Raw genomic sequence first — 53,902 nt, forward strand, 5'->3', positions numbered from 1 at the left:
GCGCGGGGGCTACGCCGGGCGAACGGGAACGACGCCGAAGGGGGCGAGGCCGGCCGCGCCGCCGTCGGGCGCGGTCAGCACCCAGATGCCGTCGGCATGAACCGCGACGCTGTGCTCCCAGTGACTCCCGTCGCTGCCGTCGACGGTCGAGACCGTCCAGTCGTCGTCCTCGACGAACGTCTCCTCGGATCCCGCTGTGACCATGGGCTCGATCGCGAGCACGAGCCCCGGCTTCACCTCGGCACCGGGGTCGGGCGTGCGGTAGTTGAACACGCTCGGCGCCTCGTGCATCTTGCGGCCGATGCCGTGGCCGACGTACTCGCGCAGGATGCCGTACGTCTCGCCGGAGACCGCAGAGGGCCCCTGAGCCTCGATGTACTCCTGGATCGCTGCACCGATCTCGCCGATGTGACCGGCGGATGCCATCGCTGCGATGCCCGCCCACATCGATCCCTCAGTGACACGCGAGAGCTCTGAACGAGCGGCGACGAGATCAGGACGCGCCGGGTCCGGAACGACGAACGTCCGCGCACTGTCGCCGTTCCATCCCTGGAACTGGGCGCCGCTGTCGACCGACACGATGTCGCCGGGCTCGAGCACGCGCGCGCCGGGGATGCCGTGCACGACCTGCTCGTTGACCGAGATGCATGTGGTGTGGTGGTAGCCGCGCACGAGCTTGAAGTTCGACTCGGCCCCACGGGAGAGTACGGCGGCAGACGCAGCCTCATCGACGGAGGCGGTCGTCGCCCCGGCGCGGATCGCGGCGCCCGCGGCATCCAGTGACGCCGCGGTGATGAGACCGGGTTCGATCATCGACCGGAGCTGAGCCGGCGTCTTGTAGATCGAGCGACGGAACACGTCAGGCAGCGAGCGTCAGCCCGCGCGCAGCGAGCGCCGACATGATGCGCTCGGTGATGTCGTCGAGGGAGCCGACGCCGTCGATCCGGTCGACGATGCCACGCTCGCCGTACACGGCGAGGATCGGCTCGGTCTCCTTCTCGTAGATGTCGAGGCGGTGCGCGATGCCGTCCTCGGTGTCGTCCGAACGACCCTGCTCCTCGGCACGAAGCTTCAGGCGCGAGATGCTCTCGTCCCGCGGGACGTCCAGCAGGATCACCGCATCCAGAGCCTCACCACGGCCGCTGAGGAACTCGTCGAGATGCCCGACCTGTGCGGCGTTGCGAGGATAGCCGTCCAGCAGGAACCCGTTCTCGGCGTCGTCCTGCGACAGCCGGTCGCGTACGATCTCACCGGTCAGCTCGTCCGGCACGAGGTCGCCGCGATCGAGGATCGCCGTGACCTTGAGGCCGAGCTCGGTCCCGCCCTTGATGTTGGCGCGGAAGATGTCTCCGGTCGAGACGACCGGGATGCCGAAGGCCGAAGCGATGCGCACGCCCTGCGTGCCCTTGCCGGAGCCCTGCGGGCCGACGATGAGAAGTCGTGCGGATGCTGTCAACGGAGAAGCCCTTCGTAATGGCGCTGCTGGAGCTGTGCGTCGATCTGCTTGACCGTCTCGAGTCCCACACCGACGATGATGAGGATCGATGCGCCACCGAACGGGAAGTTCTGGTTGGCGCCGACGGTCGCGAGTGCGATCAGCGGAATCAGCGCGATCAGACCGAGGTAGATCGAGCCGGGGAACGTGATGCGGGTGAGCACGAAGTCGAGGTACTCGGCCGTGGGCCGACCGGCACGGATGCCGGGGATGAACCCGCCGTACTTCTTCATGTTGTCGGCGACCTCGACAGGGTTGAACGTGATCGCGACGTAGAAGTACGCGAACCCGATGATCAGCAGGAAGTACGCCGCCATGTAGAGCGGGTGGTCGCCTGTGGTGAAGTACTGCGAGACCCAGACCACCCAGCCGGCCGGCTCCGTGCCATCCTGCGGGGTGTTGAACTGGGCGACGAGCATCGGGATGTACAGCAGCGACGACGCGAAGATGATCGGGATCACACCCGCCATGTTCACCTTGATCGGGATGTACGTGTTCGTGCCGCCGTAGGTGCGGCGGCCCACCATGCGCTTGGCGTACTGAACGGGTATGCGCCGCTGGGATTGCTCGACGAACACGACAAGCCCGGTGACGACGATTCCGATCGCGAGCACCAGCAGGAACGTCTCGAAGCCGTTGGTCTCGAAGATCGTCCACATCGCGGCGGGGAAGGTCGCGGCGATGGACGTGAAGATGAGCAGCGACATGCCGTTGCCGATGCCGCGTTCGGTGACGAGCTCGGCGAACCACATGATGAGGCCGGTACCGGCGGTCATCGCGATGATGATGAGCAGCTGCGCCCACCAGACATCGTTCGTGAGGAGCTGCTGACACGCGGCGACGTCAGTGGTGCCGAACAGCTGACCGCTGCGAGCGACCGTCACCAGAGTCGTCGACTGCAGCAGTGCAAGCGCGATCGTGAGGTAGCGGGTGTACTGCGTCAGACGGGCCTGCCCGGCCTGGCCCTCCTTGTGGAGCGCCTCGAAGTGCGGGATGACCACGCGCAGCAGCTGCGTGATGATGGTCGCCGTGATGTAGGGCATGACGCCCAGGGCGAAGATGGAGAGCTGGAGGAGCGCGCCACCCGAGAACAGGTTGACCAGGCTCAGCAGTCCCTCGGTGCCCGCGTTGATGCGCAGGCACTCCTCGACGTTCGGGAAGTGCACGAACGGAGCCGGAACGTGGGAGCCGAGCCGGTAGATGGCGATGATCGCCAGAGTGAAACCGATCTTCCGACGCAGGTCGGGAGTGCGGAAGATCCGCGCGATAGCGCTAAACAAGGGCGTTCCTCCAGAAAAGGGTAGCCAGTCCGCGGCGGACGGCCGAAAGACCAGCGTAACGCAGAGAGGGGCCGGAGAATCTCCGACCCCTCTCTGATGCGGTTACTTGACGGATCCGCCCGCAGCCACGATCTTCTGCTCGGCAGAACCCGAGACCTTGTCGACCGAGACGGTGAGCTTCACGTCGATGTCGCCGTTGCCGAGAACCTTGACCTTCTCGTTCTTGCGAACAGCGCCCTTGGCGACCAGATCGCTGACGGTGACATCGCCGCCCTTCGGGTACAGCTCCGCGAGCTTGGCCAGGTTCACGACCTGGTACTCGACGCGGAACGGGTTCTTGAACCCGCGCAGCTTCGGGGTGCGCATGTGCAGAGGCATCTGCCCACCCTCGAAGCCGACCCGAACGGTGTTGCGAGCCTTGGTGCCCTTGGTTCCGCGACCGGCGGTCTTGCCCTTGGAGCCCTCACCGCGACCGACACGGGTCTTCGCGGTGTTGGCGCCGGGGACGGGACGCAGGTGGTGGACCTTGAGGACACCGGGGCGGGATGCCGTGGCATCCGCCTTCGGAGCGGCCTTCTTGGCAGCCGGCTTCTTGGCAGCAGTCTCAGCCTTGGCGTCAGCGGCCTGAGCAGGAGCCTTCTTCTCAGCAGGCTTCTTGGCAGCGGCCTTGGGAGCAGCCTTCTTCTCGGCAGCGGCCTTGGGAGCAGCAGCCTTCTTCGTGGTCTTCTCGGCCTCGGCCGAAACGTTCTTCTCAGCCATTAGTCGATCTCCTCAACCTTGACGAGGTGTGCGACGGTCTTGACGTAGCCGCGCGTCTGCGCGTCGTCGGGGCGAACGGTGGTGTCACCGATGCGCTTGAGACCGAGGCTGCGCAGCGTGTCGCGCTGGTTCTGCTTCTCGCTCACCTTGGACTTGATCTGGGTCACCTTGAGACGGGCGGCCATCAGGCACCTACCTTTGCAGCGGCCGCAGCGGCGGCCTTTGCCTCGTTGCGGATGATGATGCCCGGAACGACGGCGTCGTAGTCGAGACCACGGCGGGCCGCGACAGCACGAGGCTCCTCGAGGCCCTTCAGCGCCTCAACGGTCGCATGCACGATGTTGATCGTGTTCGACGAGCCGAGCGACTTCGACAGGACGTCGTGGACACCGGCGCACTCGAGCACGGCGCGGACCGGACCACCGGCGATGACACCGGTACCGGCAGCAGCCGGGCGCAGCAGCACTACGCCGGCAGCGGCCTCGCCCTGCACCGGGTGCGGGATCGTGGTGCCGACGCGGGGCACGCGGAAGAAGTTCCGCTTGGCCTCTTCGACACCCTTGGAGATGGCCAGGGGAACCTCGCGGGCCTTGCCGTATCCGACACCGACCAGACCGTTGCCGTCACCGACGACCACGAGAGCGGTGAAGCTGAAGCGACGACCACCCTTCACGACCTTCGAGACGCGGTTGATGGTGACGACGCGCTCCAGGAACTGGTTGTCGCCACGATCGCGCGAGTTGCGGTCACGGCCGCCCTGGTTGCGGTCACGGCCGCCGCGGCGGCCTTCGCGCTGCTCGCGAGCGGGCTCGGCTGCCTCAGTGGCAGCGGCCGTCTCCGGAGCGGCAGCAGCCGTTTCGGTCACTTCGTTCTCCTTGTTGTCACTCACAGTGCCAGCCCCCCTTCGCGGGCGCCATCGGCGATGGCCGCAACGCGACCGGCGTAGCGGTTTCCACCACGGTCGAACACGACCTCGGTGACACCGGCGGCCTTCGCGCGCTCGGCGACGAGCTCGCCGACCTTGCGGGCCTTGGCGGTCTTGTCGCCGTCGAACGAGCGCAGCTCGGTCTCGAGCGTGGATGCCGAGGCGACGGTGTGGCCCTTGCTGTCATCGACCAGCTGGACGAAGACGTGGCGAGCCGAACGGTTGACGACGAGGCGCGGACGCGACTCGGTGCCGACGATCTTCTTGCGAAGGCGGCTGTGACGACGCGCGCGGGCGTCAGACTTTGACTTGAGAGCCATGGTTACTTACCACTCTTTCCGGCCTTGCGACGCACGTTCTCGCCGGCGTAGCGCACGCCCTTGCCCTTGTACGGCTCGGGCTTGCGGATCTTGCGGATGTTGGCAGCTGCCTCACCGACAGCCTGCTTGTCGATGCCACTCACGGTGAGCTTGTTGGTGCCCTCGACCGTCAAGGTGATGCCGGCGGGCGGGTCGATCAGGACCGGGTGCGAGAAGCCGAGAGCGAACTCGACCGAGCTGCCCTTCTGCTGCACGCGGTAACCGGTGCCGACGACCTCGAGGCCCTTGGTGTAGCCCTGGGTGACGCCGATGATGTTGTTGTTGATGAGCGTGCGGGTCAGGCCGTGAAGCGACCGCGACTCGCGCTCGTCGTCGGGACGGGAGACAACCACCTGGTTGTCCTCGACCGCGACCTCGATGGGCTTGGCCACGTTCAGGGTGAGCTCACCCTTGGGGCCCTTCACCGCAACCGCACGGCCGTCGACCGAAACGGTGACGCCCGCGGGGATCTCGATGGGAAGTCGTCCAATACGCGACATTTGGGATTACCACACGTAGGCGAGAACTTCTCCGCCCACGCCCTTCTGCTCAGCCTGACGGTCCGTGAGGAGACCGGAGGAAGTGGACAGGATGGCCACGCCGAGGCCGCCGAGGACCTTGGGGAGCTCCGTGGACTTCGCGTAAACGCGCAGACCCGGCTTCGACACGCGCTTGATGCCCGCGATCGAACGCTCACGGTTGGGGCCGTACTTCAGCGTGAGGGTGAGGCTCTGGCCGACGCGTGCGTCGGTGATCTCGTAGCCGGCGATGTAGCCCTCCTGCTGGAGGATGTCGGCGATGTGCGTCTTGAGCTTGCTCGACGGCAGCGACACAGTGTCGTGGTGAGCCGAGTTCGCGTTGCGCAGACGGGTCAGCATGTCTGCGACCGGGTCTGTCATTGTCATGGGTTTTTTCCTTTGGTCATGAGGTTTCGGCTGCCGTTACACGACAGACGACCTTCGATGAGTCGCAATCTTCAATTGTAAGCGCACGCGGAACCCCCGCCCGACGGGCGGGGGTTCGAAGCGTCACGCCTTGGCGTCCTCCGACTGGAACGGGAAGCCGAGGTGGCGGAGCAGTGCCCGACCCTCGTCATCCGTCTTCGCCGAGGTGACGACAGTGATGTCGAAGCCGCGGACGCGGTCGATCTTGTCCTGATCGATCTCGTGGAACACGCTCTGCTCCTGGAGACCGAAGGTGTAGTTGCCGTGGCCGTCGAACTGCTTGGCCGACAGCCCGCGGAAGTCGCGGATGCGGGGCAGCGCCAGCGAGACCAGGCGGTCGATGAACTCCCACGCACGGTCGCCACGGAGGGTGACGTGCGCGCCGATGGCCTGGCCCTCACGCAGCTTGAACTGCGCGATGGACTTTCGGGCCTTCGTGACGATCGGCTTCTGGCCGGTGATCTTGGTGAGGTCTTCGACCGCGCCATCGATCACCTTGCTGTCACGAGCCGCCTCACCGACACCGGTGTTGACGACGACCTTGACGAGGCCGGGGATCTGCATCACGTTCTGGTAGCCGAACTCATCCTGCAGCTTCTGCTGGATCTCGGCCTTGTACTTCTGCTTCAGGCGCGGCTGGATCTTGCCAGCCGGCGCGGCAGTGTCGGTGCTCATCAGAGGTCCTTACCTGACTTCTTCGCGTAACGCACGCGGACGGTGCGCTTGACGCCGTCCTTGGTCTCCTCCTCGACCCGGCGGCCGACACGGGTCGGCTTTTTGGTCTCGGGGTCGACGAGTGCGACGTTCGAGATGTGGATGGGAGCCTCGAGGGTCTCGATGCCACCCGTCTTGGTGCCACGCTGCGTCTGACCGACGCGGGTGTGCTTGGTGACGTAGTTCACGCCCTCGACGATGACGCGGTTCTGCTCGGAAAGGACCTCGAGGACCTTGCCCTGCTTGCCGCGGTCGCCGCCACGCTCCTGCTTGGCGCCGGTGATGACCTGAACCAGGTCACCCTTCTTGATGTTCGCCATGATCAGATAACCTCCGGGGCGAGCGAGACGATCTTCATGAACTTCTTGTCACGAAGCTCACGACCGACCGGGCCGAAGATGCGGGTGCCGCGAGGCTCCCCGTCGCTCTTCAGGATGACGGCGGCGTTCTCGTCGAACTTGATGTACGAGCCGTCCGGACGACGGACTTCCTTCTTCGTGCGAACGATGACCGCCTTGACGACGTCGCCCTTCTTCACGTTGCCGCCCGGGATCGCGTCCTTGACCGTGGCGACGATGGTGTCACCCAGACCTGCGTAACGACGGCGAGAGCCACCGAGAACGCGGATCGTGAGCAGCTCCTTCGCGCCGGTGTTGTCGGCGACCTTGAGGCGGGATTCCTGCTGAATCACAATTACTCCTTAAGCAAGCCGAGGGCTTACTTGGCCTTCTCGACGATCTCGACCAGACGCCAGCGCTTGGTGGCGCTGAGCGGACGGGTCTCGCTGATGACGACGAGGTCGCCGATGCCCGCCGAGTTGTTCTCGTCGTGCACCTTGCGCTTCTCCGTGCGGCGGATGACCTTGCCGTACAGGGGGTGCTTCACGCGGTCCTCGACCTCGACGACGATGGTCTTGTCCATCTTGTCGCTGACGACGTAACCACGCTGCGTCTTGCGGTAACCGCGAGCGTCCTCGTCACGCACGTCGTGCGAGACGGGAGCTTCCGCTTCCTTCTTGGTGGCCATTACTCAGCCTTCCCTTCGGCGTCAGACGAGGAATCCTCGGTCTTCTTCGCCTTCGACTTGGACGCCTTCTTCGCCGGCGCCTCGACCGGAGCGGGCGTCGCACGGATGCCCAGCTCGCGCTCGCGGATCACCGTGTAGAGGCGCGCGATGTCGCGCTTGACGGCGCGGATGCGGCCGTGGCTCTCCAGCTGGCCTGTGGCCGACTGGAAACGGAGGTTGAACAGCTCCTCCTTGGCCTTGCGCAGCTCCTCAACGAGGCGCTGGTCTTCGAACGTGTCGAGCTCCGCCGGGGCGAGCTCCTTGGTGCCGATCGCCATTACGCGTCGCCCTCCTCGCGCTTGATGATGCGTGCCTTGAGAGGCAGCTTGTGAATGGCTCGGGTCAGTGCTTCGCGAGCGAGTTCCTCGCTGACACCAGCGACCTCGAAGAGGACGCGACCCGGCTTGACGTTTGCGACCCACCACTCGGGCGAACCCTTACCGGAACCCATGCGGGTTTCAGCAGGCTTCTTCGTGAGCGGACGGTCGGGGTAGATGTTGATCCACACCTTTCCACCACGCTTGATGTGACGCGTCATCGCGATACGAGCTGCCTCGATCTGACGGTTGGTCACATAAGCGGGAGTCAGGGCCTGGATGCCGTACTCGCCGAAGGAGACCTTCGTGCCGCCGGTAGCCTGACCCGAGCGACCCGGGTGGTGCTGCTTGCGGAACTTGACCTTACGGGGGATGAGCATTATGCCGACGCTCCTTCTGCAACAGGTGCCTCGTTGCGCGGGCCACGACGACGGTCGCCACCGCGGTCATCGCGACCACGGGACTTCGGCGCGTTGGCCTGCTCGCGAGCAAGTTCCTTGGCGGTGAGGTCGCCCTTGTAGATCCAGACCTTCACGCCGATACGGCCGAAGGTGGTCTTCGCCTCGTAGAAGCCGTAGTCGATGTTCGCGCGCAGCGTGTGCAGAGGCACACGTCCCTCGCGGTAGAACTCCGAGCGGCTCATCTCCGCGCCGCCGAGGCGGCCGGAGACCTGGATGCGGATGCCCTTGGCGCCGGCGCGCTGAGCGCCCTGCAGACCCTTGCGCATCGCGCGACGGAACGCCACACGAGCAGAGAGCTGCTCGGCGATGCCCTGGGCGACGAGCTGAGCGTCGGCCTCGGGGTTCTTGACCTCGAGGATGTTCAGCTGGATCTGCTTGCCGGTGAGCTTCTCGAGGTCGCCGCGGATGCGCTCGGCCTCGGCGCCACGACGACCGATCACGATGCCCGGCCGGGCGGTGTGGATGTCGACGCGGACGCGGTCACGGGTGCGCTCGATCTCGATGCTCGAGACACCGGCGCGGTCGAGCTGAGTCTTCAGCAGGTTGCGGATCTTGACGTCCTCGGCCACGTAGTCGGCGTAACGCTGGCCCGGCTTCGTCGAGTCCGAGAACCAACGGGACACGTGGTCCGTGGTGATTCCGAGGCGGAAGCCGTACGGGTTTACTTTCTGGCCCATTACTTGCTCGCCTTCTTCTTGCTGTCGCCGTCAGCCGCAGCAGCGACCTCAGGCGTCGAGAGCACGACCGTGATGTGGCTCGTGCGCTTCTTGATCTGGAAAGCGCGACCCTGAGCGCGGGGGCGGAAACGCTTGAGCGTCGTGCCCTCGTCGACGTACGCGTTTGCCACGTACAGGTCCTGCTCGTCGAGGAACTCGCCGTCGCGATCCGCCTTCACCTGTGCGTTGGCCATGGCCGACGCGACAAGCTTGTAGATCGGCTCACTGGCGCTCTGCGGGGCGAACTTCAAGATCGCCAGAGCCTCCTGGGCCTGCTTGCCCTTGATGAGCGCGACGACACGACGAGCCTTCTGAGGGGTCACGCGGATGTGTCGCACGCGTGCGATGGACTCCACCATTTCTCTCTCCTCTATCGTCCCCGCGTCAGCGGCGACGGCCCTTCTTGTCGTCCTTCTCGTGGCCGCGGAAGGTGCGGGTGGGCGCGAACTCGCCCAGCTTGTGACCGACCATGGTCTCGGTGACAAACACAGGAATGTGCTTGCGACCGTCGTGGACCGCGATCGTGTGACCCAGCATGGCCGGGATGATCATGGACCGGCGAGACCAGGTCTTGATGACGTTCTTGGTACCGGCTTCGTTCTGCACGACGACCTTGCGAAGCAGGTGCTCGTCGACGAAGGGGCCCTTCTTGAGACTCCGTGGCATCTTCTTCTACTCCTACTTGCGCTTCTTGCCGGCGGTGCGACGGCGCACGATGTACTTGTCGCTTTCCTTGTTGGCGTGACGGGTACGACCCTCAGCCTGACCCCAGGGGGAGACGGGGTGACGTCCACCGGACGTCTTGCCCTCACCACCACCGTGCGGGTGGTCAACCGGGTTCATCGCGACACCGCGGACGGTCGGGCGGATGCCCTTCCAGCGGCTGCGGCCTGCCTTGCCCCAGTTGATGTTCGACTGCTCGGCGTTGCCGACCTCGCCGATCGTGGCGCGGCAGCGTGCGTCGACGTTGCGGATCTCACCCGACGGCAGGCGGAGCTGCGCGTAGGGGCCGTCCTTGGCGACGAGGCGAACGGATGCTCCAGCCGAACGAGCGAGCTTCGCTCCTCCACCGGGACGGAGCTCGATCGCGTGGATCACCGTACCGGTCGGGATGTTCTTCAGCGGGAGGTTGTTGCCCGGCTTGATATCAGCCGATGCACCGTTCTCGATGATGTCGCCCTGCTTCAGCTTGTTCGGCGCGAGGATGTAGCGCTTCTCGCCGTCGAAGTAGTGCAGCAGCGCGATGCGCGCGGTGCGGTTGGGGTCGTACTCGATGTGAGCGACCTTGGCGTTGACGCCGTCCTTGTCATTGCGACGGAAGTCGATGACACGGTACTGGCGCTTGTGTCCACCACCGATGTGACGGGTCGTGATGCGGCCCTGGTTGTTGCGACCACCGGTCTTCGAGAGCGGGCGCAGCAGCGACTTCTCCGGCGTCGATCGAGTGATCTCGGCGAAGTCAGCCACCGACGAGCCACGGCGACCCGGGGTCGTGGGCTTGTACTTGCGAATAGCCATGATTGTCCTTTATCCCCCGGATCAGCCGATTGCCGTGAAGATGTCGATGGTGCCCGACTTCAGGCTCACGATGGCGCGCTTGGTGTCCTTGCGCTTACCGGTGCCGAAACGGGTGCGACGGGCCTTGCCGACGCGGTTGATCGTGTTGACCGACGCGACCTTGACATCGAAGATCTTCTCGATGGCGAGCTTGATCTCGGTCTTCGAAGCGCGCGGGTCGACGAGGAAGGTGTACTTGCCTTCGTCGATCAGCGAGTAGCTCTTCTCAGAGACAACCGGCTTCAGGATGACGTCACGGGGGTCCTTGTTGAACGCCGTCTGGAGGGCGCCGTTCTGCTCGGTCATGCCGAGACCTCCTCGGTTGCGCCGGTCTTGGAGGCGATGAAGCCCTTGAGAGCGGCCTGGGTGAAGACGATGTCGTCGGAGACGAGCACGTCGTAGGCGTTGAGCTGGTCGAAGCTGATCACGTGGAGGCTCGGAAGGTTCCGGATGCTCTTGGTGGTCAGTTCATCGTTGCGCTCGGTCACGACCAGCACGTTCTTCGACGAGGCGACGGTCGCGAGGAACTTCGCGGCGGTCTTCGTCGAAGGCGCACCGTCGATGCCGAAGGACTCGATGGCGTGCAGGCGGTCACCGCGGAAGCGGTCGCTGAGCGCACCCAGGAGGGCGGCCGCGATCATCTTCTTGGGGGTGCGCTGCGAGTAGTCACGCGGCTTCGGGCCGTGGACGATGCCACCGCCGGTCATGTGCGGCGCGCGGATCGAGCCCTGACGGGCGTTACCCGTGCCCTTCTGCTTGAAGGGCTTGCGGCCGGCACCGGAGACCTCGCCACGACGCTTGGTCGAGTGCGTGCCCTGGCGAGCCGCCGCGAGCTGCGCGACGACGACCTGGTGGATGAGCGGAATGTTCGTCTTGACGTCGAAGAGCGCGGCGGGCAGCTCGATGGAGCCGGCCTTCTTGCCGTCGGCCTTGAGGACGTCGAGCGCGAGAGTCGAGTCAGCCATGGACTAGGCCCCCTTCACTGCGTTGCGGACGTAGACGACGCGGCCACGAGCACCGGGGACGGCGCCCTTGACGAGCAGCAGACCCTTCTCGGCGTCGATGCCGTGCACCGTCAGGTTGAGGACGGTCACGCGCTCGCCACCCATACGGCCGGCCATGCGCATGCCCTTGAAGACGCGGCTCGGGGTCGACGATGCGCCGATCGAGCCGGGCTTGCGGTGGTTGCGGTGTGCACCGTGCGATGCCGAGACGCCCTTGAAGTTGTGGCGCTTCATGACACCCGCGGTGCCCTTGCCCTTGCTGGTGCCGACGACGTCGACCAGCTGGCCCGCTTCGAACACGCCGTCGACCGTGATCTCCTGACCGAGTGAGTAGTCAGCAGCATCCGCAGTGCGGATCTCGGTGACGTGACGGCGCGGCGTGACGCCGGCGGCCTCGAAGTGAGCGGTGAGGGGCTTGTTCACCTTGCGGGGGTCGATCTGACCGGCCGCGATCTGAACAGCGTTGTAGCCGTCCTTCTCGGGCGTACGGACCTGAGTGACCACGTTGGGTGCCAGCTCGATGACGGTGACGGGGACGAGCTTGCCGTCCGCGTTCCACACCTGGGTCATGCCGAGCTTCGTGCCCAGCATCCCCTTGGAAATCTTTGCGTTGATGTCAGCCATGTCGATCCTTACAGCTTGATCTCGATGTTGACGTCAGCCGGGAGGTCGAGACGCATAAGCGAGTCGACGGCCTTCGGCGTCGGGTCGACGATGTCGATCAGACGCTTGTGCGTGCGCATCTCGAAGTGCTCGCGGCTGTCCTTGTACTTGTGGGGAGAACGGATCACGGCGACCACGTTCTTCTCCGTCGGAAGCGGCACGGGGCCGACGACAGTCGCGCCCGCACGGGTCACGGTGTCGACGATCTTGCGCGCCGACGTGTCGATGACCTCATGGTCATACGACTTCAGGCGAATGCGGATCTTCTGTCCCGCCATTGTCTGCTCACTCTCTTTAAAGCGTCTTACCGTCCTGGATCGGGTGACCCAGGGGCATTGGACGCACGTCGGCGCTGTTCACGCCAGGCACTCCCCCCATCAACTCGACTCATTGAGCCGGCTGAAGAGCTGCGCACCACTGTTCTTCTGTCAGCCCGCACGCCTCTCAGCGCACGGCAGAACCTCCTGGTGGAGGTGGTGATGTTCTGCTGCCCGCGGCCTAGAACCCTGCATCTTCTTGTTCGGGAGAACGGATGCCGTCTATGCACTGCCCTGGCAGTGATCCTGCGGACGCACTGGGCGCACCGCTGGAATGTGGAACTTATCTATTCTGCCATGCCGGATTTCACTTACGCAAACCCGGGCGTGTCGCGCCCGTCGTCCGCGTGAACACGGCGAAGGCGGCGCATCCGAGGATGCGCCGCCCGAGGGTGATGCGACTACTCGTTACCGATCGACTTGTCGGCGGAATCGCGGATCTCATCGATCTTCTCAGAGGCTCCGGGCGCGATCTTCTTAGCGAAATCGGCCACGCCGTCGAGGACCTTGTCGCTGACGTCCTCGGCCTGCTCGCTCTTGACCGCCTCCGCGATCTTGTCCTTGTTCTGCTCGTACAGATCCTTGCCCTTGTTGACGATGTCGTCGATACCCATGAGATCCCCCTTCAGAAACCGTGTCGCCGGCGAGACATCCCCGCGGCCCTCTCATTGTGCACGCGGAGACCGCCGGACGGAAGAGCGCAGCACAGAAACGACGACAGCGGGGCCGGACCCGAAGGCCCGACCCCGCTGTGAAGCAAGCGAACTTACTTGATGATCTTCGTGACCGTACCGGCACCCACGGTGCGTCCACCCTCACGGATGGCGAAGCCGAGGCCCTCCTCCATGGCGATCGGCTGGATCAGCTCGACCGTCATGTCGGTGGTGTCGCCGGGCATGACCATCTCGGTGCCCTCAGGCAGCGAGATGACGCCGGTGACGTCGGTGGTGCGGAAGTAGAACTGCGGGCGGTAGTTCGTGTAGAACGGGTTGTGACGCCCACCCTCGTCCTTGGACAGGATGTACGCGGTGCCCTCGAAGTTCGTGTGAGGGGTGACCGAACCCGGCTTCACGACGACCTGGCCGCGCTCGACGTCCTCACGCTTGAGGCCACGGAGCAGCAGACCACAGTTCTCGCCGGCCCATGCCTCGTCGAGCTGCTTGTGGAACATCTCGATACCGGTGACCGTGGTCTTCTGCGTCGGGCGGATGCCGACGATCTCGACCTCGGAGTTGATGGCGAGGGTGCCGCGCTCGGCGCGGCCGGTGACGACCGTTCCACGACCGGTGATCGTGAAGACGTCCTCGATCGGCATGAGGAACGGCTTGTCGCGGTCACGCTCCGGGTCCGGAACGCTGTCGTCGACGGCCTGCATGAGCTCGAGGATCGCGTCGACCCACTTCTCTTCGCCCTCGAGCGCCTTGAGCGCCGAGACCTTGACGACAGGAGCGTCCTCGTCGAAGCCCTGGCCTGCGAGCAGCTCGCGGACCTCGAGCTCGACGAGCTCCAGGATCTCCTCGTCGTCGACCATGTCGGACTTGTTCAGCGCGACGAGCAGGTACGGAACGCCGACCTGCTTGGCGAGCAGAACGTGCTCACGGGTCTGAGCCATCGGGCCGTCGGTGGCGGCGACCACGAGGATGGCGCCGTCCATCTGAGCAGCACCGGTGATCATGTTCTTGACGTAGTCGGCGTGGCCGGGAGCGTCAACGTGCGCGTAGTGGCGCTTGGGGGTCTCGTACTCGATGTGCGAGATGTTGATCGTGATACCACGCTGGCGCTCTTCCGGCGCCGAGTCGATGGAAGCGAAGTCACGCTGGACGTTGGTGTCCGACGGGTACTTGTCAGCGAGCACCTTGGAGATGGCTGCGGACAGCGTCGTCTTGCCGTGGTCAACGTGACCGATCGTTCCGATGTTCACGTGCGGCTTGGTCCGCTCGAACTTGGCCTTGGCCACTGGGTCCTCCTCAGGACGTTCGTGTAGAGATTGCCGGGCACTGGATTGTGACCGGTTCTCTACGGGGTTTGATTCTCAGTTTAGTAGAGAGGGCTTTGTGAAGTTGTGTGTTGTCCGACCGGCCTCCGGCGAAGGAGGCCGGCCGGGTTCAGGGCTTACTCGCCCTTGGTCTTCTGGATGATCTCGTCGGCGACGGCCCTGGGGACCTCGGAGTACGAGTCGAACTCCATCGAGTACACCGCGCGACCGGAGGTCTTCGAGCGCAGGTCGCCGATGTAGCCGAACATCTCGGACAGCGGGACCGACGCGCGGACGACCTTGACGCCTGCGGCATCCTCCATGGACTGGATCTGGCCACGACGCGAGTTCAGGTCGCCGATGACGTCGCCCATGTACTCCTCAGGAGTACGGACCTCGACGGCCATCAGCGGCTCGAGGAGCACGGGGTTCGCGCGGCGCGCGGCCTCCTTGAAGCCCATCGATCCGGCGATCTTGAACGCCATCTCCGAGGAGTCGACGTCGTGAGCAGCACCGTCGACGATGGTCGCCTTGACGCCCACCATCGGGTAGCCGGCGAGCACGCCGACGTTCATCGCATCCTGGAAACCAGCATCGATGGAGCCGATGTACTCGCGCGGGATACGACCACCGGTGACCGAGTTGACGAACTCGTACGTCTTGTCGGCCGTGACCTCAAGAGGCTCGATGTTGAACTGGATCTTCGCGAACTGACCAGAACCACCGGTCTGCTTCTTGTGCGTGTAGTCGTGCTTCTCGACGGCCTTCTTGATCGTCTCGCGGTAGGCCACCTGGGGCTTTCCGACGTTCGCCTCGACGCGGAACTCGCGCTTCATGCGATCGACGAGGATGTCGAGGTGCAGCTCGCCCATGCCCTTGATGGTCGTCTGACCGGTCTCGGGGTTGAGCTCCGTGCGGAAGGTCGGGTCCTCCTCAGCGAGCTTCTGGATGGCGACACCCAGCTTCTCCTGGTCGGCCTTGGTCTTCGGCTCGATGGCGACCTCGATGACGGGCTCGGGGAACGTCATCGACTCGAGGACGACCGGGGCGGCCGGGTCGGCGAGGGTGTCACCGGTGGTGGTGTCCTTCAGGCCGATGACGGCGTAGATGTTGCCCGCGGTGAGCGAGTCGACCGGGTTCTCCTTGTTGGCGTGCATCTGGAAGATCTTTCCGATGCGCTCCTTCTTGCCCTTGGTCGAGTTGACCACGGCCGAACCGGAGTCGAGGTGACCCGAGTAGACGCGGACGTAGGTGAGGCGACCGAAGAACGGGTGCACGGCGACCTTGAAGGCCAGCGCTGCGAAGGGGTCCTTCGCGTCGGGGTGACGCTCGATGACCTTCTCCTCGTCCTTCGGGTCGTGCGCCTCGATGGCACCGACGTCGAGAGGGTTGGGGAGGTAGTCGACGACGGCGTCCAGCATCGGCTGCACGCCACGGTTCTTGAACGCCGATCCGCAGAGCACGGGGTAGATCTCCGAGGCGACGACCATCTTGCGGATGGCGCCCTTGATCTCGGCGACCGTGAGCTCCTCGCCACCGAAGAACTTCTCGAGCAGGACGTCGTCGGTCTCGGCGACGGTCTCGAGGAGCAGCTGACGGTACTCCGCAGCCTTCTCCTTGAGGTCCTCGGGGATCTCCCGCACCTCGTAAGAGGCGCCCATGGTGACATCGCCCTTCGAGTCGCCGGGCCACACCAGGGCACGCATCTCGACGAGGTCGATGACGCCGACGAAGTCGTTCTCAGCGCCGATGGGGAGCTGGATCACGAGCGGCTTGGCGCCGAGGCGCTTGACGATGGTGTCGACGGTGAAGTAGAAGTCGGCGCCGAGCTTGTCCATCTTGTTGACGAAGCAGATGCGCGGGACGTTGTACTTGTCGGCCTGACGCCACACGGTCTCGGACTGGGGCTCGACGCCCTCCTTGCCGTCGAAGACGGCAACGGCACCGTCGAGGACGCGGAGCGAGCGCTCCACCTCGACCGTGAAGTCCACGTGACCGGGGGTGTCGATGATGTTGATCTGGTTGTTGTTCCAGAAGCAGGTCACGGCGGCAGACGTGATCGTGATGCCGCGCTCCTTCTCCTGCTCCATCCAGTCGGTGGTCGAGGCGCCATCGTGCGTCTCGCCCAGCTTGTGGTTCACGCCCGTGTAGAACAGGATGCGCTCGGTGGTGGTGGTCTTTCCGGCATCGATGTGGGCCATGATGCCGATGTTGCGGACCTTGCTCAGGTCGGTGAGCACGTCTTGTGCCACAGGAGTGTCCTTTTCTGTCTAGCAGTGCGACTGCGAAGAGAGGGGGTGCCCGCCTCCGATGCGGAGACCGGAGGCGGGCGAGGCTGTTACCAGCGGTAGTGAGCGAACGCGCGGTTCGACTCGGCCATCTTGTGAGTGTCCTCACGGCGCTTGACTGCAGCGCCCAGACCGTTCGAGGCGTCCAGGATCTCGTTCTGGAGACGCTCGGTCATCGTCTTCTCACGACGACCCTTCGCGTAGCTGACGAGCCAGCGCAGCGCGAGCGTGTTGGCGCGGTGAGGCTTGACCTCGACCGGCACCTGGTAAGTCGAGCCACCGACGCGGCGGCTGCGGACCTCAAGGGTGGGGCGCACGTTGTCGAGCGCCTTCTTGAGGGTGGCGACGGCATCCTGGCCGTTCTTCGCCTCGACACCGCGGAGGGCGCCGTAGACGATCGACTCGGCCAGCGACTTCTTGCCGTCGACGAGGATCTTGTTCACCAGCGAGGTGACGATCGGAGCGCCGTATACGGGGTCGTTGACGACGGGGCGCTTGGGGGCGGGACCCTTACGAGGCATCTAACTCAACCCTTCTTCGCGCCGTAGCGGGAACGAGCCTGCTTACGGTTCTTGACTGCCTGGGTGTCCAGGGCGCCACGGACGATCTTGTAACGCACACCGGGGAGGTCCTTGACACGACCGCCGCGGACGAGCACCAGCGAGTGCTCCTGCAGGTTGTGGCCCTCGCCGGGGATGTAGGCGGTGACCTCGGTGCCGTTGCGGAGCTTCACACGTGCGACCTTGCGCATCGCCGAGTTCGGCTTCTTCGGCGTGGTGGTGTAGACGCGGGTGCATACCCCGGCCTGCTGGGGGTTCGACTTCAGGGCGGGCGCCTTGGTCTTGGTGACCTTGGGCGAGCGACCCTTGCGAACCAACTGCTGAATGGTTGGCACGTTCTCTCCTCATAATGCTGCACGGTGACAGCGTGATGGGTTTCACATCATGACCCACCGGCGCGCCTGATCAGACGCGCTTTTGGTGTGATGGGTATGCCGTGGGGGCTGACCGATACGGATCGGAGCCCGTGTGCAGGCACGCCGAGACGTGCACACACCTGATCAAGTGTAATCCTGCGTAACGCAGCGGTCAAATGATCGCGGGATCGCTGCTACGGCGTCTCCGGATCGAACGGAGAGTCGAGCGCCCGCGTGAGCTCGGCGAGCATCGCCTCGATCTGCGGCTCCACATGCTGCGAGATCGCCGCCTGCACCGCCAGGCGGTGGCGCAGCAGCATCCCGCAGATCTCGCGCCCGACCATGTTCGCGTACTCGTCGGCGAGGGCGACCTCCTGCCGAAGCGCCGCTTTGGCCTCGTCGGAGAGCGGGGGCAACGGCGGCAGCTCGGCCACATCGTCATCGGCGAGCCCGGCGATCGTGAAGAGGAACGGAGCGCCCGGCACCGGGTCCGGGTCCAGAGGCATCCCCTCGTACTCGGGGTCGAGGTCCTCTGAAGGGCGATAGCTGCGGGCACGATTGCGCGCCGCCTGCTGATCGAGCTCGGCCTGCAGCATCGGCAGGTTTCGTGCGGTGTACTCGGCGACCGCGTGGTCGACGACCGTCTTGATGCGCGTGGAGAGTCCGTGCTGCACGCCGTGCGGCACGTTCGAACCGATTCCGACGGCGGAGAGGATCGGCGACCCGAGGCAGCGGCGGCACGGCGCGACGCGACCGCGATGAGTCGCCGGCTCCCAGCGCGGCACCCATCGCAGCCAGGCCTCGACGGCCAGGTCCACCTGCGTCTCCAGTGAGCGCTCCACAGGTCAAGGGTACGGGGAACGAGCGCGAACACCGCAGATTTCCGGCATCCCGTTCAGCCGGCGTCGTCACGCTCCCACGGCCAGCGGGGTCGACTCGCGCGCGTGCGGCGCAGGGCGACGCCCGCCCAGCCGGCGATCGCCGCAGCGACCAGGACGATGAGGCTCGCTCCCCCGGTGATCAACCCGCCCATGACGGCCAGCGCGGTGACGAACTCGCCGGTGACGACGAGGACCGTGAATCCGACCGCCAGCAGGTGCGCGAGTGTCGTCGCGATCGCGATCGTCCACACCGAACGGAACCGCGGGCGGGCGATCCGGACGGCGAGCCACAGGATGCCGGCGAACACGATGATCGCGATGATCATGCCGGTGATGCCCGGCGCCTGCCCGAGGCCGGGCACCGGGATGATGTCGGCATCGGTCGCGATGCTCAGCGCCCCGAGCCCGAATACGGCGAGCGCGAAGAAGCCGATCGTCGTCATCGTCGTGGCCAGACTCGCCGAGACCCCCGCCGGCGCGGGGCCGCGGGGGTCTGACGTGGTCATGATCCGACTACCTCGAGAGCTGCGGACCGGCCTCGAGCGTGCGCTCGTACTCGCGCTGGGCCTCGTCGTTGAGCTCGGTCTTGCGGGCGCCGCTGCGGGCGACCCACGCGCCGAACCAGATGGTGAGCTCGCGGCCCAGGACGAAAGCTGCGAGGGCGAGCGGGGTGAACAGCTGCTGGCCGACCAGTTCGGATGCCTCGGATGCCGTCACGAGCCAGAACGGCGCCTCGAAGAGCTGACCGAGGATGTAGCCGAAGTACGCCGCGACGCCGACCAGAAGGCCGAACACGACCCACAGGCCCCAACGACCGCGATTGATGATCGCGCCGAGCAGCCAGAATCCGATGAAGAAGACGACCACGGGGGTCCAGAACGCCCAGGTCATCAGCGGCGCCAGAACGGCATCGACCAGACCATCCGCCGTGACGTCGCCTGCCAGCGCGCCGAGCCCGAGCGTGATGCCGAGGTACAGGACCGCGAACGCGAGCGTCGCCAGCAGACCGATCGCCCCGGCGGTGCCGCGGTTGCCGCGCTCACGGGGAGGCTCGGGCGCCTGGACGAAGATGGGCTGCTGCGCCTGCGTCACCGGTACGGCGACCACGGTCTCCGCAACGGTCGGCTCGGACGGGACGACCCGAGTCTCGGTGTCGTCGGCGGCCGACGACAGGTAAGCGGAGTCCGCGATCGACGCGTCGGCGACCGCTGCGGAGTGGTCCCGGGGGCGGAAGCCACCGGTCTCGTCCGCACGCGAAGAATCTGCGTCCGAAGAATCGAAGGGCGACGAGTCGGTGCGCGACGAACGGAAGCCGTCGCCGGATGCCGCGAAGGTGCCGGGGTGGTCCCGCTCTGCAGCGTCGAACGCTGCCAGATCGGGGTCGACGGCCTCGCGGTCCGCGGGCGCGCCAGCGCTCTCCGCGGCGGCGATGTCAGGGGCATCGGCGTCGTCGGCCACGGAGGCGCCGTTGACATCGGCGCGCGCTGCCTCGGCCTCCGCAAGGCCAGCGTTGGCGCTGTCGACGACGTCGTCGACGTCGGACTTCTGCTCGTGCTGGGGGACCTCGGGGTCACTCATAGGGGGCGCCTCTCCTCGTTATCTGCAGTGCGAGGATATCGCCGCGGCACCGCGCCCGAGCGCAGGCGTGCCGACGTGTCGTCTGACCCGCTGCCGCAGGGTTTTCGCGGTGGGTCAGGGAGATTCCGCCGTACCAGGAGCCACAGTGCGCAGCGTGTCGCCGACGAACTGCACCATGACCGGGCCCATCGGCAGGGCGAGCCAGAGCAGTGCCGCGACGATGCCGGCGCTGATGACGCCTGCGATCCAGCTCATCGCGATGTTGCTGCCGTCTGCCCGTGCCATGCTCCCACGGTACGACCGTGCGCGCCCGTCCCCGAGCTGGACACGCTGTGCGGTCGCTCCGACCCGATCAGTACGACGACGAAAGGGGCGTTCACGCCCAGCCGAGCCGGACTTCGACCGTCTCGACCGCCTTCGTCGGGAACTCGTCCCAGCCGCGCTCGAGCTCCTTGAGCACCGCGAGGAGCGCCTTCGCGGCATCTTCCTCCGGTTGCGCGAGTGCGACGGCGATGCGCTCTCCCCAATCAGGGAAGTCCCGCTCGAACCGGCGCATCGGATCATTCACGTCGCGCAGGGACGTCGACGACTCGGCGAATCGTCCGCGGATCGCTTTCGCCAGGTGCGCGACCGCCCATTGACGTATGAAGGCTCCGCCGTTGAGTCGTTCGCCCCGCCGGACTCTGCCGACGCCGATCAGCAGCTTCACCAGCACGAGACGCGCATCGTTGGCCGGGTCGAACGAGTCGGCCGTGTTCGCCCTGGCCTGCGCACGCCCGACCAGCCCGGCCACGGTCTGCTCCGCGTCGTCCACCACGATCGTCGCGTCCGCCGCGACAGCGCCACTGAGCTCCGGGGCATCCGCGAGGGCGAACTCGCACACATGACCGTCGTCGTACAGGGCGACGAAGCCGATCTCGCCCTCCCGAGCTGTGAGCACGATCCGCTCCTGATCGGGCAGCCAGGACAGGTCAGGCCGCACATCGACTCCTCGGCCGTCAGCCGTGATCGCGAAGAAATCGTGATCAGACCACTCATCGCGGCGGAATCGCGCGCTGTCCGCGGCAGAGCCGAGGAGGACGAGCCCGATCAATCCGTCTCGCTCGCGAACGCCCGCGGCCAGCCCCTGGCTGATCGCCTCGTACCGCGCGGGTGTCGTCATGCGCCCGGCACCTCGACACCCGGCAGGGACCATGCCGCGAACGCCGGCCCGTCGGCGATGAGAAGGACGCCGCCGTCGGATGCCACGGCGAGTGTCGCATCGCCGTGCAGACCCTCGGCGCGGGCGGCTCCGGCGAGCGCACCGACGGGGATCGTGACGTCCGCTCCCCCTCTGGTCGCGAGCACGAGCACGGACTCGTCCGCCGACTCGCGCACGAAGACCATGGTCTCGTCGTCGATGTGGAGCCAGCGCATTCCGCCGGTGCCGAGCACGACGTGCTCGCGACGCAGTCGCACCAGGCAGCGGTACAGCTCGAGTATGGGAGCGACGGACGGGTCCGCCTCGCTCCCCCACGGCATCGGAGTCCTGGATGCCTCGCCGTCGGCGCCGACCATGCCGAACTCATCACCGGCGAAGACGACGGGGACACCGGGGAGAGTCATCGACAGTCCCAGCGCCACCGGCACCGTGCCCGGGGCCGCGTTGGTCGCGAACCGTCCGGTGTCATGCGTGTCGAGCGGCTGCATGTTGCCCAGGCGCACCCGCCACGGGATGCCGGCGGTGAACCGCGTGATCGCCCCGGCGACGTCCTCGGCGGTGTACCGAGGGATGCCTCCGATGGGCTGACCGAAGAACCAGGGCTCGGTGCGGACGTCGCCCTCAGCCGTCGTCCACGGCTCGAACTCGTCGCCGCGCAACCAGCCCCACACAGGGCGCGTGAAAGACGGGTAGGTCATGGCACCGTGCCAGCCGTCGCCCTGCAGATCGCTGATCGCGTCGTTGGTCGACTCCCCGAGCAGAACCGTGTCGGGATCGATGCGCAGCATGGTCTCGCGGAGCAGACCGCGCACCTCGGCGTTCAGATCGACGTCGCCCAGGCGTCCCGTCATGTTCGCCACGTCGATGCGCCAGCCGTCGGCGTTGAACGGCGGCTTCAGCCATTTCGCGACGATGGAGTCCTCACCTGAGATGAAGCGCTCGCGCAGGGCCGCGGAGGACCAGTCGAACTTCGGCAACGTGGGGGTGCCGAGCCACGACACGTACTCGGTGTTCCCGTCGTCGGTGAAGTAGTAATAGCTCTCGGTCTCAGCGCCGGGGTTGCCGAGCGCCTGCTGGAACCACTCGTGCCGGTCGCCGGAATGGTTGCTGGTGAGATCACCGATCACTCGGATGCCGCGGGCGTGCGCTTCTTCGATGAGGCGGATGTACGCTTCCTCCCCGCCCAGCAGCGGGTCGATGCGGTCGAAGCTCGACGCGTCGTAGCGGTGGTTGGACCCTGCAGAGAAGATCGGCGTCAGGTAGAGCAGGTTCACGCCGAGCTCCACGAGGTGGTCGAGGTGCTCGATGACACCGGGGAGATCGCCGCCGTAGAACTGCTGCGATCGTCCGGGCATCGCGGGGTCGACCGGATCAGTCCATGCGGCGGGGATCGCCCAGTCCGGCGTCGGGTGCTCGTCCGCCTGCGCCGAACGCGCGAAGCGGTCGGGGAACACCTGGTACATGACGCTGTCGCTCAGCCAGGCCGGCGGCGCCGGGTGCGCGACGAGTGCGAAATCCTCGGCATCCAGCGTCTCACCACGATGAACGCCCGACTGGTTGACCCATTCGACCGTGCCGTCGTCGTGCTGCAGCACGAAGCGGTACCCGTGTCGACGGTTGCGCACTGTGATCGGCGCTTCCCACCAGTCCCAGCCGTCCGCGCTGCCGACCAGCCGACCCGTCGTCCACTCGGGTTCGTGGTCGGGGTTCGATCGGGTGCGCACCGCCGCGAGCGGGCCGTAGCCCTGTGGCACTCGGAGTCGAACCGTGACGACGTCGCCGAGCTGCGGCGCCGAATCGGAGACGTACAGCTCGGAGCCGTCGTGGTGTGGAAGAACACGGTATGGAAGAACGGAGGTCATGTCGGTTCCCTTCAGGATGCCGGCGGCGCAGCCGCGTCGATGTGGATGGCGGCCGCGGTATGCCCGGAGAGCTTCAGTGTCGCAATACCGTCGCTGACCGTGAACGCTGCGCCGCGGCATCCGTCGTCTGTGGCCGCGTCAGGTCCGCCGGAGACGACGTCGCAGTAGTCTCCGGCCGACATGGTCGTGGGGATCTCGAGCGTCTCGGCCGCTTCGCCCTGGTTCACGGCGACGACGCCGCGTGCCTCGCGTTCGAAGCCGTATGCGTCGCCGGACTCGACTCCCGGCATCCGGTGCGCATCGCCGACGGCCTTGCGGAACGCCAGCATCCCGCGGATCGCCGTCCACGACTGCACGCAGGTTCGTTCGCCGTCCTCGTACGCATCGACGGGTCCGTCGACGCCGGCGCACGATGCGTCCTGCGCTCGGCCGTCCTCGTCGGCGCGGGGTCCGGCATCACGATCCGTGAACGCGTAGCCGGAGTACACCACCGGCGTGCCGTAGTCATCGCCGAGCATGAGCACGTTGGCGAGCACGTAGAGGTCGCCGCGCTTGTAGGTGATCTTCGCCTCTCCGCGCTCGGTGTCGTGGTTGTCGACGAACACGATCGCGCGGTCGGACGGCACATGCTGCGCACGGACGTACTCGTCATCGGCGTCCCGAAGGGTCGGGTCGGACCAGACGCCGGACTGCAGGGGCTGCGCGAGATCACGCCCGTAAGTGAACTCGAACACGTCTCCGAACCCGGTGTACTCCTCGGGCTGAACGGGCTCCCCTGCGCCACGGATGACCTCGCTCAGGATGCGGGTGCCCTCCGGCAGCTGCGAGACGATCGCCTCGACGTCGTCGGCCGCCATGTGCTTGGCTGCATCGATGCGGAAGCCTGCGACGCCCAGCGCGAGCAGATCATCGAGGTAGCCGACGGTCTTCGCCCGCACCGCCTCTGATGAGGTGTCGAGGTCGGCGAGATTGACGAGCTCGCAGTCCTGCACCTGCTCACGTGATCCGTAGTCCTCGATGTCGCCGCTCGCGGTCAGGCCGCAGTAGTGGAAGTCGCCAGGACCGTAGAGTCCCGGGTAGTCGTAGTGCTCGAACGCGGTGCCGGCGAAGCCCGTGCCAGCTGTGTTCTGTCCGGTCATGTGGTTGATCACGGCATCCGCCACGATCTCGACTCCGGCTGCGTCGCAACGCGCGACCATGTCGGCGAACTCCTCGCGAGTGCCCAGCCTCGACTCGATGCGATGGCTCACCGGCTGGTAGGACGTCCACCATTGTTCGCCGACGATGTGCTCGTTCGGCGGCGAGGTGAGCACCCATGCGAATCCAGCCGGGCCCAGCGTCTGCTCGCACTCATCGGCGATCGATGTCCAGGGAAGCTGGAACAGCTGAACTCCCGCCCCGGTCGCCTCGCCGGGTTCGACGTGCTCTGTCGGCGCCGGCTGCGCGCTGCATCCGGCCAGGACGGCGACCGCCGTGACGAGGAATCCTGTGAACGTCGCGACCGTCAGGGTGCGAGGCATCCGATCACTTCACGCTTCCCGCGGTGAGTCCGCCCACGATGTACTTCTGCAGGGCGAGGAAGAGCGCGACCGGCAGGATCGCGGCGAGAACGGCGCCGGCGGCGAACACGCTCCAGTTCTTCGAGAACTCATCCGCCACGAACTTGTACAGGCCGACCGCGAGGGTCTGCTTGTCGGGGTCGATGAGGATGACACTCGCGAGCACGAACTCGCTGCAGGTCCCGATGAAGCTGAGGAGGCCGACCACGGCGAGGATCGGTGCGACCAGGCGGAGGATGATCGTGAAGAAGATCCGTGCATGGCCGGCACCGTCGATCTTCGCAGCCTCGTCGATCGACGCAGGCACGGTGTTGAAGAAGCCGTACATCAGGTAGGTGTTGGCGCCGAGCGCACCGCCGAGGTACACCATGATCAGACCGATCTGAGAGTTCAGTCCGATCGCGGGGAAGATGTCGCCGATCCTGACCATCAGCAGGAAGATCGCGACCATCGCGAGCATCTGCGGGAACATCTGCACGACGAGCAGCGACGTCAGGCTGAACCGTCGGCCGGTGAAGCGCATGCGCGAGAAGGAATATGCCGCGAGCGCTCCCAGGATCACGGTGAAGAACGCCGTGACCAGGCCGATCACGAGCGTGTTCATGAACCAGGCGCCGTACGGGTGCTGCGAAGACGTGAAAAGCGCTGTGTAGCTCATGAAGTCGAAGTTGCTGAACAGCGAGTTCGCCGTGAGCAGCGTGCCTCCGGGGTTCAGTGACGCCGAGAAGACGTACAGCAGCGGGAAGATCGCGAAGGCTCCGATCACGATGCCGACTATGTGCCGCCAGCCCGTCTCGCGGAAGTACTTCTTGAACGGCCGGCGCGGAGCCGCCGCCTCACCGCGGACGCCTGCGCCCTGCGTCACGATCGCCGTGGTCGATTCGTCCTTGACGGTGCTCATGTCAGTTCAGCTCCTCAAGTGCCTTGGTCCGCCGGAACGCGATGACCGAGATCGTCGCGACGAGGATGAAGATGATGATCGAGAAAGCGCTCGCGAGACCGTAGTCGGAACTCGAGCCGACGAACGCCACCTTGTAGACCATGGTGATCAGGATGTCCGTGGCGCCGACGTTGACATTCGCCGAGACATCGCGCGGTCCTCCGCCGGTGAGCATGTAGATCAGGCTGAAGTTATTGAAGTTGAACGCGAACGAGGAGATCAGCAGCGGCGCGACCGAGACGAACAACAGCGGCAGCTTGATCGATCGGAACACCTGCCAGGCGCTGGCGCCGTCGACTCGTGCGGCCTCCTGCACATCCTCGGGTATGGCCTGCAGCGCACCGGTGCAGATCAGGAACATGTAGGGGAAGCCGAGCCAGAGGTTCACGAGCAGGATGCTGAACTTCGCCAACCACTCGTTGGTGAGCCACGGGATGTCGGCGCCGCCGAACAGCACGACGTTGAGGAATCCGAACTCCTGGTTCATCATGCCGGCCCAGACGAGTGCCGAGAGGAACCCGGGGAACGCGTACGGCAGGATCATGAGGATGCGGTAATAGCGCTTGGACTTCATGCGCGGGTCGTTGAAGACGATCGCGACGAACAGTCCGAGTGCGAAGCACGTCAGCACCGACATGATCGCGAAAACGAACGTCCACACCAGGACGGAGAAGAACGGCCCGCGGATGGACTCCTCCGCGAATGCGCGGACGAAGTTGTCGACCCCGACGTTGATCTGCCAGCCGGGGCGCAGCTCGGTGCCGTCCTCCGCTGTGAACGCGCCGGTCCCTGTGTCTGCGTAGACGACGCCGGTTCTCGTGTCGGTCATCGTGTCGGCGGCCTCGTCGTAGACCAGCTTCGACAGGTAGACGTACGCGCTCGATCCGTCAGGGGTCCGCAGGGCGCCGTCGTTCGGGTCGTCGCTGATCGGCACCGACATGTCGGCGATCGCCTTCTGGTTGGCGACGATCTGCTGGAAGCCGAGCGTGTTGTAACCGGCCAGCCCTGTGGCCTTGCCGCCGTCCATCTCGGCGCCGTCGACCTCTTCGAGCGGACGTTCGTCGCCGCCGATCGACACGTCGCCGTCCGGGGAGGTGACGAGGAAGGAGAACTCGCCGAGCTGCTCGACGATGCTCAGGTCGTACGCCGGGGAGTCGGGCACGCGCTCCTGTGCGGACAGCATCAGCGAGTTGATCGCGCTGTCCTTGTCGCTGTTGTGGCCAGTGCCGTAGTTCGTGAACGCGATGTACCCGGTGTAGAGCGCCGCGAACACCTGGAAGATGAACAGGAAGATGAGTCCGGGGACCAGGTACTTCGCCGGAAGGTTGCCGCGACTGAAGTAGATCCAGTTCGCGAACGCCGTGACCGCGAGCACGATGACCGCGGGGACGATCTGATCGCTGCGCCACAGCACGAAGATCGCGTAGATCGCGAGGGCGTCGATGACACCCAGCGCGACGACCTTGAACAGCAGCAGCTTCCAGCCGACGCCGGCGTGTTCGGCGATGTGCGCTGCGCGCTTCTGGTTGCGGTCACGTCGGGTCCGCTGGATCGCAGCGTCGCGTTCGTCTGTGGTGGGCGTCGTCATCGATAACCTCGGTGTGCTCAGCGGTACGGCGGACGCGGGCGGCACCCGAGTGTCGGGTGCCGCCCGCTTCTCAGAGGGATCAGCCGATTGCAGCCTGGATGTCTGCGGCCATCTTCGACCACAGGGCTGCGGAGTCGCCGCCGTTGATGATGGCCGCCTCGGTCACACCCCAGAACTCCCACACAGCACCCATCTCAGGGATGCTGGGCATCGGAACGGCGGTCGCGCCGACCTCGCCGAAGCCGGCGGTGATCGGGTCGGAGGCGACAGCGGCCTCGAAGGCGGAGGTGAGGGCCGGGGCGCGGCCGCCGACCTCGTAAAGGGCGGTCTGCACGTCTTCACTGCCGATGTAGTTCACGAGGAACTCATTGGCCGCGAGGCGGTTCTCGCTCTCAGCGCTCAGGAAGAAGCCCTGTACGCCGGCGAACGGCTGTGCTTCCTGGTCGCCCGCTGCGGGGATCGGGTCGACGGCGATGTTAAGACCCGCCTCGACGGCTGCCGGCGCGTTCCACGGACCCGTCAGGAAGAACGGGGACTTGCCGGAGTTGAAGTTCTCCTTGGCGAGGTCGCCGGTGATGTTGGTGTTCATGACACCCGCTGCGCCCTGCTCCTTCAGCCAGGCGGCGAAGGCGGTGCCGCCCTCGTTGCCGATCTGCAGGTCTGCGGCGTCGTAGCCGCCGTCGGCGGTGGTGCCGAAGACCGGAGCGCCGAACGAGGTCTGGAACGGGTACAGGTGGTACGGATCGGCTGCTTCGGGGTCGAGGCCGACGAGGAACGGGTACTCGGTTCCCGCTGCCTCGCCCTTCGCGATCATGTCGGCGAAGTCGGTCGGCGCCTCGGGGACGAGGTCGGTGTTGCGCAGCAGCGCGATGTTCTCGATCGCGTACGGCACGCCGTAGGTCTGGCCCTCGTAACTCCACGCGTCGATGGCGACCTTCTCGAACTCGGCGGCCTTGTCGCCGAGCTCGACGGGTGCGACGACGCCGTTGGTGGCGAGCACGCCCAGCCAGTCGTGCGCGCCCACCGCGATGTCGGGCCCTTCGCCGGTCGGAACCTGCTGGACGAACTGGTCGCGGATCTCGCCGAACTCCTTCTGGACGAGCGTGACCTTCACGCCGGTGTCCTCGGTGAACGCGTCTGCCGCGTCTTCGAGAACACCTGCACGGTCGGCGTCGACCCAGACCGTGATCTCGCCGGAGAATTCCGCATCACCGGAGTCGGAATCGCCTGCGCCGCCGCTTGCACAGCCGGCGAGCGTCAGTGTGGAAATGGCTGCGATCGCGCCGAAGGCGACGATGCCCCTCTTGTTCACCTTCATTGGTGGTGGCCTCTCTTAGTGCTGATGGGCGCCTGCAACAAAACTGCAAGCGCTTACAGTATGCACGGCAGAGCCGCCCTTAGGCAATGGTTGGATCGGCCGATATCAAGCTGTGACACAAGCACACGGACGCACGGTCGTGATGGAAGCGCTTCCAAGATCGTGTGGACAAACGTGAATCGATAGGATGGCGCCATGGCAGACTCATCGTTCGACATCGTCAGCAAGGTCGACCACCAGGAGGCGGAGAACGCCCTCAACCAGGCGCGCAAGGAGGTCGAGCAGCGCTACGACTTCAAGGGCACCGGCGCCTCGGTCGAGTGGAGCGGCGAGTCGATCCTGATCAAGGCGAACACCGAAGAGCGCGCGAAGGCCGTTCTCGACGTGTTCCAGTCCAAGCTCATCAAGCGCGGCATCTCGCTCAAGAGCCTCGAGTCGGGCGACCCGTTCGCCAGCGGCAAGGAGTACCGGATCGTCTCCACGCTCAAGGACGGCATCTCGTCGGAGAACGCGAAGAAGATCGGCAAGATCATCCGCGACGAGGGCCCCAAGGGCGTGAAGAGCCAGATCCAGGGCGACGAGCTGCGCGTGCAGTCGAAGAGCCGCGACGACCTGCAGTCCGTGATCGCGCTGCTCAAGGGGTCGGACCTCGACATCGACCTGCAGTTCATCAACTACCGGTAGAGCATGCTTCTGACCTGGGGTTTTCCTGGTTTAGTCCGCAGGGAGTCCGCAGAATCCTAGGATGTGGCTCGCACGCTGGCCGTTGGTCGCGCTGCGAGAGCCATGAAGTCCGCGGTCGCTGCCCTCGTCTTGTCCTCTGCCGATGGCCAGAGGTGGCTGTAGACGTTCAACGTGATCGATGGCGTTGAGTGGCCGAGCGCACGCTGCACCGTGACCACGTCGCAACCGGAAGCGATGAGGTTCGAAGCGAACGTGTGCCGCAGCGTGTGCAATGTGATGTCTTCCGGAAGCCCGACCTCTTCGCGGATGCGTCGCCACTCCCCCGCTGCGTTATTGCGATTCCAGAGCCGACCGAGCGGAGTCGTGAACAGTTGCTCTTCGGGGTCGGTTACAGCGTTCCGCGCGACATGTGCCGAAAGCGAGGCGGTGAGTTCACCAGGCACATAGACGGTCCGCTCGGAGTGGTACTTAGGCGGCACCAGCTTGGCGGCTTTGATCGTGGAGCCCTGCACCTGGCGTGCCACCCGGATTGAACGGCCGAGAAAATTGATGTCGGCGAGTTGGAGGCCTGCCGCTTCGCCCAGGCGCATGCCGGCGAAAACGCATACTTCGACGAAACCTCGGAACTCACCAGCTGCCTCCAGAACGGCGTGGACTTCGTCGGGGCCGAGAACCCGCATGGTGGCTTCGAGTTTGCGGGCGCGTGGAGGCTTGACTCCAGCTGTGGGATTCGTTGCAATGATGCGATCGGCGACTGCCGCGCGGAACGCCATCTGCACATAGTTGAGACGCGTCTTGATCGTGGATGGCGCGAGCCCGCGTTTCAATTCTCCCGCGATCCATGCCTGGACGTGTGAGGCGTTCACGGTGCCGACCGAACCGCTCTTCCACGGCACGCTGGATACGGCAACCGTGGCCGCTTCGTGCGTTCCTTCGGCCCATGTCTGCCGTTGCATCCACGCGCTCGTCCAGTCGGACCATGTGATCTTTCCGGCCTTCGGGTCGACGTACTGTCCGGTGACCACGGCTGCCGCGACTTCGTTCAGCCATCGCTGAGCGTCGCGCTTCAATGCGAAGTGTCGGGCGTGTTCTTTACCTGCCGCGTCTCGATACCGCGCGCGCCAGACGCCGTCGTCTCGCTGCGTGATGGATGCCATCAGTGCTCCTTAGTGGGCTCGATCTCCACTCGCGAAACGCCCGGTCTGCCCTTCGACCAGGTCGCGCACGTGGGTGTCGAAGGCTTCGGTGAACTGCTGAGCGGATCGGGCTACCGGACCATCCATAAGTTCGTTGGCATCGAGAAGTCCGCGATGATGTTCCGCCGCCCGGGCCAGCCCTTCGAGTGCAGCGTCGACCGCTGTGCGCCTTACGACGTCGATGGTTACTTCTTCATCCAACTCACCGGGGGGCAGCAGATCGATGGACTCCGCGAGCTGTCGCTGTTCAGCGAAGGAACTGTAAGCAAGCTCGTGGATCTCGTCCAAACGTTCACCGAACTCGCGAAGCTGCAACGTGAGATCAAGGTGATCGCCCGTCGAAAGCAACATCTGATGATGGATGCCAAAGACCTGGCCGAGCGCGTCGGCCTCGGTCAGTCGGAGGGGCCTTTCGCCCTTCTCGACCGCCCATACGGTGGCCTGCGACCATCGGAAGCCTTTTTTGCGCATCGCATCAGCGAGATCCTTCTGGCTCCCACCACCTCTAAGGCGCGTCACATTTCGGCCGATTTCTGCATCGTTTGCCATGAGACGACGATACTACGAAATTCTATTGCGCGCGACTAGATATCGTGATCTACTGGAGTATCCAGTTACTTCCAACTACGAACGGAGGTGAGAAGAATGGACAAGATCATGTTCATCGGCGACGTAGCCGACCGCTTGCGTCGGACACCAGCGCAGCTACGCTGGATGGTACACATGGGCACCGCCCCGCAGTCGGCGATTATCGCCGGCCGCCGTTGCTGGCGCGAGTCGGACGTAGAGAAGTACATCGCGGACGCGTTTTCCAGTGCACAATGACGCGATCCGCTCGAGCCGAAGGTGCGGCCGACTCCGACAGCAGGTCGGCCGCAGCACAGCTCGTAAATTTTCTGAGGGTCGCGCCCGACCGTCGCGTCTTGCACCGCGGGGCCCCGCTGACTCGTCGGCCAGCTTGGCTTCTACGTCGAGATTGTTGAAGATCAGTTGCGCCGCCACGCACACCGAGCGACCGTTGGCCTCCTGCAGTGCACGGACAAGAATGACAGCGTCGTGAGGTACGCCCTTGCAGGTAGCGATTGCCCCAATGAAGCCGACTCGGTACGGATCTGCGGCCCGCAAACGATCCGAGGATTAGTCAACGAGACATTCCGGCTGTGCTTACGCCAGCAACTCCGAATCCTTGCGGCCTCATCGTTTCGTCTCGCGCAGCCCGCCGTAGCTCCGCTTCGACTGCGCGAAGCGAGTCGCTGATAGTGACCTCCGTGGTGCCTCGCAACATCGTCGCGGCGAGGGAGCTTTTAGCTGCGGCATCCGTCCTGGCGACTACCACCGCGTGATTCCAGTGACGCCCACGGGTGAGTCCGACGTAGAGGCCGGCAGCATCCACATCGGGGCCGACAATCGCTTTATCAACGGTTTCTCCCTGGACGCCGTGCACTGTCGAGGCGTATGCGAGCTGAACGTGCTCGAGCGCATAGTCGCGACTCACCCGACGTCGTTCGCCACTGTCGCTGGGTGAGAGGAGGTCAACAAAGTCGGGCTCGATCCGGCTGACGATCCACTGCGCTCGGTTGTCGACTCCGGTGCGCCGGTCATTGCGGCGGGTCTGCACGGCGTCGCCGACCAGGAGTCGCTGCTCCCCCATCCCCGCCGCAACGCGGGTGGGGTCGAGTTCGCCGCACTCGATGCGTCGACCCTGGATCAATGCGTTGACCGCATCCACCTCGCTGTTCGTTCCGCAAACTATCGCGACGCGTTGACCGCGGCCTTCGGCGTCGAGGTATCCGTCGATCATCGCTTCTCTTGCGGCCTCGACACTGTCGACTCGTTGCAGGTGTCGGCCCGCATAGAGTCTTTCGGCGAGCTCGAGGGCGTGCGCACCGTCGCGCGGGTTGCGGAGCTGCAAAGTGAGCGCGGCATAGTCCGCGTCGTGGAAGCGGTGCACCGTGTCCAGTTCAATGGATGCTGGTGCGTGACGGATCGCGGATGCCATCGCTCCGGCATGGCCGACCGGAAGCGCCTGGTGCGGGTCGCCGACCATCGCCACGCCGGCGCCGGCTTCGAGGGCGAGCTCGAGTAGGGCGTTCGCCGCTTGCAGGTCCAGGACGCCGGCCTCATCCACCACGATGCGGTCCCCCAGGCGCAAGGAGTATCTCTGTGAACCGTCGTAGTTCAACCCGGTGGCACTATCCACTTGACCGATCTCGAGGCGGCGCCACACCTGCGATCCCGTTGGGTCGGTCGACCATCGGTAACCGTAGTCGTACAGAAGCGCATGGACGCTGGACGCCTCGGCTCCTGTCTCACGCGACGCGACCGATGCCGCCTTGCGGGTAGGAGCGACAACGAGCATCCGCCGTCGTTGCGACGTCAACGCGTGCAGTGTCGCGCGCAACATCGTGGTCTTTCCTGCGCCCGCTGGTCCGATGACGGTCACCAAGCCGATCGAGCCAGCGATGGCGCACGCCGCCGCCATTTGGGACGCGTCAAGGCAGTCAGCAGCCTTGACCGATCCAGCTCTGCGCCGCAGCTCGTCCGGCAACAGCGATCGGCCGGAAGTAGCGATCGCGTCCAACGCTTCGCCAACACGGATTTTCAGCCGCATCGTCTCGCGCGCCATCAGTGACTTCACATGCTCGGGAACCGCCGGCTGTGACGACAGGCTCACAGTCAGGCGACGGGCGCGATCGGTGATGCGGCGCAGGACTGCATCGAGATCAGCACGATCCGCGACCACGCCCGATCGCGACAGCACCCGTATCGCCCCTGCGCGGAGGTCATAGTGGCTGAACCGTCCGCTGGTTCCGGTGGATCGGAGATCGGCATCGACTACCGCGGCGGCGGCAAGCATGTCGAGATCCAGATCGTCCACGCCGACGAGGTCGGCTGCTCGCGGCATCCGCGAGGTCAGGAGTGCGGCATCGATCGTGGCGAGTTCTTCGCGCACGGTCGCTTCCCAAGATTGCTCGTCGAGCAGGGAGGGCTTGTTAGGGCGCGCGACTGCCCACGCTCTGCGGTCAATCTGCTGCAGCACTTCGACGCTCGGCCTGGTTCCGCTGTGCGCGGCCTCCCACTGCGCGATCAAACGGACTCGATTTGTCTCGATCTGCGCCGATCGCCGAGACATCGGCGCGACTGCGGTGGCGAGCTCCGCGATCTCCCCGTCCGCACCGATCGTGTAGCCGTGACGGGTGAGTGCGGTGATCCATCGCGGATCCGTGCGGGCGGCGAGCTCACCCTCGGCATTGATGACGGTGTGGAACTTCATCGCGACTCGTGAATCAACGTTGGTCCACTTCCCGTCGTCACCGCGCACTTTCACGTTCAACCAGAGGTGCCGATGCGCATGCGGGTCCAGCGCGCGGGATCGACGGTGTTGCAACTCGACGACCTCGAGCCGAGCGATGGACTCGCGGATGAGTCCGCCGTGGCCTCGACGCGCATTCAGCTCGCGTTGCCAAAGTGCTATGACGCGGTTGCGGATGCGGTCCTGAAGCGCCTCGAATTCTGCCGCCAAATCAGGATGCAGCAATGCGGCGATGCTGTACGACTTGGGGTGATTCAGCGTTCCGTCCAGGAGCAGGTCTGCATCAGGTCGCATGAGGGACGTGCCGCGTTGCTCCCCCGTGACCGGATCATGGCCGGTGAGCCACACACGCAGTCCGCCTGCTGAGAGCTCGTCGGAACTGACCACTCCATCCTCGACGACGAAGCGCGCCACCGTCGAGCCGCCGGTACCGCTGTAGTTCTCGAGCACCTCGACCACGGCAGAGTGGGGCAAGTGGGCATCGCACCTTCCCTCAAGCGCGTAGGAGATCGCGTGGCGAACACCGCGCGAATCGCCACCTCGTTTCCAGCGCTCCAAGCCACCTCGCACAGTACAAGATTACTCCATTTGCGAGTAACAAGTAACTAGCAATCACTATTGGTGCCTGCGTGCATTGCATTAGGTCGTACGCGTGATTGTCGGGCTTCTGATGACGGAATCGGTTCCGCTCTCGTGGTCAGCCGAATACGTACCACATGCGTTTCGGCGCGAATTGGTTTCGGCAGGGGGTTTCGGTGGATCGTTCTTCGGCGTGTCGCGCACTTTGCCTTCGCCGTCGACGAGATCACCGTAAACGATCGTTTTCGGTGGTAGCCCGGGCACGACATCAACAGCGAAGTCGAGGATGATTGAGTCGTGGAGATTGAGCTGCTTTATATCGCCGGTTGCCCCAGCTGGGTTGAGGCTGGCCGTCGTGTTTCTGAGGCGCTACGAGAAACAGGCCACGACGAATCGGAGGTTCACTACCGACTCATCCGGACGGAGGAGGACGCGGGCGCAGTCTCGTTCGCGGGCTCCCCCACGATCACCCTGGATGGCAACGATCTCTTTCCGGGGTCGGGGCGAAGCAATGACCTCGCCTGCCGTATTTACAGCACCCCTGCTGGGCTGGCCGGGATGCCAACGGTTGAACAGATTCGAGAGGCGCTCTCCGCTCATGGCGACTGACGAGGACGTTGCGTGCACGTGCTGCGGGCGACATCTGCCACGCAAGAAGCTGCACGCACTCGGAGACGATCGCGCTTTCATCTGTCGACGATGCGGCTGGTGGGTGGCTCTGCGCCTACATCGCGACCGCCCGCCTGCCTAAGCGTGAACTCACTCAACGGCTGCCCACGGCGATCGCGCCGATGTAGAGGGCGAGTTGATGGGTGTCCCACCACCGCACAACGGATCTCACTCGGTGCTCTCATCCCCGGCGCGGATCATGAAAACTGCTCCGGTGATCGCTGCGGCGAAGATTACGATGTCGGCGATGTTGCCGATGAACCAGTTTCCGTAGGCGAGGAAGTCCACGACGTGACCACGGGCGAATCCGGGGTCCCGGAAAAGGCGGTCGCCTGCGTGTGAGGCGGAAGCGCCGCCGAGCGCGCCGATGACGATCGCCCATCTCACGCGTTGCACTCGGAACGCGAACACGATCGCTGTGACCGTGGCGGCGACAGCGAGCAGCGCGAACACCCAGGTGAAGCCTTCCCCGAAGGAGAATGCCGCTCCGGGGTTATAGGCGAGCTGCAAACCCAGCAGGTCACCGATCAGCGGGATGCGCTCACGGTCGGTGAGGGTCGCTTCGGCCCACACCTTGGTTCCCTGATCGATCAGCACGACGACCACGGCGATCAAGAGCGCTCCACCAGTGAGCTGCCGCCGCCGGGTCGACGACAGCTTGCGCGCAGCGGGCGGATGAGCCTCTGACTGGGAGGAGGTCATGCGAGCACCTCGATCAGACGGACGATGACCCCAGATTCGATCAGGATGAACAGGCCCAGGCCGATGAACACGGCCGGTACGAGCCAGTGCTCGACGCGCTCCAGCCCCTCGGTAACAGCCTTGTTGGTGCCGATCAGCCGGCCGGCCGCGCACCAGACCGCGACGAGGATCAGGAATACGACGATCATGATCGCGACGTCGCTGGGGGCGCTGGTGCGGAAGATCGGCGTGTAGAGGGAGATGTTGTCGGCCCCGTTGGCGATCGTGATCCCTGCGACGCCCCATAGTCCGACCGCGGTGATCTTGGAGTCGTCATCATCGTCATCGCTGTTACGGCGCAGGCCGCGAATGAGCGTCCAGATGCCGATGCCGAGCGGGATCAGACCCAGGAAACCGACCCATTCGTCCGGAACGATGGTGAGACCGAGAGCGGCGATCACGCTGATCACGACGAGGGTGATGAACCCGAGATACTGGCCCGCGACGATCTGCCACGGCCGGGGCTTCCCTCGACTGGAAGCCAGGAACAGCACGGTGAGCACGACAATGTCGTCGATGTTGGTTGCCGCGAACAGGCCGATCGCTGAACCGATAGTTGCGAGCATCAGCTTTCCAGTCGTGGCGTGCGGGTGCGTGCGGCGCGCAGACCGTTGAGGATCACGATGACCTCCGCGACCTCGTGGACCAGGACGACGGCCGCGAGCCCCAGGACGCCGAAGAGCGCGAGCGGGAGCAGTGCAGTGATGATCAGCAGCGACAGGATGATGTTCTGGTTGATGATCCGTCGACCGCGGCGGGCGTGATCGAACGCTCGCGGGATGAGGCGCAGATCATGGCCGGTGAAGGCCACGTCGGCGGATTCGATTGCCGCGTCGGAGCCGGTGGCGCCCATCGCGATACCGATGTCTGCGCCAGCGAGGGCCGGTGCGTCGTTGATTCCGTCGCCGATCATCGCGACCGGCCCCGCCTTTGACAGCTCGCCGATCGCGGTTGCCTTATCCTCGGGACGCAGTTCCGCGCGCACGTTGCTGATCCCGGCCTGCGCGGCCAGTGCACGAGCGGTGCGGGCGTTGTCTCCGGTGAGCATCGTCACGCCGACGCCTTGGTTGGTGAGCGTCCGGACTACCTCGGGGACTTCAGGGCGCAGTTCGTCGCGGACGCCGATCGCGGCGACGGGGGTTCCGTCGCGGTGGACGATCACGACGGTCATGCCCTGCTCCTCCAACTCCGCGACCTGCTTCCCGAGGTCGCCCGCGTCCAGCCAGCGAGGACTGCCGACGGTGATTCTCGATCCGCCGACAGTGCCGTCGATGCCGTGCCCGGCCTGCTCGGTCACATCTGCAGCTGCCGGTGTGCCCGGGGCCGCGGCGGTGATCGCAGAGGCAAGGGGATGCGTGCTGTGCTGCTCCAGTGCGGCCGCCCAGGCCAGCGCCTGTGTCTCGGTCACGCCGTTCGCAGTGAGCACCGCGGTGACCGCAGGTTCGTTGCGGGTGAGGGTGCCGGTCTTGTCGACCGCGACGTGGCGGACCGTGCCGAAGCGCTCGAAGACGGCGCCGGACTTGATGATCACGCCGAACTTGCTTGCTGCGCCGATCGCGGCGACGACCGTCAGCGGCACCGAGATCGCCAGCGCACACGGAGAAGCGGCGACCAGCACGACAAGCGCGCGGGTGATCCACACCTCTGGATCGCCCAGCAGCGACCCGATGATCGCGACGAGCGCTGCGAGGATCAGAACGCCGGGTACGAGCGGGCGGGCGATCCTGTCCGCGAGACGTGCACGCTCGCCCTTCTCGGTCTGCGCCTTCTCGACCAGCTCCACGATCGTGGTGAGCGAGTTGTCGGTGCCCGCAGCGGTCGTTTCGACCTCCAGCGCGCCGGCGCTGTTGATCGCACCGGCCGACACCGCATCGCCGGGCTCGACCTCGACGGGGATCGACTCCCCGGTGATCGCCGAGGTGTCCAGGCTGGAGCGGCCAGAACGGACGATCCCGTCGGTTGCGATCCGCTCGCCGGGACGGACCACCATGACCTGGCCGACCGTCAGCTCTCTCGCGGGCACCTGCGCAGAGACGCCGTTCTGCAGCACGGTCGCTGTCTCCGGCACGAGCTTCAGCAGCGCCCTCAGCCCGCCCCGGGCACGGTCCATCGCTTTGTCCTCGAGCGCCTCAGCAATCGAGTACAAGAACGCCAGAGCCGCAGCCTCCTCCACGTAGCCGAGGATGACCGCGCCGATCGCGCTGATCGTCATCAGCAGCCCGATACCGAGCTTGCCCTTGAACAGTTTCCGGATCGCGCCGGGCGTGAACGTCGACGCACCGAGGAGCAGACCGGCCCAGAACAACACCAGCGCCGGGATCTCGAGGCCGGACCATTCAAGGATCAGACCGGCCAGGAATGCGACACCGGAGAAGACCGGCACCATGATCCCACGGTCCCTCCACCAGGGCCGCACAACCTCTTCGGTCTCATCCTCCGCCGCAGTGGCAGGCTGGGCAGGCTCGTGCTCGCAGCCACACGCCGCGCTCACGCGTCCGCCCCCGTCCCACAGCAGCCAGCCACCGTGCACGCAGAGTCCACGCACGGCGCGTGCTCATCGACCGCCAGCGTCACGTCCACGAGCGCGACGAGCGCAGCCGTAAGATGCGGGTCGGCGATCTCGTAACGAGTCTGGCGACCCTCCGGCTCGGCAACGACAATCCCGCAGTCACGCAGGCAGGTGAGATGGTTCGACACGTTCGAACGCGTCAGCTCCAGCTCACGAGAGAGCACAGCCGGGTAGCTCGGTCCACCGAGCAGAGACATTAGGATTCGGGAACGCGTGGGATCGGCCATGGCCCGGCCGAGCCGGTTCATGACATCGAGGCGTGAGGAAATAGTCAGCACACACTGAACTATACAGTGATTGATGACCTATTGGAACGGCTTCACCCCAGGCGACATCTCTGGGGCCTGGGTGTAAGTACATCCGGCTCACACCCCACCGAATACGCCTACCGAAACCCGCTTGCGGCGCACGTTTCTGGCATTCGATCTGGTGTGCCTTCACTCACCGCGCCGCAAACGATCGTTTTCGGCAGACCGATCGACTATGGGCCGAGGCCTCCAACGCGGTGCATCCGTCTCTCTTTAGAGCTGACCGAGCAGTTGCACGAACTCGTCGGCCATGGCGAGCTGCTCCGTGAGTTTCTGGCGACGCTGGTCGGCGCCGTCGCGGATGTCATCGATCCGGGCGCGCAACGCCACGTCGCTCGGGTCGACGGTGAGGGCGTCGACGACGTCGAGGAGTTCGCGCATCTCGTCGAGGGTGTATCCCAACGGTTTCATTCTGCGGATGATGAGGATGCGATCGACATCTTTCTCGGTGTAAAGCCGGAACCCGCCCTCCGTGCGCGCGGACGGCTGCACGAGCCCCACGTCGTCCCAGTGTCGAAGCGAGCGGAACGAGAGCGCCGTGCGCTCGGCCACTTCGCCGATCCGCATCGTCTCGACGGTCCTGTGTTCGTCTTCCACTGATTTCCCCACAACACTCACGTTACGTTAGAGTCTAGATCGGCGCGGCTCTCGCGCCCGCTCCCCTTATCTTTCCGTGTCGGCCTGACCGACGCCTGCGCACCGCTGCGCTCCCATTCGTTTCCCGCGCTCTCACGAGAGAGCCCAGCACCCGGAGGGCACATGACTGCCGTCACCCCCACCCGCGACTCCGCGTCGCGTTACCGCATCGAACCCACCGTCATGCAGGCGCTGCGCAGCCCGCGCCTTTTGACCCGTGAAGTCCTCGCGGGCCTCGTCGTCGCCCTTGCCCTGATCCCGGAGGCGATCGCGTTCTCGATCATCGCGGGCGTCGACCCCCGAGTCGGCCTGTTCTCGTCCTTCATCATGGCCGTCGCGATCGCGTTCCTCGGCGGACGCCCTGCCATGATCACCGCGGCCACCGGAGCAATCGCGCTCGTCATCGCGCCCGTCGCTCGTGAGTACGGCATGGACTACTTCATCGCCACGGTCCTGCTCGGTGGACTCATCCAGATCGTCCTCGCGTTGCTCGGGGTCGCCAAGCTGATGCGGTTCATCCCGCGCTCGGTGATGGTCGGGTTCGTGAACGCTCTGGCGATCTTGATCTTCACTTCGCAGTTTCCGCAGCTCATCGGCGTTCCCTGGCTGGTCTACCCGCTCGTCGCGGTCGGCCTGCTGGTGATGTATCTCATGCCGCGGATCACGAAGGTGATCCCGGCGCCACTCGTCGCGATCGTGCTGCTCACCGCGGCAGTCGTGGTCTTCGCGTGGAACGTGCCGAACGTGGGCGATCAGGGAGAACTTCCCGAGAGCTTGCCGGCGCTGTTCATTCCGAATGTGCCGCTCACCTTCGAGACGCTGCAGATCATCGCTCCCTACGCGCTGGCTATGGCCGTGGTCGGCCTGCTCGAGTCGCTCATGACCGCGAAGCTCGTTGACGACATCACCGACACCCACTCCCGCAAGACCCGCGAGGCACTTGGACAGGGCGCCGCGAACGTTCTCTCCGGCGCGTTCGGCGGCATGGGTGGCTGCGCGATGATCGGCCAGACCATGATCAACGTCAAAGCCTCCGGCGCACGCACCCGGATCTCGACCTTCCTCGCCGGCGTCTTCCTGCTGGTCCTCGTGCTCGCGCTCGGCGACGTGGTGGCGATCATTCCCATGGCAGCGCTCGTCGCCGTCATGATCCTCGTCTCGATTGCGACTTTCGACTGGCACAGCATCCGCCTGAGCACGCTCAAGCGCATGCCGAAGAGCGAGACCGCCGTCATGCTCATCACCGTCATCGCCACCGTCTGGACCCACAACCTCGCCGTTGGCGTCATCCTCGGAGTCGTGGCCGCGATGATCATGTTCGCCCGACGCGTCGCACACTTCGTCAGCGTCACCCGCACCCTCAGTGACGACGGCGACACAGCGCATTACGCCGTCGATGGAGAACTCTTCTTCGCCTCCAGCAACGACCTCACCACCCAGTTCGAGTACGGCGACGACCCCGACACGGTAGTCATCGACATGAGTCACTCCCACGTCTGGGACGCTTCCACCGTGGCCGCCCTCGACGCCATCGTCACCAAGTACGAAAACCACGGGAAGACCGTCACCATCCAAGGCCTGAACGACACCGCAGCAGCGTTCCACGGCCGCCTCACCGGAAACCTCGGCGCCGGGCACTGAGTCACGATTCACGCAAGAAGAAGGGGCGGCCTCGGGTCGCCCCTTCTTCGTCATCCACCGACGCCGCCGCTCCTCGACCCTCAAGCTCGGCATCGAGCGCGAGGCTCGGCCCTCCAGCGCGCCGAAACAGTCTGCCGAAACCGGCTTCCGGTGCACGTTTGCGGCACCCCTCGCAGAGCAGAATACGAAATCACGCCGTAAACGATCGTTTTCGGTGGGCTAAGGCGAGCAGGTTTGAACAGTCGGGGCGGGCATCTGGCGACCCCGCCCCGACTGTGCATCGCGAGGCAGTGCTCGAGCGATGCGGTGGCGTGCTGTGCACGCAGGTACGTGCTCGTGGGGGCGAGCACGTACGTCTCAGGGCTGCACGACGGGGAGGCCTGTCGTGGCGGCGGCGTCTTCCAGGGAGCCGAGGTTGAGGAGGTCGGTGAAGCCGGCCTGCTTCATCAGGTCGATGGCGACTCCTGCCCGGTTACCTGAACGGCAGTAGACGAGGTAGGTGGCTTCGGGGTCAAGGTCCGGCAGCGCAGCTTGGAGGTCGCCGCCCGTGACGTCGAGCAGGAGGGCGCCGTCGAGGTGGCCGGTGGCGCGCTCGGCGGGGGTGCGCACGTCGATGATGACCGCGTCGGGGCCGAGGTCAGCCTGTGGTGTGGGTGTGCTGGCGCAGGAGGTGAGCGTGAGTGCGGTGATGACGGCGAGGGTGGTGAGGGTTAGGCGGCCCATGTGCGTCCTTTCGTTGTGAGGGAGCGAGAGTGTCAGCGGTCGCAGGCGCCGTTGGCGCAGTGGCGGGTGGGCTGCCTACTGAAGCGTTGGTGCAGGGCACATCCCGCGCACCACCCGAGGGTGGCTTCTAGGAGCAGGACTGTGAAGCAGACTCCGCAGAGCCCGAGAGTCACGGGTAGCGGGACCATTCCAGCGCTCATCGTCACGCACGAGATAGCAGCGAGACCGAGGGCGAGCCACCAGGCGAAGACCTTCTGCGGCGCGCCCACCCAGTGCCGACGGCGGCGGCGTGTCAGAGCACGGCCGAGGGCGAGAGTGAGGGACAGCCGGTCGCTGATGAGTACGCGCGTCGTCATGTCGAGGAGGAAGAACATGCCGAACATCTGCAGCGGCCTGATGCTGTCGGAGGCGAGCGTGATGGTAAGGGCGGTGATGCCTATGGCGAGGAGGATGCCGGCGGCGATGCGGACGGCGTGCTCGTCGAGGACGGGCACCTCGTATCCGTCGACGTGTTCCCCGGTGCGGGGCGCGGTGTCGGTCGCGTGAGGCATGGGCTTCTTTCTGGTGGTGGTCAGGCGGAGAGCGTCTGAATGATGAGGGTGGCGAGCATGGTCAGCCCCACGGCCAGCACCAGAACCCCGAACCCGGTCCGGATGCCGGCAGCCGGGAGGCGATGCGACAGTGCCAGACCGATGAAGGATCCAGCGACGGCGAGCGCGGTGAAGGTGAGGACGATGGGCCAGTGGATGGCCACGGTCGTGATCTGGGTGAGGAAGCCGGCGGACGAGTTCACGGCGACGACTAGCAGCGATGTCCCCACTGCAGCGGCGATGGGCTGGCCGAGGAAGGTGAGGGCGGGGACGATGAGGAACCCGCCGCCTGCTCCCAGTGCCCCTGTGAGGACTCCCACGCCGAGTCCCGTAGCTGTCGTTCGGATTCCACGGACGACCGGCCGCGTCGGAGGGCGCGCCGCGCGTCCTCGTCGCGGCCGCATCATGGCGATCGCTGTGACGATCATGATCGCCGCGAACAGAACGGTGAGCACGGTTTCTGGTAGCAGCTGACCAACCATCCCGCCACCGATTCCCCCGATCAAGCCGGTCGCCGCGAAGACGCCGGCGACTTTCCAGCGCACCTCGCGTCGGCGCACACGGAAGGCGGCGGAGACGGCGCTGGTGATAGCGACGACGAAGAGAGAGGAGACGATCGTCTCCCTCGTTCCGATGCCCAGGACGAGGGAGAAGATGGGGAAAGTGAGGATGGAGCCCCCGCCGCCGAGGAGCCCGAGTGCGACACCGACAAGGGCCGCGAGAGTCATCGCGAGGATGATGGAGGTGTCCACTCGAGCTCCTCGGCCGCTCAGGCGGCCGTCGGCCGAGACGGCGTCGCGGCGAGCCAGGCGTTGTAGCTGCCTTCGATCTCGATGACGTCGAGGCCGGCCCGGCGCAGGGCGCTGGCGGCGACGCTGTTGCGGACGCCGCTCTGGCAGTAGGTGAGGATCTTGCCGGCGGGCAGTTCGTCGGTGTGCCAGAGGGCCCGACCACCGGAGAGCTGCGCGGCGCCGGGGATGTGCCCGGCGTTGTACTCGGTACGGTTTCGCACGTCGAGGAGGAGCGCCGCGTCGACCTGGTCCAGGTCGGTGGGGGCGATCGTCTTGGGCTGCACCGTGGGGAGGCCATCGAGTGTGGTGATGAACCCGTCGACCTGATCGATGCCGACCCGCAGCAGATGATCCCGGAACCGGGCCGCGGCGTCCCCCGAGTCGATGATGAGGACGAGCGGCCGCGTCTCGGTGTCGGGGTCGTAGACCCAGGCGCCGTAGCTGGCTGCTTTCGCGACTCCGGGCACGTTCAGCGCGCCCTGAACAGTGCCCTCGTGCACGAGGGAGTGGTGGCGGGTGTCGACCATGATGACCCGGTCGGCGTCGATGTCGGCGTCAAGATCGAAGACGCTGCGCTCGAGGAGCGGAGGAAGTTCGCCCAGCACGGCCGGTCCGACGCGGTTCTGCCGCTTCATTCGTGCGAAGTAGGCGTGTGCGTCGGGCTGATCGTTCAACAGCGTGTCGATGAATCCCTGCTCATCGCCGGCCTCGAGGTAGGGAGCCCACCAGGCGAAACGCCGCTCGTATCCGACTGTCGAGCTTGGGACGGCGCCGAGCGCCTTGCCGCAGGCGGACCCCGACCCGTGCGCGGGGAGCACCTGCACGTAGTCGGGCAGGGTGAGGAAGTGGTCGCGGAGGCTCGCGAATAGATCCCGTGCGCCGTCGAAGCGGGTGTCGATGCCGCCTGCGGCCTCGTCCAGCAGGTCCGGGCGTCCGACGTCCCCGACGAACACGAAGTCACCGGTGAGGACATAGCCCGGCTCGGAGGTCGTGGCGCCGTCGATGACGAGGAAGGACAGGTGCTCGGGGGTGTGCCCGGGAGTGTGGACCGCCTCGACCGTGATGTTGCCGACCGTGATGCGGTGACCGTGCATTATCCGGGTGGCGTCTTGGAACCCGACACCGTACTGCCAGTCCGGGCCGCCCTCGCCGGAGACATACATCGTCGCCCCGGTACGGGCTGCGAGCTCGCGGGTGCCGGAGAGGTAGTCGGCGTGGATGTGGGTCTCGGTGACCGCGGTGATGGTCATGCTGTTCTTCGCGGCGAGGTCGAGGTAGACCTGGATGTCGCGGCGCGGGTCGACGACGATCGCTTCACCGGTGCGCTGGCAGCCGATGATGTAGCTGGCGTGGGCGAGGTCGTCGTCGTAGAGGCGTTCGAGGAGCATAAGGGTCTCCGTCGCTTTCTTCTGGGTCAGTGCGTGCAAGTGCAGCGCTGGGATACGGGGACGCCCGCGAGGGCTTGTTCGATGTGCTGGCCGCAGCCGTCCCAGGTGGGCTTGCCGCAGGAGGAGCAGGTGATTCGTGCGCACATGGTGCCAGGTCCTTTCAGGGGGTAGCGGTGTTGGCGAGCTGGCGGCGGACGTCGTCCATGTCCAGTTCGCGGGCCTTCTCGATGAGCAGCTCGAGCTGCGGTTCGGCAAGAGCTCCCGGCTGCCGGTAGACCAGGACGCCGTCGCGGACGACCATCAGGGTCGGAATCGAGGTGATGCGGTGGGCGGAGGCCAGAGCGGTCTCGGCCTCGGTGTCGACCTTCCCGAAGAGGATGTCGGGGTGCCTGTCGGATGCTGCATCGAATACCGGGGCGAAGGCCCGGCAGGGTCCACACCACTCAGCCCAGAAGTCGATCAGCGCGATGCCCTCGGCGTGGGTGAGCTGTTCGAAGTTCCCGGTGGTCAGTTCAACAGTTGCCATCGCCGATCACCGTCCGAACAGGCGGGCGAAGAAGCCACCCCGCTGAGACTGGGCGGCCTGGACTTCGGCACGGGTATGGCTGCCATTGCACCAGTCGGATGCGGGCACGGATTTCCGCACGGATGCGACGTGCTGACCGCACCCGGTCCAGGTCGTCTTTCCACAGGTGTGGCACTTCGTTGCTCTGCACATACGCTGATCTCCTTGCTCGGCGATACCCCGGGGAGTATCAGTTCATGTGAATACGATACCCCAGGGGGTATAGTGGTTGTCAACTCGACGGAAGGACCACCCATGACCGACACCCTCGTCACCGGCGACCCGCTCGTCCACGACCCCGAAGCCAAGCGCAAAGTCGTCAACCGCCTCAAGCGAGCTCAGGGCCAGCTGGCGGCGGTCATTACGGCCGTCGAGGACGACGCGCACTGCCGCGACGTCGTGCAGCAGCTCTCCGCCGTCTCGAAGGCCCTCGACCGGGCCGGATTCCTCGTGATCTCGACCGCGCTGCGGGAATGCCTCACCGATCCGGACGCCGACGACGTCACCTCCCCCGCCGAGTTGGAGAAGCTCTTCCTCTCCCTGGCCTGAACCGGTCAGGCCCGCTCCTCGGGGCCCTCGCCTGGTGACCTGGGAGGAGTTCGACGATTCCCGTGTCGAACACCGTTAGTCTTCCCAGGGCGCTGTTCGCATGGGACCGGCGCTGAACAATGATGTGTTGAAGCATTCACAGTGATGCCAGATGAGGAGCGGTGCTTCGTGCTTTTGACGAGTCTTCCCAGCCCCCCACCGTCGTGGGCACAGTTCACCCTCGGGCCGCTCACAATCCACACCTACGCGCTGTGCATCATCGCCGGGATCATCGCCGCCGTGATCATCACCCAACGACGCCTGTCGGCACGAGGCGCGGAGGACGGCGTGGTTGTCGACATCGTCATCTGGGCTGTCCCGATCGGCATCATCGGAGCCCGGTTCTATCACGTGTTCACCCACGTCGGGGACTACTTCTATCCGGGCGCGAACCTCGGGAACATCTTCGCCATCTGGGACGGCGGCAACGCCCTCTACGGGTCCCTCCTGGGCGGCGCTGTCGGTGCGTACATCGGCTGCCGACGAACCGGTATCCGGCTGTGGTCCTTCGCCGACGCTCTCGCGCCCGCGATGCTCATCGCGCAGTCCATGGGTCGGATCGGCAACTACTTCAACCACGAACTCTTCGGGCTGCCCACCACGCTGCCGTGGGGGCTCGAGATCCTGCCGACGGACACCATGTTCCCGGACGGCCTCCCGGCCGGAACGCTGTTCCACCCGCTGTTCCTGTACGAGATCATCTGGAACCTGATCGGCGTGGCGATCATCCTCCTCCTCGAGCGCAGATACCGGTTCCGGTGGGGACGAACCTTCGCCCTCTATATGATCTGGTACGGCCTCGGACGCAGCTGGCTCGAGGCCATCAGGATCGACCCCACCAGCGACGCCCTGTTCGGCATCCCCGCGAACGTCTGGGCATCCGTCGTCGTCGTCGCCCTCGGCATCGCGCTATTCGTCGTCCAGGGGCGACGACACCCCGAACCCGAACCCTCCGTGTACCAAGAAGGACGCGCGCCAGCGGTGGAACATCAGCCCAGCAGCGCAGACGAGAGCTGAACGCCACCCACACCTCCAGCTGTCAGCTAGTTCTGTCTAAGCGATCACGGACACAACGCCTCTTGACGTGGTGCGCCGAAAATCCCTGCCGAGAGGGGTTTCCGAAGATCGTTTGTGGCGCCTCATAAGGAGCCACCGGGCCAGTGACGCCAAAACGATCGTTTCTGGTGTGACGGACGACGGCATGCGGAAGATCATCCGGGTTACCCGACCCGGTTTGCGCCGGGCGTACGCTGATGGTCTCGATCGCGGAAGACGGGACGACGACCATGGGCGACTCGGCACAGGGGCCACGCGGTTCGCTGCTCTATGTTGAAGATGATGCGGAGATCGCTGCGCTGACCGTCGAAGTGCTGGAAGAGGTGTACGACGTCGAGCATGCCGCGGACGGCGAGACCGCGCTCCGGCTCGCGCTGAGCAGGCGATACGACGCCATGGTGGTCGATCGACGCCTCCCCGGCATGGACGGCGTCGATTTCATCTGTGCCGTGCGTACCGCGCACATCACGACGCCGGTCCTGATGCTGACCGCGCTCGGCACCGTGGACGATCGTGTCACCGGTCTCGACGGCGGAGCGAACGACTACCTGGTGAAGCCGTTCGATTACGACGAGCTGCTGGCGCGCCTTCGGGCGCTGCGACGCGCGTTCAGGGCTGATGGGGTACGTCGACGCCTCGGCGAGTGGGTGTTCACGCCGGACGCCCAGGCCGCGTACGATCCATCTGGAATCCGAGTGGCGCTGACGGCGACGGAGAGCGCGCTCCTGGAGCTGTTGAGCACCAGCCCCGAGCACGTGTTCAGTCGGGACGAGATCCTCCGCGCCGTGTTCCATGAAGGAGATACGACGAGTTCGGTGGACACGTACGTGCACTATGTGCGGCGCAAGACGTCCCCCGACATGATCGAGACCGTCCGCGCACGCGGCTACCGCGCGGGAACACCGTCATGAGCGACGCCGATAATCGACGCGTGCGTCGCGCAGCGCTATCCATCGGACTCTGGGTCGGAGTCTCGTCGGGTGTGATCGTCGCGATCGGCATCGGCGTGCTGATCGCGGTGGTGCTCTCAACGTCGCGCCGCGAAGGCGAGGAGCACGGCGGCGGCTGGTTCGGCGGTCCCGCCGGAACGCGGGACGACTTCATCGTCGACATCGACGTGATCGTTCCGGCCGTGATCATCATCGGAGTGATCGGCGTGGTGCTGCTCGGGGTTGTCGCCGCGGTCGCCGCTCGACGATCGGTCCGCCCGCTCGGGGAGGCGCTGCGTCGGCAGCGAAACTTCGTGGCCGACGCGAGCCACGAACTGCGTACGCCGCTGACGGCGCTGACGAGCCGTATCCAGGTGTTGCAACGCCGTCATGACCGAGGCGAGGACCTCGGAGCGGGTCTCACCAACCTCCGGCGCGATGCGGACATGATGGCCGACGTGCTCAACGACCTGCTCATCGCCGCGGAAGGAGAATCGTTCGCCGACGGGAACGCGGACGTCGCGACAGCGGCGGCGACAGCGGTCGCAGCGATGACGACGAGCGAGAAGCGCTCCGAGGTCTCGCTCGCGATCACCGTGGATCAGGAGGTGAAGGCGCAGCTGCCGGAAGTCACGCTCGTCCGCATCCTGGTCGCGCTGCTCGACAACGCCGTGCAGCACTCCCCGGCGCGAGGTACCGTCTCGATCCGCATCGCGCGGGACGCCCGCAACGTGACGGTGCGCGTCATCGACGAGGGCTCCGGGATCGAAGGCATCTCGCCCGAGCAGGTCTTCGAGCGCTTCGCGCGTCCGCGCGAGAGTGGGCGCCCTCGCAGCTTCGGTCTCGGACTCTCACTCGTGCGAGATGTCGCTCGCCGTGCCGGAGGGTCCATCGAGGTCGAACGGTCGACAGCATCCGGCACGACTTTCCTGCTCACACTGCCGGCTCATCCCTGAACGAGTGCGTCTCCTCCGATCGGATGCGAACCGACCGTCGTCGTCTGCACGTCCACCATCGTCGTGCCGAGCCAGCGGGTCACGCGACGATCAGCATCGACGACGATGCCGGTGCGCGACCCCGCAGCCGCGATCCACGAGCGGTTCGCCGGGCCGGCCACCACGGCAGCGGTCGCCCAGACGTCCGCTTGCGTGAGACCGTCGGTCACGATCGTGGCCGACGCGGTGCCTGTCGCGGGCCTACCGGTGCGCGGATCGAGGATATGATGCCCGCGCTCCGCCGTCCCTGAGGTCGCCACCGCACCGTTCACCACGTCGACCACCGCGATCAACTGACCGCGGTCGTGCGGGTCGGCGATTCCCACCGGCCATCGCCAGTCGGCTCCCTCGGCTGTGAACAGCTGCAGGTCTCCTCCGGCGTTGATGCCGACCGCGGTCGCGGCAGCCAGCAGCGGCTCGAGGTGCCGACGGCCCGCAGCTTCCACCGCCCAGCCCTTGACGTATCCCGTCGGGTCGAACCTTCCCCGCCACCGGGCGGAGACCAGGCCGCCAGTCTCCTCTTCGGCGCGTTCGCAGGCATCCGCGACCAGCGCCACCCTGCTGTCAGCGTCGGCGATGGAGAGTTCACCGCGACGGATGCGGCTGATGTCGGAATCAGTGCGATATGTCGAGAAGACCCGGTCGATGTCACGCAGTTCGTCGAAGCATGCTCGCACTGCCCGGTCGGCGCCCTCGTCGGTCATTTCCCCCGGAGCAATCAGATGGATGCTCATCGGAATGCCCATGATCTCCTCGACCCAGACCCGCGTCACCTCATTCGCGGTACGCATCAGCTCTGCGCCTGGTCGATCGCGCTCTGCAGCGACGAGAGGTAGCCACCGCTCGTGTATGTGGCACCGGACACCATCTGGATCTTCGAGCTCTGCGCCTGGATCGTCTCCGAGACGAGCCTCGGGATCGCGGTGCCGTTGATCTGCCGGTCCCGACCGTTGCTGTTCGGGTAATCGACCGCCTGTGCGTCCGTGATCTGTCCACCGGAGACGGTTATCTGCACCTGCACCGGCCCGTAGCGGGTCTGCGATGATGCGCCGGTGTAGGTTCCGTCGGCGAGGCCGGTGCCAGACATGGTTCCCGAGTTCGTCGATGTGGTTCCCGAGCCGCTCGCGCCGGTCTCGGCGGTCGTCAATGAACTGCCCGCTGTCGCCGCACTGGCGTCGGTCGGGGTGACCGCCTCCAGAGACGTTCGGTAGCTGAACAGCAGCACGAGTCCGCTGACGGTCGCGAGCAGCGTGTAGAGGATCTTCTTCATGGCCGTCTCCCTGCTCAGATCGTGAACGATTCGGAATGGATGCGATGGGCGGGGAACCCGGCGCCAACCAGGTCGCGCCTGAGGTCTTTCATCCAGGCCTCACCGCCACAGATGAACACGTCGTGGTCCTTCGGCTCCGGCACGAGATGGCGGAGGAGATCTGCGCCCGACCACGCCTCGTGCGTGGCAGGGATCCAGCTCGACGCGCCGGAAGATCGCGGGCCGATGAACGGCAGGTAGCTCAGGCCACGGGTACTGATGAGGTGAGCGATGGCCTCCTGCCGAAGAGCGTCCTCGGCCGCGGACTCCCGGGTGATAAGCATCGCTTCTCCCGGTCCGTAGCCTTCCGTCTCGAGCAGCGAGACGAGCGGTGCGACCCCGGCGCCTGCGCCGATCATAAGCAGCTTCGTCCCGGTCCTGCGCTCACCGGTCATCTCCCCGTATGGTCCTTCCACGATGACCCTGGTGCCAGGGAGCAGCGCGGTGAGGCGTCGCGTGCCGTCGCCCAGCACACGGGCAGTCAACGTCAGCTCGCTTCCCGGCGCAGCGGAGAGCGAGAACGGGTGCGCGCGAGTCCAGCCTGGTCCATCGAGGAACCGCCAGACGAAGAACTGACCAGCCCTGGCACCGAGCGTCGCGAGGTCGCGACCGGTGACCCGGATGGTGACGCCCCGAGCACCGTCCGCCTCGACCCCCGCCACCCGCAGGGCCCGACGAGTGGACCGCAGCAGCGGCATCCCGATACGGAAGAGCAGTACCGATCCTGCGGAGAGCGCCCAGATCGACCACCAGTAGACGGTCGCGATCGGTGAGGACAGGAAGTCGGCGCCCGTCCACAGCTGGTGCGGCAGCGCGAGCCCGACGCCCAGGTACGCGTACAGGTGCAGGAGGTGCCAGGACTCGTACCGCAGGTGCCGACGAGCACGCCGGATCGAGGTGACGACCACGAGCAGGATCAGCAGAGTGCCGGCAGTCGCCAGGAGCATGCCGGGGTATTCCCAGATGAAGCTCCACAGCTGGACGAGCGGGTTGATGCCGGCAGCCATCGCGTAGCCCACCGCGAGCAGTGCGATGTGCGCGCCCATCAACCAGAACGACCAGAATCCGACGAAGCGATGCAGCCGCGTGATCCCGTCGCGACCGAATCCGCGCTCGAACAGCGGGACGCGCGCCATCAGCAGCACCTGATAGAGCAGCAGATTCGCCGCGACCAACCCGGTGAGGCGTCCGAGCGTCGTGACGGTCTCGGCGTTGACTCCCAGGACTGCGGTCACTCCACCACAGGCGATCCACAAAGCGACGACGAACAGGCTGGTCGCCCAGATCACCGTGATCGCCGCTGCACGCCAGACCCGCGCGCGGCCATGGGCTGCCCGCCGTGGCTCAGGGGAAGCGGCGGGGACGGAAGCACGCGGTCTCGTCGTCAGAGTGGTCATAGGGGAATCGTGCTGCGCCGACTCTGAGACAGGTCTAAGGAACGGCTCCCGATAGGCAACTCATATCTGTCTCTCAGGCAACGCCACTCGTCCCGAGCAGCGTACCGATCGCGAACGTGACCACCAGCGCGATCGCCCCACCGAGCACCACCCTGATCGTGGGCCTCAGCGCGGGGTTCCCGCCGATCCTCGCGCTCAGGAATCCGGTCAGCGCGAGCGCCAGCAGCACCACCGCGAAAGCGACCGGCACCCGGATCTCGGGAGGCGGGAGCAGTATCGCCAAGAGCGGAAGCAGCGCTCCGAGTGCGAAGGCAAGTGCGGAGGCCCCCGCCGCCGCCCACGGACTGACCACCTGATTCTCCGTGATGCCTAGTTCCGCTTCGAGGTGCGCGGTCAGCGGGTCGTGCGCGGTGAGCTCCTCCGCAACGAGGCGTGCGGTCGCCGGGCTAAGACCTTTCGCCTGATAGATGCCCGCCAGCTCCTCGAGCTCGGTCGCAGGATTATCGGCCAGCTCTCCTCGTTCCTTCTCGATCAGAGCCCGTTGGCTGTCTCGCTGGCTGCTCACCGACACGTACTCCCCGAGCGCCATCGAGATCGCACCGCCGACGAGACCGGCGACACCCGCGGCGAGCAGCGTCGCGGAATCGGTCGTCGCCCCCGCGACACCGACGACGAGCGACGCGACCGACACGATGCCGTCGTTCGCGCCGAGCACTCCGGCTCTGAGCCAGTTGAGCCGCCCAGCGAGATCGCCGCGGTGGGGTTCACCCGGATGCGTCGCCAACATCATCGCCCCGTTCTTTCTCCCGGCGCGGCTATGGAAGGCACATCCCGACGTAGGTCGAGCTCTGCGTGCGCGGAATGCCACTTCGTGAGAGGTCGAGTCATCGGACAAGAGTACGCCCGCCACAAACGCGCCCTCCGCAGCTCGACCGCTAGCAAGTCCGGTCGCGGCACCAACCGAAGGCCCATGCCAGAACGGGGTTCCGGCTCCCGTTAGCGGCGACCGCCCCGGCAACCAAGTGATACCGCGCCGGAAACGATCGTTTCCGGCAGGCTCTCGGAGCACAAGCCATGATCGATCGATTATCGCTACCAATCGTCATCCGTCGTCCGAGCACTGGCGGTCGGCTGCCCGTTCGAAGTCTGGAACGGGTCGGTCTTGCGCGTCCTCGGCCGTCAGCGCGAGGCCGTTGCTTTCGATGTCGGCGATGAGCCAGTCCATTTCGAGGATCTCCCGGCGCTGCGCTTCGCTGATTTCAACCGCAAGTTCGCAGACGCGGACATCCTGCAGCTGTGCTCGCTCGGATCGGGTGATCGCGAGCGAGTGATGCGGAATCATTGCGCGCATGTACGCGGTGTCGTCGACGGTGATCTGGCTGCGGTCGAGGGCGATGCCTCCTCCGAGGAGGAGAACGCTGACGATGATGACCGCAATGTTCGCTTTCCTGTGCTTGTACATGTTGAGCATCCAGGCCAGCATGACCAGCCCCATGGCGCCGCCCATAGTGAGCGCCATGAAGACGCGGCTTTCGCTGAAGCGTATGTGCCCCCATTCCCACACTCCAGCGAACATCGTCCAATACATCACGACCATGCCGGTGAGAATCATCGCCGCGAATCGCAAGTACATCGTCAGCGATCCGTGCTTTTTCGCCCCTGCTTGTCGTCCATTTGTTTCGTGCGCGTCCTTCGACATATTCCTCACCTGTCGTCTCGGTTCGTTGCGCGGTAGCGCGATTGATGACGACGTGTGGGGTAAGAGCGCTCGCTAGTCTGCTTCGGCCTGGTCAACGGGCATCACTGGATTGATGCGGGTAGCGAAGAACTGCACGACGCCGTCGCGGTGGCTATTCAGAGGGTTGCGAGGAGCGCGGCGCAGGCATCTTCGCATCGCCGGCAGGCCGCAGCACACACCGCGCAGTGTTCGTGCATCGTGTGCTTCTCGCACTCGTCGGCGCAGCTCGCGCATGCCGTGCGGCACGCTTCGAGGGTTGCGCGGGTGAGGTTGGCGTCGTACCCGGTGTGCCTGGACAGGATGCGTCCGGTGGTTTCGCAGAGGTCGGCGCAGTCCAGGTTCGTGCGGATGCACTTCGTCAGCTCGGCAACCATTTCCTCGCTCAGGCACGCGTCGGCGCATGCGGTGCATGATTGCGCGCACTCAACGCACGCCTCGATACACTCCACCAGCACCTTCCGGTCAGCCTGGCCAAGGTCCTTCGGGTAGGTGCGGAGCATTTCCGCCGCGACAGTCATAGTGGCTCCTCTCGTCATTGTGGAGTCTTTAAACTACGACCGCACCTCGCTCCCGGGGACCCCGTTGAATACCCCGGGAGGGCATGGTAGTTCAGCGGCAGATCATCGTCGCAGCGATTACTGTGCGGTGACGATTATTCCGTTTCTGCAGCGTGACTGGGTGGAGCTCGAAGGATCAGAGCCAGGGCGACAATGACCATGATTACGGCGATGTCAAAGCTGGCGATCGTGTACGTCCACCAAGCGACGTCGGTCGATTGGGCATCACTGATCAGATGCGCGAGCGCGAGGGCTGGA

66 protein-coding genes and 1 pseudogene are annotated in these 53,902 nt (G+C 65.6%); 9 read left to right on the forward strand and 58 right to left on the reverse strand.

Translation table 11 applies throughout. From position 1 onward, the window contains the following. Window positions 1–9 precede the first annotated feature (9 nt). The 38 genes from map to LQZ87_RS12025 all read right to left on the reverse strand — a co-directional run bounded on the left by map (window position 10) and on the right by LQZ87_RS12025 (window position 28,682). Window positions 10–858, reverse strand: coding sequence for a type I methionyl aminopeptidase (map, locus tag LQZ87_RS11840; RefSeq protein WP_290368271.1), 849 nt, complete (start codon window positions 856–858; stop codon window positions 10–12). A gap of 1 nt (window position 859) precedes the next feature. Next, window positions 860–1,456, reverse strand: a complete 597-nt coding sequence (locus LQZ87_RS11845; protein ID WP_230103680.1) for an adenylate kinase — start codon at window positions 1,454–1,456, stop codon at window positions 860–862. Next, window positions 1,453–2,775 carry a preprotein translocase subunit SecY gene (gene secY, locus LQZ87_RS11850; RefSeq protein ID WP_230103681.1) on the reverse strand — a complete coding sequence of 441 codons (1,323 nt, stop codon included), beginning with the start codon at window positions 2,773–2,775 and terminating at the stop codon, window positions 1,453–1,455. Before secY ends, LQZ87_RS11845 begins: the two co-directional genes overlap by 4 nt. 102 nt (window positions 2,776–2,877) lie before the next feature. Beyond that, entirely contained in the window at window positions 2,878–3,534 is a 657-nt protein-coding gene (rplO, locus tag LQZ87_RS11855) for a 50S ribosomal protein L15 (protein ID WP_230103682.1), read from the reverse strand. Further along, window positions 3,534–3,719, reverse strand: a complete 186-nt coding sequence (gene rpmD, locus LQZ87_RS11860) for a 50S ribosomal protein L30 (protein WP_017201575.1) — start codon at window positions 3,717–3,719, stop codon at window positions 3,534–3,536. Before rpmD ends, rplO begins: the two co-directional genes overlap by 1 nt. Next, window positions 3,719–4,423, reverse strand: coding sequence for a 30S ribosomal protein S5 (gene rpsE, locus LQZ87_RS11865; RefSeq protein ID WP_230103683.1), 705 nt, complete (start codon window positions 4,421–4,423; stop codon window positions 3,719–3,721). Before rpsE ends, rpmD begins: the two co-directional genes overlap by 1 nt. Further along, window positions 4,420–4,779, reverse strand: coding sequence for a 50S ribosomal protein L18 (gene rplR, locus LQZ87_RS11870; RefSeq protein ID WP_230103684.1), 360 nt, complete (start codon window positions 4,777–4,779; stop codon window positions 4,420–4,422). Before rplR ends, rpsE begins: the two co-directional genes overlap by 4 nt. A 2-nt stretch (window positions 4,780–4,781) precedes the next feature. Beyond that, a complete protein-coding gene (rplF, locus tag LQZ87_RS11875; RefSeq protein ID WP_230103685.1) occupies window positions 4,782–5,318 on the reverse strand; it encodes a 50S ribosomal protein L6 in 537 nt (178 codons plus the stop codon). A 6-nt stretch (window positions 5,319–5,324) separates the two neighbouring features. Then, the gene (gene rpsH, locus LQZ87_RS11880) at window positions 5,325–5,723 is read right to left on the reverse strand and encodes a 30S ribosomal protein S8 (protein WP_230103686.1); all 399 of its coding nucleotides are present in this window, start codon (window positions 5,721–5,723) and stop codon (window positions 5,325–5,327) included. 123 nt (window positions 5,724–5,846) lie between these two features. Continuing rightward, window positions 5,847–6,437: a 50S ribosomal protein L5 gene (gene rplE, locus LQZ87_RS11885; RefSeq protein WP_230103687.1), complete on the reverse strand. Its 591-nt coding sequence runs from the start codon at window positions 6,435–6,437 to the stop codon at window positions 5,847–5,849. Continuing rightward, window positions 6,437–6,796 carry a 50S ribosomal protein L24 gene (gene rplX / locus LQZ87_RS11890; RefSeq protein WP_230103688.1) on the reverse strand — a complete coding sequence of 120 codons (360 nt, stop codon included), beginning with the start codon at window positions 6,794–6,796 and terminating at the stop codon, window positions 6,437–6,439. The genes rplE and rplX overlap by 1 nt, the downstream gene beginning before the upstream one ends. A 2-nt stretch (window positions 6,797–6,798) precedes the next feature. Further along, complete coding sequence (gene rplN, locus LQZ87_RS11895) at window positions 6,799–7,167, reverse strand: 50S ribosomal protein L14 (RefSeq protein WP_230103689.1); 369 nt, start codon at window positions 7,165–7,167, stop codon at window positions 6,799–6,801. 26 nt (window positions 7,168–7,193) lie between these two features. Continuing rightward, entirely contained in the window at window positions 7,194–7,502 is a 309-nt protein-coding gene (rpsQ, locus tag LQZ87_RS11900; RefSeq protein ID WP_230103690.1) for a 30S ribosomal protein S17, read from the reverse strand. Continuing rightward, window positions 7,502–7,819 carry a 50S ribosomal protein L29 gene (gene rpmC / locus LQZ87_RS15225; protein WP_290368272.1) on the reverse strand — a complete coding sequence of 106 codons (318 nt, stop codon included), beginning with the start codon at window positions 7,817–7,819 and terminating at the stop codon, window positions 7,502–7,504. Before rpmC ends, rpsQ begins: the two co-directional genes overlap by 1 nt. Beyond that, on the reverse strand, window positions 7,819–8,238 hold the full coding sequence (rplP, locus tag LQZ87_RS11910; protein ID WP_144792547.1) for a 50S ribosomal protein L16: 420 nt from the start codon (window positions 8,236–8,238) through the stop codon (window positions 7,819–7,821). Before rplP ends, rpmC begins: the two co-directional genes overlap by 1 nt. Beyond that, window positions 8,238–8,996, reverse strand: a complete 759-nt coding sequence (gene rpsC / locus LQZ87_RS11915) for a 30S ribosomal protein S3 (protein ID WP_230103691.1) — start codon at window positions 8,994–8,996, stop codon at window positions 8,238–8,240. Before rpsC ends, rplP begins: the two co-directional genes overlap by 1 nt. Beyond that, window positions 8,996–9,394, reverse strand: a complete 399-nt coding sequence (gene rplV / locus LQZ87_RS11920) for a 50S ribosomal protein L22 (protein WP_230103692.1) — start codon at window positions 9,392–9,394, stop codon at window positions 8,996–8,998. The genes rpsC and rplV overlap by 1 nt, the downstream gene beginning before the upstream one ends. Before the next feature lie 25 nt (window positions 9,395–9,419). After that, complete coding sequence (gene rpsS, locus LQZ87_RS11925) at window positions 9,420–9,701, reverse strand: 30S ribosomal protein S19 (protein WP_120229702.1); 282 nt, start codon at window positions 9,699–9,701, stop codon at window positions 9,420–9,422. Between the two features lie 12 nt (window positions 9,702–9,713). After that, window positions 9,714–10,553, reverse strand: a complete 840-nt coding sequence (gene rplB, locus LQZ87_RS11930; RefSeq protein ID WP_230103693.1) for a 50S ribosomal protein L2 — start codon at window positions 10,551–10,553, stop codon at window positions 9,714–9,716. A gap of 21 nt (window positions 10,554–10,574) precedes the next feature. Continuing rightward, the gene (gene rplW / locus LQZ87_RS11935; RefSeq protein WP_230103694.1) at window positions 10,575–10,898 is read right to left on the reverse strand and encodes a 50S ribosomal protein L23; all 324 of its coding nucleotides are present in this window, start codon (window positions 10,896–10,898) and stop codon (window positions 10,575–10,577) included. Beyond that, entirely contained in the window at window positions 10,895–11,557 is a 663-nt protein-coding gene (gene rplD, locus LQZ87_RS11940; protein ID WP_230103695.1) for a 50S ribosomal protein L4, read from the reverse strand. The genes rplW and rplD overlap by 4 nt, the downstream gene beginning before the upstream one ends. A 3-nt stretch (window positions 11,558–11,560) precedes the next feature. Next, window positions 11,561–12,220, reverse strand: a complete 660-nt coding sequence (gene rplC, locus LQZ87_RS11945; protein WP_230103696.1) for a 50S ribosomal protein L3 — start codon at window positions 12,218–12,220, stop codon at window positions 11,561–11,563. Between the two features lie 8 nt (window positions 12,221–12,228). Further along, window positions 12,229–12,537, reverse strand: coding sequence for a 30S ribosomal protein S10 (rpsJ, locus tag LQZ87_RS11950; RefSeq protein WP_085018734.1), 309 nt, complete (start codon window positions 12,535–12,537; stop codon window positions 12,229–12,231). 440 nt (window positions 12,538–12,977) lie between these two features. Next, the gene (locus LQZ87_RS11955) at window positions 12,978–13,190 is read right to left on the reverse strand and encodes a hypothetical protein (RefSeq protein ID WP_230103697.1); all 213 of its coding nucleotides are present in this window, start codon (window positions 13,188–13,190) and stop codon (window positions 12,978–12,980) included. Window positions 13,191–13,342: 152 nt separating this feature from the next. Continuing rightward, window positions 13,343–14,533, reverse strand: coding sequence for an elongation factor Tu (gene tuf / locus LQZ87_RS11960; protein WP_194421673.1), 1,191 nt, complete (start codon window positions 14,531–14,533; stop codon window positions 13,343–13,345). A gap of 155 nt (window positions 14,534–14,688) precedes the next feature. Next, window positions 14,689–16,803, reverse strand: coding sequence for an elongation factor G (gene fusA, locus LQZ87_RS11965; RefSeq protein ID WP_230103698.1), 2,115 nt, complete (start codon window positions 16,801–16,803; stop codon window positions 14,689–14,691). Between the two features lie 86 nt (window positions 16,804–16,889). Beyond that, a complete protein-coding gene (gene rpsG, locus LQZ87_RS11970; protein WP_017201608.1) occupies window positions 16,890–17,360 on the reverse strand; it encodes a 30S ribosomal protein S7 in 471 nt (156 codons plus the stop codon). A gap of 5 nt (window positions 17,361–17,365) precedes the next feature. After that, window positions 17,366–17,734 carry a 30S ribosomal protein S12 gene (rpsL, locus tag LQZ87_RS11975; protein WP_017201609.1) on the reverse strand — a complete coding sequence of 123 codons (369 nt, stop codon included), beginning with the start codon at window positions 17,732–17,734 and terminating at the stop codon, window positions 17,366–17,368. 215 nt (window positions 17,735–17,949) lie between these two features. After that, window positions 17,950–18,597, reverse strand: a complete 648-nt coding sequence (locus LQZ87_RS11980; RefSeq protein ID WP_230103699.1) for a spermidine/putrescine ABC transporter substrate-binding protein — start codon at window positions 18,595–18,597, stop codon at window positions 17,950–17,952. 53 nt (window positions 18,598–18,650) lie between these two features. Continuing rightward, the gene (locus LQZ87_RS11985; RefSeq protein ID WP_230103700.1) at window positions 18,651–19,142 is read right to left on the reverse strand and encodes a hypothetical protein; all 492 of its coding nucleotides are present in this window, start codon (window positions 19,140–19,142) and stop codon (window positions 18,651–18,653) included. A gap of 7 nt (window positions 19,143–19,149) precedes the next feature. Next, entirely contained in the window at window positions 19,150–20,214 is a 1,065-nt protein-coding gene (locus LQZ87_RS11990) for an ECF transporter S component (RefSeq protein WP_230103701.1), read from the reverse strand. Window positions 20,215–20,328: 114 nt separating this feature from the next. Further along, window positions 20,329–20,499, reverse strand: a complete 171-nt coding sequence (locus LQZ87_RS11995; RefSeq protein WP_230103702.1) for a hypothetical protein — start codon at window positions 20,497–20,499, stop codon at window positions 20,329–20,331. A 91-nt stretch (window positions 20,500–20,590) separates the two neighbouring features. Then, entirely contained in the window at window positions 20,591–21,376 is a 786-nt protein-coding gene (locus LQZ87_RS12000; protein ID WP_230103703.1) for a hypothetical protein, read from the reverse strand. Next, entirely contained in the window at window positions 21,373–23,277 is a 1,905-nt protein-coding gene (locus tag LQZ87_RS12005) for a glycoside hydrolase family 13 protein (protein WP_230103704.1), read from the reverse strand. Before LQZ87_RS12005 ends, LQZ87_RS12000 begins: the two co-directional genes overlap by 4 nt. 11 nt (window positions 23,278–23,288) lie before the next feature. After that, a complete protein-coding gene (locus LQZ87_RS12010) occupies window positions 23,289–24,797 on the reverse strand; it encodes an alpha-amylase family protein (RefSeq protein ID WP_230103705.1) in 1,509 nt (502 codons plus the stop codon). Window positions 24,798–24,801: 4 nt separating this feature from the next. Next, window positions 24,802–25,737, reverse strand: a complete 936-nt coding sequence (locus tag LQZ87_RS12015; RefSeq protein ID WP_230103706.1) for a sugar ABC transporter permease — start codon at window positions 25,735–25,737, stop codon at window positions 24,802–24,804. Between the two features lies 1 nt (window position 25,738). Continuing rightward, a complete protein-coding gene (locus tag LQZ87_RS12020) occupies window positions 25,739–27,364 on the reverse strand; it encodes an ABC transporter permease subunit (RefSeq protein WP_230103707.1) in 1,626 nt (541 codons plus the stop codon). A gap of 79 nt (window positions 27,365–27,443) precedes the next feature. Then, window positions 27,444–28,682, reverse strand: coding sequence for a maltose ABC transporter substrate-binding protein (locus LQZ87_RS12025; RefSeq protein ID WP_230103708.1), 1,239 nt, complete (start codon window positions 28,680–28,682; stop codon window positions 27,444–27,446). Between the two features lie 195 nt (window positions 28,683–28,877). On the opposite strand from LQZ87_RS12025, the gene LQZ87_RS12030 reads away from it, so the two are divergent. After that, a complete protein-coding gene (locus LQZ87_RS12030; RefSeq protein ID WP_230103709.1) occupies window positions 28,878–29,366 on the forward strand; it encodes a YajQ family cyclic di-GMP-binding protein in 489 nt (162 codons plus the stop codon). 56 nt (window positions 29,367–29,422) lie between these two features. On the opposite strand, the gene LQZ87_RS12035 is transcribed toward LQZ87_RS12030, so the two are convergent. Both LQZ87_RS12035 and LQZ87_RS12040 read right to left on the reverse strand, forming a co-directional pair. Beyond that, entirely contained in the window at window positions 29,423–30,523 is a 1,101-nt protein-coding gene (locus LQZ87_RS12035) for a site-specific integrase (RefSeq protein ID WP_230103710.1), read from the reverse strand. A 9-nt stretch (window positions 30,524–30,532) separates the two neighbouring features. Beyond that, window positions 30,533–31,111 carry a helix-turn-helix transcriptional regulator gene (locus LQZ87_RS12040; RefSeq protein ID WP_230103711.1) on the reverse strand — a complete coding sequence of 193 codons (579 nt, stop codon included), beginning with the start codon at window positions 31,109–31,111 and terminating at the stop codon, window positions 30,533–30,535. 96 nt (window positions 31,112–31,207) lie between these two features. Here LQZ87_RS12040 and LQZ87_RS12045 point away from each other — a divergent pair, with 96 nt between their 5' ends. Next, window positions 31,208–31,387, forward strand: a complete 180-nt coding sequence (locus LQZ87_RS12045) for a hypothetical protein (protein WP_036275925.1) — start codon at window positions 31,208–31,210, stop codon at window positions 31,385–31,387. Between the two features lie 135 nt (window positions 31,388–31,522). After that, window positions 31,523–31,819, forward strand: a pseudogene (locus LQZ87_RS12050) (hypothetical protein); the annotation flags it as partial. Here the strand turns inward: LQZ87_RS12050 and LQZ87_RS12055 are convergent. Further along, entirely contained in the window at window positions 31,704–34,334 is a 2,631-nt protein-coding gene (locus LQZ87_RS12055) for an AAA family ATPase (protein WP_230103713.1), read from the reverse strand. The pseudogene LQZ87_RS12050 and the gene LQZ87_RS12055 overlap by 116 nt on opposite strands. Before the next feature lie 417 nt (window positions 34,335–34,751). Between LQZ87_RS12055 and LQZ87_RS12060 the strand changes: the two genes are divergently transcribed. Next, window positions 34,752–35,063 carry a hypothetical protein gene (locus LQZ87_RS12060; RefSeq protein ID WP_029153956.1) on the forward strand — a complete coding sequence of 104 codons (312 nt, stop codon included), beginning with the start codon at window positions 34,752–34,754 and terminating at the stop codon, window positions 35,061–35,063. A gap of 228 nt (window positions 35,064–35,291) precedes the next feature. On the opposite strand, the gene LQZ87_RS12065 is transcribed toward LQZ87_RS12060, so the two are convergent. From LQZ87_RS12065 to LQZ87_RS12085, 5 genes are all read right to left on the reverse strand, one after another. Continuing rightward, complete coding sequence (locus LQZ87_RS12065; protein ID WP_029264099.1) at window positions 35,292–35,825, reverse strand: signal peptidase II; 534 nt, start codon at window positions 35,823–35,825, stop codon at window positions 35,292–35,294. Continuing rightward, window positions 35,822–36,430 carry a cadmium resistance transporter gene (locus LQZ87_RS12070; RefSeq protein WP_036275918.1) on the reverse strand — a complete coding sequence of 203 codons (609 nt, stop codon included), beginning with the start codon at window positions 36,428–36,430 and terminating at the stop codon, window positions 35,822–35,824. Before LQZ87_RS12070 ends, LQZ87_RS12065 begins: the two co-directional genes overlap by 4 nt. After that, window positions 36,430–38,355, reverse strand: a complete 1,926-nt coding sequence (locus LQZ87_RS12075; RefSeq protein ID WP_197491836.1) for a cation-translocating P-type ATPase — start codon at window positions 38,353–38,355, stop codon at window positions 36,430–36,432. Before LQZ87_RS12075 ends, LQZ87_RS12070 begins: the two co-directional genes overlap by 1 nt. Beyond that, entirely contained in the window at window positions 38,352–38,711 is a 360-nt protein-coding gene (locus tag LQZ87_RS12080; protein ID WP_036275916.1) for a metalloregulator ArsR/SmtB family transcription factor, read from the reverse strand. The genes LQZ87_RS12075 and LQZ87_RS12080 overlap by 4 nt, the downstream gene beginning before the upstream one ends. 243 nt (window positions 38,712–38,954) lie before the next feature. Beyond that, on the reverse strand, window positions 38,955–39,308 hold the full coding sequence (locus LQZ87_RS12085; RefSeq protein WP_042538356.1) for a MerR family transcriptional regulator: 354 nt from the start codon (window positions 39,306–39,308) through the stop codon (window positions 38,955–38,957). Window positions 39,309–39,500: 192 nt separating this feature from the next. On the opposite strand from LQZ87_RS12085, the gene LQZ87_RS12090 reads away from it, so the two are divergent. After that, window positions 39,501–41,018, forward strand: a complete 1,518-nt coding sequence (locus LQZ87_RS12090; RefSeq protein WP_042538242.1) for a SulP family inorganic anion transporter — start codon at window positions 39,501–39,503, stop codon at window positions 41,016–41,018. A 357-nt stretch (window positions 41,019–41,375) separates the two neighbouring features. Here the strand turns inward: LQZ87_RS12090 and LQZ87_RS12095 are convergent, their stop codons facing one another. The 6 genes from LQZ87_RS12095 to LQZ87_RS12120 all read right to left on the reverse strand — a co-directional run bounded on the left by LQZ87_RS12095 (window position 41,376) and on the right by LQZ87_RS12120 (window position 45,228). After that, a complete protein-coding gene (locus LQZ87_RS12095) occupies window positions 41,376–41,741 on the reverse strand; it encodes a rhodanese-like domain-containing protein (protein WP_042538246.1) in 366 nt (121 codons plus the stop codon). A 32-nt stretch (window positions 41,742–41,773) separates the two neighbouring features. After that, on the reverse strand, window positions 41,774–42,292 hold the full coding sequence (locus LQZ87_RS12100; protein WP_042538248.1) for a DUF4395 domain-containing protein: 519 nt from the start codon (window positions 42,290–42,292) through the stop codon (window positions 41,774–41,776). 20 nt (window positions 42,293–42,312) lie between these two features. Next, complete coding sequence (locus LQZ87_RS12105) at window positions 42,313–43,083, reverse strand: sulfite exporter TauE/SafE family protein (protein ID WP_136057005.1); 771 nt, start codon at window positions 43,081–43,083, stop codon at window positions 42,313–42,315. 17 nt (window positions 43,084–43,100) lie between these two features. Beyond that, window positions 43,101–44,510, reverse strand: coding sequence for an MBL fold metallo-hydrolase (locus LQZ87_RS12110; protein ID WP_042538252.1), 1,410 nt, complete (start codon window positions 44,508–44,510; stop codon window positions 43,101–43,103). Window positions 44,511–44,670: 160 nt separating this feature from the next. After that, window positions 44,671–45,036, reverse strand: a complete 366-nt coding sequence (locus LQZ87_RS12115) for a thioredoxin family protein (protein ID WP_042538256.1) — start codon at window positions 45,034–45,036, stop codon at window positions 44,671–44,673. A gap of 6 nt (window positions 45,037–45,042) precedes the next feature. After that, the gene (locus tag LQZ87_RS12120; protein ID WP_074731942.1) at window positions 45,043–45,228 is read right to left on the reverse strand and encodes a hypothetical protein; all 186 of its coding nucleotides are present in this window, start codon (window positions 45,226–45,228) and stop codon (window positions 45,043–45,045) included. A 102-nt stretch (window positions 45,229–45,330) separates the two neighbouring features. Between LQZ87_RS12120 and LQZ87_RS12125 the strand changes: the two genes are divergently transcribed. From LQZ87_RS12125 to LQZ87_RS12140, 4 genes are all read left to right on the forward strand, one after another. Beyond that, window positions 45,331–45,624, forward strand: coding sequence for a metal-sensitive transcriptional regulator (locus tag LQZ87_RS12125; RefSeq protein WP_042538258.1), 294 nt, complete (start codon window positions 45,331–45,333; stop codon window positions 45,622–45,624). 168 nt (window positions 45,625–45,792) lie between these two features. Then, window positions 45,793–46,680 carry a prolipoprotein diacylglyceryl transferase gene (gene lgt, locus LQZ87_RS12130; RefSeq protein ID WP_052492873.1) on the forward strand — a complete coding sequence of 296 codons (888 nt, stop codon included), beginning with the start codon at window positions 45,793–45,795 and terminating at the stop codon, window positions 46,678–46,680. A 269-nt stretch (window positions 46,681–46,949) separates the two neighbouring features. Next, the gene (locus LQZ87_RS12135; RefSeq protein WP_042538358.1) at window positions 46,950–47,630 is read left to right on the forward strand and encodes a response regulator transcription factor; all 681 of its coding nucleotides are present in this window, start codon (window positions 46,950–46,952) and stop codon (window positions 47,628–47,630) included. Continuing rightward, window positions 47,627–48,604, forward strand: coding sequence for a HAMP domain-containing sensor histidine kinase (locus LQZ87_RS12140; protein ID WP_042538261.1), 978 nt, complete (start codon window positions 47,627–47,629; stop codon window positions 48,602–48,604). Before LQZ87_RS12135 ends, LQZ87_RS12140 begins: the two co-directional genes overlap by 4 nt. Here the strand turns inward: LQZ87_RS12140 and LQZ87_RS12145 are convergent. The 6 genes from LQZ87_RS12145 to LQZ87_RS12170 all read right to left on the reverse strand — a co-directional run bounded on the left by LQZ87_RS12145 (window position 48,595) and on the right by LQZ87_RS12170 (window position 53,605). Continuing rightward, complete coding sequence (locus tag LQZ87_RS12145; protein WP_052492863.1) at window positions 48,595–49,434, reverse strand: FAD:protein FMN transferase; 840 nt, start codon at window positions 49,432–49,434, stop codon at window positions 48,595–48,597. The two genes, LQZ87_RS12140 and LQZ87_RS12145, sit on opposite strands and share 10 nt — an antisense overlap. Further along, complete coding sequence (locus tag LQZ87_RS12150) at window positions 49,434–49,913, reverse strand: FMN-binding protein (RefSeq protein WP_042538263.1); 480 nt, start codon at window positions 49,911–49,913, stop codon at window positions 49,434–49,436. The genes LQZ87_RS12145 and LQZ87_RS12150 overlap by 1 nt, the downstream gene beginning before the upstream one ends. 14 nt (window positions 49,914–49,927) lie before the next feature. After that, a complete protein-coding gene (locus LQZ87_RS12155) occupies window positions 49,928–51,349 on the reverse strand; it encodes a ferric reductase-like transmembrane domain-containing protein (RefSeq protein ID WP_042538265.1) in 1,422 nt (473 codons plus the stop codon). 73 nt (window positions 51,350–51,422) lie between these two features. After that, the gene (locus LQZ87_RS12160; RefSeq protein WP_136042897.1) at window positions 51,423–52,139 is read right to left on the reverse strand and encodes a VIT family protein; all 717 of its coding nucleotides are present in this window, start codon (window positions 52,137–52,139) and stop codon (window positions 51,423–51,425) included. Window positions 52,140–52,451: 312 nt separating this feature from the next. Beyond that, complete coding sequence (locus LQZ87_RS12165) at window positions 52,452–53,048, reverse strand: DUF305 domain-containing protein (protein WP_029153978.1); 597 nt, start codon at window positions 53,046–53,048, stop codon at window positions 52,452–52,454. 155 nt (window positions 53,049–53,203) lie between these two features. Further along, window positions 53,204–53,605, reverse strand: coding sequence for a four-helix bundle copper-binding protein (locus LQZ87_RS12170; RefSeq protein ID WP_188438255.1), 402 nt, complete (start codon window positions 53,603–53,605; stop codon window positions 53,204–53,206). Between the last annotated feature and the right edge of the window lie 297 nt (window positions 53,606–53,902).

Source organism: Microbacterium sp. Bi121 (genome assembly GCF_918698005.1).
GTDB lineage: Bacteria > Actinomycetota > Actinomycetes > Actinomycetales > Microbacteriaceae > Microbacterium.

Excerpts from the sequence above, each read along its gene's own strand:
- LQZ87_RS12145 (WP_052492863.1), bottom strand. The coding sequence starts at position 49,434 with ATGCGTACCGCGAATGAGGTGACGCGGGTCTGGGTCGAGGAGATCATG.
- rplC (WP_230103696.1), bottom strand. The coding sequence starts at position 12,220 with ATGGCTGACATCAACGCAAAGATTTCCAAGGGGATGCTGGGCACGAAG.
- rpsS (WP_120229702.1), bottom strand. The coding sequence starts at position 9,701 with ATGCCACGGAGTCTCAAGAAGGGCCCCTTCGTCGACGAGCACCTGCTT.
- rpmD (WP_017201575.1), bottom strand. The coding sequence starts at position 3,719 with ATGGCCGCCCGTCTCAAGGTGACCCAGATCAAGTCCAAGGTGAGCGAG.
- LQZ87_RS12120 (WP_074731942.1), bottom strand. The coding sequence starts at position 45,228 with ATGTGCAGAGCAACGAAGTGCCACACCTGTGGAAAGACGACCTGGACC.
- rpsJ (WP_085018734.1), bottom strand. The coding sequence starts at position 12,537 with ATGGCGGGACAGAAGATCCGCATTCGCCTGAAGTCGTATGACCATGAG.
- LQZ87_RS12115 (WP_042538256.1), bottom strand. The coding sequence starts at position 45,036 with ATGGCAACTGTTGAACTGACCACCGGGAACTTCGAACAGCTCACCCAC.
- LQZ87_RS12025 (WP_230103708.1), bottom strand. The coding sequence starts at position 28,682 with ATGAAGGTGAACAAGAGGGGCATCGTCGCCTTCGGCGCGATCGCAGCC.
- LQZ87_RS12090 (WP_042538242.1), top strand. The coding sequence starts at position 39,501 with ATGACTGCCGTCACCCCCACCCGCGACTCCGCGTCGCGTTACCGCATC.
- LQZ87_RS12010 (WP_230103705.1), bottom strand. The coding sequence starts at position 24,797 with ATGCCTCGCACCCTGACGGTCGCGACGTTCACAGGATTCCTCGTCACG.
- LQZ87_RS12095 (WP_042538246.1), bottom strand. The coding sequence starts at position 41,741 with ATGGGCCGCCTAACCCTCACCACCCTCGCCGTCATCACCGCACTCACG.
- LQZ87_RS12155 (WP_042538265.1), bottom strand. The coding sequence starts at position 51,349 with ATGACCACTCTGACGACGAGACCGCGTGCTTCCGTCCCCGCCGCTTCC.
- rpsC (WP_230103691.1), bottom strand. The coding sequence starts at position 8,996 with ATGGGCCAGAAAGTAAACCCGTACGGCTTCCGCCTCGGAATCACCACG.
- LQZ87_RS12110 (WP_042538252.1), bottom strand. The coding sequence starts at position 44,510 with ATGCTCCTCGAACGCCTCTACGACGACGACCTCGCCCACGCCAGCTAC.
- rplV (WP_230103692.1), bottom strand. The coding sequence starts at position 9,394 with ATGGTGGAGTCCATCGCACGCGTGCGACACATCCGCGTGACCCCTCAG.
- LQZ87_RS12035 (WP_230103710.1), bottom strand. The coding sequence starts at position 30,523 with ATGGCATCCATCACGCAGCGAGACGACGGCGTCTGGCGCGCGCGGTAT.
- rplB (WP_230103693.1), bottom strand. The coding sequence starts at position 10,553 with ATGGCTATTCGCAAGTACAAGCCCACGACCCCGGGTCGCCGTGGCTCG.
- LQZ87_RS12170 (WP_188438255.1), bottom strand. The coding sequence starts at position 53,605 with ATGACTGTCGCGGCGGAAATGCTCCGCACCTACCCGAAGGACCTTGGC.
- LQZ87_RS12165 (WP_029153978.1), bottom strand. The coding sequence starts at position 53,048 with ATGTCGAAGGACGCGCACGAAACAAATGGACGACAAGCAGGGGCGAAA.
- LQZ87_RS12045 (WP_036275925.1), top strand. The coding sequence starts at position 31,208 with ATGGACAAGATCATGTTCATCGGCGACGTAGCCGACCGCTTGCGTCGG.
- LQZ87_RS12085 (WP_042538356.1), bottom strand. The coding sequence starts at position 39,308 with ATGCGGATCGGCGAAGTGGCCGAGCGCACGGCGCTCTCGTTCCGCTCG.
- LQZ87_RS12100 (WP_042538248.1), bottom strand. The coding sequence starts at position 42,292 with ATGCCTCACGCGACCGACACCGCGCCCCGCACCGGGGAACACGTCGAC.
- LQZ87_RS12015 (WP_230103706.1), bottom strand. The coding sequence starts at position 25,737 with ATGAGCACCGTCAAGGACGAATCGACCACGGCGATCGTGACGCAGGGC.
- rplW (WP_230103694.1), bottom strand. The coding sequence starts at position 10,898 with ATGACCGAGCAGAACGGCGCCCTCCAGACGGCGTTCAACAAGGACCCC.
- LQZ87_RS12160 (WP_136042897.1), bottom strand. The coding sequence starts at position 52,139 with ATGATGTTGGCGACGCATCCGGGTGAACCCCACCGCGGCGATCTCGCT.
- rplX (WP_230103688.1), bottom strand. The coding sequence starts at position 6,796 with ATGGCGAACATCAAGAAGGGTGACCTGGTTCAGGTCATCACCGGCGCC.
- LQZ87_RS12070 (WP_036275918.1), bottom strand. The coding sequence starts at position 36,430 with ATGCTCGCAACTATCGGTTCAGCGATCGGCCTGTTCGCGGCAACCAAC.
- LQZ87_RS12150 (WP_042538263.1), bottom strand. The coding sequence starts at position 49,913 with ATGAAGAAGATCCTCTACACGCTGCTCGCGACCGTCAGCGGACTCGTG.
- LQZ87_RS11995 (WP_230103702.1), bottom strand. The coding sequence starts at position 20,499 with ATGGCACGGGCAGACGGCAGCAACATCGCGATGAGCTGGATCGCAGGC.
- rplO (WP_230103682.1), bottom strand. The coding sequence starts at position 3,534 with ATGGCTGAGAAGAACGTTTCGGCCGAGGCCGAGAAGACCACGAAGAAG.
- LQZ87_RS12135 (WP_042538358.1), top strand. The coding sequence starts at position 46,950 with ATGGGCGACTCGGCACAGGGGCCACGCGGTTCGCTGCTCTATGTTGAA.
- rplF (WP_230103685.1), bottom strand. The coding sequence starts at position 5,318 with ATGTCGCGTATTGGACGACTTCCCATCGAGATCCCCGCGGGCGTCACC.
- rplP (WP_144792547.1), bottom strand. The coding sequence starts at position 8,238 with ATGCTCATCCCCCGTAAGGTCAAGTTCCGCAAGCAGCACCACCCGGGT.
- LQZ87_RS11990 (WP_230103701.1), bottom strand. The coding sequence starts at position 20,214 with ATGAGTGACCCCGAGGTCCCCCAGCACGAGCAGAAGTCCGACGTCGAC.
- LQZ87_RS12030 (WP_230103709.1), top strand. The coding sequence starts at position 28,878 with ATGGCAGACTCATCGTTCGACATCGTCAGCAAGGTCGACCACCAGGAG.
- LQZ87_RS12125 (WP_042538258.1), top strand. The coding sequence starts at position 45,331 with ATGACCGACACCCTCGTCACCGGCGACCCGCTCGTCCACGACCCCGAA.
- LQZ87_RS11955 (WP_230103697.1), bottom strand. The coding sequence starts at position 13,190 with ATGGGTATCGACGACATCGTCAACAAGGGCAAGGATCTGTACGAGCAG.
- rpsG (WP_017201608.1), bottom strand. The coding sequence starts at position 17,360 with ATGCCTCGTAAGGGTCCCGCCCCCAAGCGCCCCGTCGTCAACGACCCC.
- LQZ87_RS12040 (WP_230103711.1), bottom strand. The coding sequence starts at position 31,111 with ATGGCAAACGATGCAGAAATCGGCCGAAATGTGACGCGCCTTAGAGGT.
- rplD (WP_230103695.1), bottom strand. The coding sequence starts at position 11,557 with ATGGCTGACTCGACTCTCGCGCTCGACGTCCTCAAGGCCGACGGCAAG.
- rplE (WP_230103687.1), bottom strand. The coding sequence starts at position 6,437 with ATGAGCACCGACACTGCCGCGCCGGCTGGCAAGATCCAGCCGCGCCTG.
- rpsQ (WP_230103690.1), bottom strand. The coding sequence starts at position 7,502 with ATGGCCACCAAGAAGGAAGCGGAAGCTCCCGTCTCGCACGACGTGCGT.
- LQZ87_RS12020 (WP_230103707.1), bottom strand. The coding sequence starts at position 27,364 with ATGACGACGCCCACCACAGACGAACGCGACGCTGCGATCCAGCGGACC.
- LQZ87_RS12005 (WP_230103704.1), bottom strand. The coding sequence starts at position 23,277 with ATGACCTCCGTTCTTCCATACCGTGTTCTTCCACACCACGACGGCTCC.
- rplR (WP_230103684.1), bottom strand. The coding sequence starts at position 4,779 with ATGGCTCTCAAGTCAAAGTCTGACGCCCGCGCGCGTCGTCACAGCCGC.
- LQZ87_RS11985 (WP_230103700.1), bottom strand. The coding sequence starts at position 19,142 with ATGACCACGTCAGACCCCCGCGGCCCCGCGCCGGCGGGGGTCTCGGCG.
- rpsH (WP_230103686.1), bottom strand. The coding sequence starts at position 5,723 with ATGACAATGACAGACCCGGTCGCAGACATGCTGACCCGTCTGCGCAAC.
- LQZ87_RS12065 (WP_029264099.1), bottom strand. The coding sequence starts at position 35,825 with ATGACCTCCTCCCAGTCAGAGGCTCATCCGCCCGCTGCGCGCAAGCTG.
- rpmC (WP_290368272.1), bottom strand. The coding sequence starts at position 7,819 with ATGGCGATCGGCACCAAGGAGCTCGCCCCGGCGGAGCTCGACACGTTC.
- LQZ87_RS12140 (WP_042538261.1), top strand. The coding sequence starts at position 47,627 with ATGAGCGACGCCGATAATCGACGCGTGCGTCGCGCAGCGCTATCCATC.
- LQZ87_RS12000 (WP_230103703.1), bottom strand. The coding sequence starts at position 21,376 with ATGACGACACCCGCGCGGTACGAGGCGATCAGCCAGGGGCTGGCCGCG.